The organism is Pseudomonas sp. CGJS7 (assembly GCF_036961695.1).
Genome location: NZ_JBAMDI010000075.1, coordinates 1 through 54,552, shown reverse-complemented (window position 1 = coordinate 54,552; position 54,552 = coordinate 1). Strand labels below are relative to the sequence as shown.

The window sequence follows — 54,552 nt, the reverse complement described above, 5'->3', positions numbered from 1 at the left end:
GGGCCGGTACAGGCGGAGACTGTTGGTCAGACCAGCACGATCCGCTGCCCACCCACATCCCGCGCATACCGCGCCAACACCTGCCGGCAAACCCCAACCACCTCATCGACCAACGCCACCCCGGTCTGCCACGCCACCACCAGCTCAAGGCTCGGCGGCGGCTGCAACCCTTCCAGCAGCACCAGCTCGCCCCGGCCCAACTCGGCATCCACCAGCGCCGGCGGTAGCGCGCCAATGCCAAAGCCGTCGCGCAACAGCCGGGTAATCGCCGCCACCGAGTTCACACAATTCAACCGGGGTGCCTCTGCCCCCGCAGCCTGCAGCAAGCTCAGCACCTCCTGGTGCGGCCGTGAATTCTTCGAGAAGGTGATGATGCGCTCGCGCCCAAGTTCGGCCAGCGACGCATAGTCCCGGTGCTGGTGGGCGCCTGCGGCCACCACCCAGCCCATTGGGTAGCGTGCCAGGTCGAGGCTGCGGATCGATTGCTCGCGCAGCAAGTCGGTCTGCAAAATCACGTCAAGAAAGCCCTTCTGCAGCTGCTCGCGCAAGTTCAGCGCGGTGTCGGCCACCAGTTCGATTTCCACCTGTGGGTAGCGCTCGGTCAGCTCCGCCACCAGCGCGCTCATCCAGGTGTGGATCACAGTATCCATCACCCCGATGCGAATGCGCCCGACCTTGGCCCGGTCGCTGTCCAGCGACTGCTTCATGGCCTTGGCGGTTTCCAGCATGCGTTCGGCGTATTCCAGCACCTTGCTGCCTTCCGGGGTCAGGCTGACGCCGCGGGAGTCGCGCAGCAGCAGCTTCACGCCCAGGTCAGCCTCCAGTGCGGCAATGCGGCTGGATACCGAAGCCTGGGTGGTGAACAGCTTTTCTGCCGTCAGGCGGAAGCTCTTGAGCCGGGCGACCCAGACGAAGGTTTCGAGGAAGCGAAGGTTCATGATCAGTTTTTCTTGTTCCAGACCGGCGGTTTTTTTCGTTGGACGCAGGCGAGGCGGCCTCTGAACAATGGCGCCCAGGCCGCGACGCTTCATGTCGCCCATAAAACAATACCAACAAGCCGAGGCATCCATGAACCCCACCGGCGTGCAGCAGCAGGTCAGTACCCTCCCTTCGTCCGGGCCTTTCGCCTGGTACCGTGACATCGACAAACAGCAACGACGTACCTTCTGGAGCTGCAAGATTGGCTATGGCCTGGACGGTATGGACACACAGATGCTCAGTTTCGTCATCCCTACGCTGATCATGCTGTGGGGTATCACCACCACCGAAGCCGGGTTGATCCACACCAGCACGCTGATCGCCTCGGCTGTAGGAGGCTGGGTGGCGGGTATCCTCTCCGACCGCATCGGCCGGGTGCGTACCCTGCAACTGACGGTGTTGTGGTTCGCCTTCTTCACCTTCCTGTGCGGCTTCGCTCAGAACTACGAGCAATTGCTGATTGCCCGAACCCTGATGGGCTTTGGCTTCGGTGGCGAGTGGACCGCCGGTGCGGTGTTGATCGGCGAGGTGATCCGCGCCCAGGACCGCGGCAAGGCGGTGGGCATGGTGCAGTCCGGCTGGGCAATCGGCTGGGGCCTCACGGCCATCCTCTATGCGCTGCTGTTCTCCTGGCTGCCGGCAGAGCAGGCTTGGCGTGCGTTGTTCCTGCTGGGGCTGGTACCGGCAATCTTCGTGATCTTCGTTCGCCGCCTGGTCAAGGACCCTGAGGTCTATCGTAAGGCCAAGGCAGTGGAAAACGCCGAGGCACCTTCGCGCTTCTACGAAATCTTCGCCCCGGGCATGCTCTGGACCACCGTGCGGGCATCCCTGCTGACCACCGGCGCGCTCGGCGGTTACTACGCCATCACCTCGTGGCTGCCAACCTTCCTGAAGAACGAACGCGGCCTGAGTGTGCTGGGCACGGGTGGTTATCTGGCCATGGTGATCGTCGGCTCGTACGTGGGCTATGTGGTCAGCGCTTATCTGTCCGACCTGCTGGGGCGCAAGAAGAACTTCATCCTGTTCGCCGTGGGCTCTTTCGTCATTGTGCTGTTGTACACGCAGATGCCGGTCAGCGATGGCGTGATGCTGTGGCTGGGTCTCCCGTTGGGCTTCTTCGCCTCGGGTATCTTCAGCGGCATGGGGGCGTTTCTGACCGAACTGTTCCCCACGCGCATCCGGGGTTCGGGGCAGGGCTTCTGCTACAACATCGGCAAGGTCATTGCCGCGCTGTTCCCGTTAATGATCGGCATGCTCGGCCAGAACGTTCCGCTGGGTTTGGGTATCGGCGTGTTTTCTGCTGTGTCCTACGGCATTGTGATCGTGGCGGCCTTGAGCTTGCCGGAAACCCGCGGCAAACAGCTGCAGGCGCGGTAAGGTAGGCATATGCACAACAACAACGGAGGCCTCGTGGTGGAACGCCTGCTACTCAATTGCGACATGGGCGAGAGTTTTGGCAGCTGGCGCATGGGCCTGGATGCCGAGGTCATGCCTTACATCGATTGCGCCAACATCGCCTGCGGCTACCACGCCGGCGACCCCGGCATCATGCGCCGCACCGTGGCCCTGGCGCTGGAGCACGGGGTGACTATCGGCGCTCATCCGGCCTACCCGGACCTGGTCGGCTTCGGCCGCCGCTCCATGGCCTGCAGCCCGGAAGAAATCCGCGACCTGCTGCATTATCAGATCGGTGCGCTGGATGGCATCTGCAAAGTGCTGGGTGGTCGCGTGGCCTATGTGAAGCCCCATGGCGCGCTGTACAACGACATGATGGCCGACCCGCTCAAGCTGCGTACCGTGCTGGAGGCCGTAGCGGCCTATGACAGCAACCTGCCATTGATGCTGATGGCCACCGCCGACAACCGTGCCGCCCAGGCACTAGGCGATGAAATCGGCGTGCCGCTGTGGTTCGAGGCGTTCGCAGACCGCGCATACACCGCCAGCGGCCATCTGCTGTCGCGGCGCCTGCCGGGCGCGGTGCATCACGACCCGGCGCGGGTGGTGGAGCAGGCGGTGCGTCTGGCCCGAGGCGAAACGCTGTTGGCTGACGATGGCAGCGCCTTGCAGCTTGCCGCCCGCACCCTCTGCGTGCATGGCGACAACGACAGTTCGGTGGCGGCGGTGCGGCAGATTCGCCAGGCCCTCGATGGGCTGGAGGTGTGATGAAGCCGCGAATCGAAGTGGTCGCCATCGACAGCCTGATGGTACGCCTGTTCGACCGTATCGATGAGGCCAACATGCCATGGATGCTCGCCGCCAGCCGGCGCTTGAGCGCGGCGTTCGGCGAGCATTTGCTGGACCTGGTGCCGTCCTATACCACGCTGATGGTGCAGTCTGCCCTGCCGCCAGGCGAGGCCAGGGCGCGAATCGCTCAGGCGCTGGACGGCTTGCAGCCTGACACAGGCAGTGGCGGGCGCCGACACGAGATCCCGGTGTGGTACGACGCCAGTGTCGGCCCCGAGCTGCCTGTGCTGGCAGCCCGCAGCGGCTTGAGTGAAGCGGAGATTGTTCGCTTGCACGGCGAACGTGATTACCCGGTGTTTGCCCTGGGCTTCGCACCGGGTTTCGGCTTCATGGGCCTGGTCGACGAGCGCCTGGCCAGCCCTCGTCTGATTACCCCACGCAAGCGCGTGGCGGCGGGCAGCGTGGGTATTGCCGAGCGCCAGACGGCGGCCTACCCGGCAGTATCGCCGGGTGGCTGGAACCTGATCGGGCGCACCCCGGTGCGGTTGTTCGACCGTGAGCGTGAGGGTTACAGCCTCTTGCAACCCGGTGACCGGGTGCGCTTCGTGCCGGTCTCGCGCAGCGAATTCCTGGCTATGGGTGGTGATGTGGAGGCGCAGGGATGAAGCAGTTGATGATCGAGGCCAGTACGCCGTTGTGCCAGTTACAGGATGCCGGGCGCTTTGGCGTGCGCCACCTTGGCGTGACCCAGGGCGGGGCGCTGGACTGGGTGGCGATGCACTGGGCCAACTGGCTGCTGGGCAACCCGTTGGGGGCGCCGGTGGTCGAGGTGGCGCTGGGTGGTTTTTGCGTGGTGGCCGAACAGGATTGCGTGCTGGCCCTGGCCGGTGCCGACCTGGATGCGTGTGTCGATGATCAGCCACTCGCGCCATGGCGCAGCTTTGCCTTGGCCAAGGGGCAGCGCTTGACCTTGAGACAGCCCAAAGTGGGTGTGCGGGCGTATCTGGCGGCACCGGGTGGGTTTCTGGGCGAGGATGTGCTGGGCAGTTGTGCCACCGTGGTACGTGAAGCACTGGGTGGCATCGATGGCCAGGGTGCTGCGCTGGCTAAACACCAGGCATTGGCTTTTACCGGTAGCAATGCCCCCCTGCGCGAAGTGCCGCAAGCGTTGTGCCCGCAGTTCGCCCCAAAGCCGGTGCTGGACCTGGTGATGGGCGCGCAGATCGGTGAATTCAGCGGTACCAGCTTGTTCGAGGCATTCAACCGGGAGTGGACGCTGGATAGCCGGGCCGACCGCATGGGCATCCGGTTGTTGGGGCCGCAGCTGGTGTACCAAGGGGCGCCGATGATCTCCGAAGGGATCCCGCTGGGGGCGGTACAGGTGCCGCCAGACGGGCAGCCGATCGTGTTGCTCAATGACCGGCAGACCATTGGTGGGTACCCGCGGCTGGGCGCGCTGACGCCGCTGGCGCTGGCGCAACTGGCGCAGTGCATGCCGGGGGCGGTGGTGCGGTTCAGGGCGGTGGTGCAGGACCAGGCCTGGCGTGAGCAGCAGCTTTACCTGAGGCGTTGGTCTTAAGGCTGCTAGCCCTTTCGCGGGCTTGCCCGCTCCCACAGGGATAGCACTGCATTTGAGGGTTGTGAATGTGGGGGGGCCTGTGGGAGCGGGCGAGCCCGCGAAAGGGCCGGTACAGGCAACCTCACTTGGACAGGTAGCGCATCCCGTCCTCCAACCCTTGCAGGGTCAGCGGATACATCTTGTCCTCGATCAGGTCGCGCACCAGATGGGTCGAGGCGGTGTACTCCCAGGCCTGCTTGGGGTACGGGTTGATCCAGATGACCTTCCTGAATTTTTCCATGAAACGCTGGATCCACACATACCCGGCTTCTTCGTTCCAGTGCTCCACGCTGCCACCGGGCTGGGTGATCTCGTAGGGCGCCATGGCCGCGTCACCGACGAACACCACCTTGTAGTCATCGCCGTACTTGTGCAGCAGGTCGAAGGTGGAAAAACGTTCGGACGTGCGGCGCAGGTTGTTCTTCCACACCGACTCATAAACGCAATTGTGGAAGTAGTAATACTCCAGGTGCTTGAACTCGGTCTTGCAGGCCGAGAACAGCTCCTCGCAGACTTTGACGTGGGCATCCATCGAACCGCCAATGTCGAACAGCAACAGCAGCTTCACGGTGTTGCGCCGCTCGGGGCGCATCTGGATGTTCAACAACCCGGCATCACGCGCGGTGTGGTCGATGGTGCCATCGATGTCGAGCTCTTCGGCGGCGCCTTCGCGGGCGAACTTGCGCAGCCGGCGCAGGGCCAGCTTGATGTTGCGGGTGCCAAGCTCGACCTGGTCGTCGAGGTTCTTGTACTCGCGTTGGTCCCAGACTTTGACTGCCTTGCCCTGACGCTTGCCGGCGTCACCGACGCGGATGCCCTCGGGGTTGAAACCACCCGAGCCGAATGGGCTGGTGCCGCCGGTGCCAATCCACTTGTTGCCGCCAGCGTGGCGTTCCTTTTGCTCTTCGAGGCGCTGCTTGAATACCTCGATAAGCTTGTCCAGGCCGCCCAGCGACTGGATCTGTGCGCGTTCTTCATCGGTCAGCGAACGCTCGAATTCCTTGCGCAGCCAGTCTTCGGGGATCAGCGCCTCGATATGCCGGTCGAGGTTTTCCAGGCCCTTGAAGTAGGCTGCGAAGGCACGGTCGAACTTGTCGAAGTGGCGTTCGTCCTTCACCAGGATGGCGCGGGCGAGGTAGTAGAACTCGTCCATGTCGGCGAACACCACGCGCTTTTGCAAGGCCTGGTGCAGGTCGAGCAGTTCACGCACCGAAACCGGCACCTTGGCCGCACGCATCTCATTGAACAGATTGAGCAGCATGGCCCTGCTCCTGTCAGCGGTTGCCGCGCCGGCTCATGAAGGCCAGGCGCTCGAGCAGTTGAACATCCTGCTCGTTTTTTACCAGCGCACCGGCCAGCGGCGGGATGGCCTTGGTCGGGTCGCGTTCGCGCAGCACCGCTTCACCGATGTTGTCGGCCATCAGCAGCTTGAGCCAGTCGACCAGCTCGGAGGTGGACGGCTTTTTCTTCAGGCCCGGCACCTTGCGCACGTCGAAGAACACATCCAGTGCCTCGCTGACCAGCGACTGGCTGATGTTCGGGTAGTGCACGTCGACAATCTGCTGCAGGGTAGTGCGGTCGGGGAAGGCGATGTAGTGGAAGAAGCAGCGGCGCAGGAAGGCGTCCGGCAGCTCTTTTTCGTTGTTCGAGGTAATGATGATGATCGGCCGCTGTTTGGCCTTGATGGTCTCGTCGATTTCGTAGACGTAGAACTCCATCTTGTCGAGTTCTTGCAGCAGGTCGTTGGGGAATTCGATATCGGCCTTGTCGATTTCGTCGATCAGCAGGATGACCCGCTCATCGGCCTCGAAAGCCTCCCAGAGCTTGCCCTTTTTCAGGTAGTTGCGCACATCGTGCACCTTGTCCACGCCCAGCTGCGAGTCGCGCAGGCGGCTGACCGCGTCGTACTCGTACAGCCCCTGGTGGGCCTTGGTGGTGGATTTGATGTGCCAGGTGATCAGGCGCGCCCCGAACGAGGCCGCCAACTGCTCGGCGAGCATGGTTTTGCCGGTGCCCGGTTCGCCCTTGACCAACAGCGGGCGTTCGAGGGTAATGGCCGCGTTTACCGCCAGTTTCAGGTCGTCTGTGGCGACGTAGTCGCGGGTGCCTTCGAACTTCATGGGGGGTTGTCCTCTGTTTAGGGCTTTGCGGGCCTCTTCGCGGGAAACCCGCGCCTAATAAGGTTGTAGGGGCGGGTTTACCCGCGAAGAGGCCCGAACACGCAGCACATGATCTGGATTTGTTTCCGACTATAACGCGGGGCCAGGCGGCTGCAAACGCAGACCGGGTATTCAGTCCCTGAATGCCCCGTCACACTGTCTCAGTCAGACTTCGGCGCTGGTTGCTCATAGCGCGCATTGAATGCCTGGACAAACCCATTGCGCAGGATCTGCAAGAACGCTTCGAAGGCACTGATATCCTGTTGGCGCACACTGCCGCTGAGTTCCACCCGGGTGGCGAACTGGTTTTTCGGCTGGTTCTTCAGCACCGTTTCGGTCGCCCCCACCAGGGCCTCCCACACTGAGCGGAAGAAGCCCTTGTCCTTTTCCTCGACGTCCTGTTGCCAGTCGAACACGTCGACATCGCGCAGCAGCGGTTTTATATAGCCGTTCAGCCGGCCGTTTTCTGCCTGGGCCTCGATGACCACGTCACCGTGCCCGGCATTGAAGTCGAATTTGCCGTAGGCGCTGGCAAAGTCATTCAGTTTGCGCAGCTCGATGCCGGTGGCGCGAAGCCTGAATTCGAAGTCGTCGAAATCACTGAAAGGGTCGAAGGTGGCACGGCTTTCTACCTTCGCATCCCCCGCGATGAGCGCCGTCCCTTCGAAACTTGCATCGCGACGGCCTTGCTGGTCGCGCACGTTGGTCAAGTTGTGGATGCTGGCGTTCAACCGGGTGGCCTTGAGGTCGACCGGTGGCTTGGAATTGAAGTTGCGGAACGTCAGCACGCCATTGTCGATACGCACTTCGTTGAGGGTGATGGGCAGGAGTTTTTCCAGCTGCTGGCGCCAGTCGGTACCTTGGCCGGTCTGCGATGCCTGTTTGCTACCACCGTCGACAAAGTTCAGCTCGGGGTGCACGAAGGTTACCTCCGCCACTACTGCCTTGTCGTACCACAACGAACGCCAGCTCACCGAAAGGTCGATCAGTGGGGCGTCGAGAAACGGTACGGGCACCTTGCCGGTGGTCTTGACGATTTTCAGCCCATTGATCTGGTAGGCACCGCGCCACCAGGCCAGGTCCACATCGGCTACCTGGCCGCGGTAGTCACCCATGTCGGCCAGCTTGTCGTTGAGGTAGTCGCGCACCAGGTAGGGCAGGGCCAGGTGCAGCGCCACCAGCAGCACGATCAGGCTGGCCAGGCCGACCAGCGGCCAGCGATAGCGGGCTTTCATGAGGCTGTCTCCAAGGCGGGATGTGCGGTTGACCGCAACGTGCCGGGCTGAGTTCGAACAGGCTTTACGGGCCACCGCCGCAGGCTTACCCTTGAGTCATTTCCCTGCTTTTTCATGCCAAGGACCCCTGCCATGAGCCGTATCTTTGCAGACAACGCCCACTCCATCGGTAACACGCCGCTGGTGCAGATCAACCGCATCGCCCCGCGCGGTGTGACCATCCTGGCCAAGATCGAAGGGCGCAACCCCGGATACTCGGTCAAATGCCGCATTGGCGCGAACATGGTCTGGGACGCCGAGAGCAGCGGCAAGCTCAAACCGGGCATGACCATCGTCGAGCCCACCTCGGGCAACACCGGTATCGGCCTGGCCTTCGTTGCCGCCGCCCGCGGCTACAAGCTGATGCTGACCATGCCCGCCTCGATGAGCCTGGAGCGCCGCAAGGTGCTGAAGGCACTGGGCGCCGAGCTGGTATTGACCGATCCGGCCAAGGGCATGAAGGGCGCGATCGAGAAGGCCAACGAAATCGTCGCCTCCGACCCGGCGCAGTACTTCCTGCCGGGCCAGTTCGAAAACCCGGCCAACCCGGCCATTCACGAGAAAACCACCGGCCCTGAGATCTGGAACGACACGGACGGCGCCATCGACGTGCTGGTGGCAGGCGTGGGCACTGGCGGGACCATCACCGGCGTGTCGCGCTACATCAAACATACCCAGGGCAAGGCCATCCTGTCGGTGGCAGTGGAACCCGTGGCATCGCCCCTGATCAGCCAGACCCTGGCCGGCGAAGAACTCAAGCCAAGCCCGCACAAAATCCAGGGCATCGGCGCCGGTTTCGTGCCGAAAAACCTCGACCTGTCGATTGTCGACCAAGTGGAGACGGTGACCGACGAAGAGTCCAAGGCCATGGCGATTCGCCTGATGCAGGAAGAGGGCATCCTTTGTGGTATTTCCTGCGGTGCGGCAATGGCGGCAGCGGTGCGTCTGGCCGAAAAACCGGAAATGCAGGGTAAGACCATCGTCGTAATCCTGCCCGATTCGGGCGAGCGATACTTGTCGAGCATGCTGTTCAGCGACATGTTCAGCGAGCAGGAAACCCAGCAGTAATCGGCCTTGCCGCTGATCCGGCGCAACGATCGGCGGACTGGTTTATTGCAAAATCTTCATGAATGCGATCCCGCCCGGGTTGTTTTTACCGCGGCGGGATCGGTTTATGATGGCAGGATGATTTTCTGGAGAGCAGGCAGCGCAGGCCTGACTCTTCCTCAAGGAGTGAAAGCATGACCTTTTCCTTTGCAGCCAAGGCGGGTGTCTTGCTGGTGTTTTTCGGCAGCGTGCTGTTCGTGCACTTGCGCGGCAAGGCCCGTCTGCCGGTGTTGCGCCAGTTCGTCAACCATTCGGCGCTGTTCGCCCCCTACAACGCGTTGATGTACCTGTTTTCCGGCGTGCCGTCCAAGCCCTACCTGGATCGCCAGCGCTTCCCCGAGCTGGACGTGTTGAAGGACAACTGGCAGGAAATCCGCGAAGAGGCCATGCGCCTGTTCGACGAAGGCTATATCCGTGCCGCTGAGAAAGATAACGACGCCGGCTTCGGTTCGTTCTTCAAGAAGGGCTGGAAGCGCTTTTACCTGAAGTGGTACGACAAACCGCTGCCTTCGGCGCAAACCCTTTGCCCGCGCACTGTCGAGCTGGTCAGCCGCATCCCCAATGTCAAGGGCGCAATGTTTGCCCTGCTACCCGGCGGCAGCCACCTGAACCCGCACCGCGACCCGTTCGCAGGCTCGCTGCGTTATCACCTGGGGCTGTCCACGCCCAACTCCGACGCATGCCGCATCTACGTGGACGGTGAGCAGTACGCCTGGCGTGATGGCGAAGACGTGATGTTCGACGAAACCTACGTGCACTGGGTCAAGAACGAAACCGACGTTACCCGCGTGATCCTGTTCTGTGACATCGAGCGCCCGCTGAGTAGCCCGCTGATGACGCGCATCAACCGTAGGGTCAGTGCCTTCCTCGGCCGCGCCACCGCGCCGCAGAACACCGACGAAGAGCGCGTGGGCGGGATCAACCAGGCGTACGCCTGGAGCAAGCGCTTCAGCAACAGGATCAGCAGCCATGTGAAGCAGTTCAAACGTGCCAACCCCAAGGCTTACCGCGTGCTGCGGCCGGTACTGGCGGTGGTGGTGGCGTATCTGTTGTATCGCTGGTTGTTCTGATTTTTTCTGGTCTAACCGGCCGCTTTGCGGGGCAAGCCCGCTGCCACAGGTGCGCCTCATCCTTCAAGGACGAGGGCGCGCGTGTGGAGGCGGGGTTGTGCTGCGAAGAATCACTCGCTATATTCCAGAGCATTCACTTCTGCAAAGACCCCTGTCATGCCCGCCATCCCTTCCACCACACGCTTTGCCATCGCGCCAGTCGCGGGCATGGTCGTGCGTGGTAGCCAGCAGCCGGTCATGATCTGTCACTCCCCACCACCTGTCAGTGGCGTCGTAGGCGGCGTAGCTCCGCCTCATTGCGTGGTCGTGCTGGGCTGATCGGCTTCTTGCCGTACCCCTTCACACGCGCAACCTACTGAACACGGTCGGCCACTGCTCACGTTGAAGCGCACGCCGTCCGTTTGGCTTATCTGCCTACTATCAGGTGGCAATTCATGTCTGTCTTTACCAAAACGTCCGTGGCCTCGGCGGCCACTACCTGCCTGTTCGTCCTGCTGTGGAGCAGCGGGGCGATCGTCTCCAAGCTCGGCCTGGCGCATGCCAGCCCGTTCGCCTTCCTGCTGTTGCGCTCGGCGCTGGCCCTGGCTGGCCTGTTGCTGATCGGCCCGTTGCTAGGGCTGCGCTGGCCGCGTACTCGCGGGAGCATTCTGCGCGCCCTGGGTACCGGATGTGTGCTGCTCGGTGCCTATCAGATTTTCTATCTGTTGGCGCTTGATACCCATGTCACCCCGGGCGTCATGGCCACGGTGATGGGGGTACAACCGATCCTCACCGTGGTGCTGATGGAACGCCAGCGTTCCTGGAGCCGTTTGTTCGGCCTGGGTTTGGGGTTGGGCGGCTTGATCATGGTGGTCTACCAGGGCATCAACCTGGGCGGGGTATCGCTGGCGGGCATGCTGTTCGCCCTGCTGGCGCTGGTCAGCATGACCTTTGGCTCGATCCTGCAGAAGCGCATTACCGACAACCCCATGGGCACGCTGCCGCTGCAGTACCTGGCCGGCTTTGCCATGTGCGCGCTGTTCGCACCTCTGCAACCGCTTCATGTCGAGTGGACCGGCAGCTTCGTCGGTGCGCTGCTGTGGATGGGCCTGGTGGTCTCGCTGCTGGCAACCTTGCTGCTGTACCGGCTGATCGCCAAGGGCAACCTGGTCAATGTCACCAGCCTGTTCTACCTGGTGCCGGCGGTGACTGCGGTGATGGACTTGCTGATCTTCGGTAACCGCCTGGCACCGCTCAGCCTGCTGGGCATGGGGCTGATCGTGGTAGGGCTGCTGTTCGTGTTTCGCAAGCCCGCCGCGCGCCTGGCCGAAGCGTAGGCCCTAGCGGAACTCTTCGGGGATGGCGTGGCGCAACACGCCTTCCTCGAAGTCCAGCAGGCCGGCTTCGCGCTGGGTGAGCAGGTAGTAGAGCAGGGTATCGAGCGAGCGTTGCGGCGGGACCTCGACCGCCAACATCTTCACTGCTTGTTCGGTTTCACAGGCGCAGCCGAAATCCAGCAATGCTGCGCGTACCTGGTCGAGGGTTTCCGGTGGTTTGACGACCACCCGGAACACCGAGCTGCCGCTGCTGTGGCGCAGTTCTGCGAACCAGGTTTCGCCTGCTTCCTCGCGGGTGTCGATCACGTCGCCCGGGGCGATGCCATAGACATGGAAGGGTATGTTGTCGATGGCATAGCCGCCTTCCACGGCCTTGGCCCACAGGCCCTCGACCGAGGCCGGTGGGTAGCCGTTCTCGTCCTGTTCCAGGCGGAACAGGACCTTTTTGTACGCGCTGTTCATGCAGTACCCCGCTTCAGTTGCGCGCCGGGCGCAGCACCAGCCACAAGGCCAGGCCAATCAGCAGGCCGCCGTATAGGTGCGCCATCGACAACGGCTCATTCAGCAGCCATGCCCCCCACAATACGCCGAATACCGGGATCAGGAAGGTCACGGTGCTGGCTTTGACCGGTCCGATCTCGGCCAGCAGGCGGAAGTACAGGATGTAGGCAAAGGCGGTGCATAGTAGCCCCAGCCCCAGCAACGACAACCACACCTCCCAGCCCCCCCAGCTGGCGGGCGGTTGGGTGAGTGCGCTCCAGCCGAACAGCGGGGTCAGCATCAGCGTGGCGCCGAGCATGCTGCCCAGTGCGGAAAGACGGCTGTCCAGGCCGCTGATCCAGCGGCGGGCGAGGAACCCGGCAAAGCCGTAGCAGGTGGTGGCCGCCAGGCAGGCGAGGGCGCCTTGCAGCAGGGCCATGTCCAGTGCCACCGGGCCGGCGCCGCTAAGGATGCCGACGCCGAACAGGCCAAGGAAGATGCCGCAGAGTTTGGCCAGGGTCATTGGCTCGCGGAAGAACAGTACGCCGACCAGCACGCCCATCAACGGGGTGGTGGCGTTGAAGATCGCCGAATAGCCGGCCGGCAGCACCTGGGCCGCCACCGAATAGAAGGTGGCGGGGATGCCGGAGTTGATCATGCCCAGCACCAGGCACGCGCCGAGCTTGCCCTGGAAGTCCCAGCGCACACGGGCGGCGGCCAGTATCACGATCAGGCCCAGACAGGCGATGGAGACCCGGAAGAACGCGGTCGGCACCGTGCCCAGTTCGGGGGCGATGATGCGCATGAACAGGAAACTCGCTCCCCAGACGGCGGCAAGGGTCAGCAGGCGGGCTAGGGCGATGGGGCTCACAACGGTCTCCGAAGGCAAGGCAGGGGCGCGAGTGTACGCCAGGGGGCGGGGGGATTCTTGTGCTTTCTTGCTGTGTAATTCCTCTTGGGCTGCGGGGCTCTGGGCAATGCAGCTGCAACTACAGCTCGGGCCTTCAATGGCAGTAACCGATGAAGCCAAGGGCGGCTAAGCTCTGTACTCAATCCCAGCTCCGAGGCCCCACGCATGTCCCAGCCCTGGCCCGCTGTCGAAATCGCCCGGATGATCCTCGCCGGCTTCGACGACTACCGCGATCATTTCCAGCGCATCACCCTTGGTGCTCGCCAGCGCTTCGAGCAGGCGCGCTGGCAGGATATCCAGCAGGCCGCCGCTGCCCGCATCAATCTCTACGAAGAGAAAGTCGCCGAAGTCAACGGTTGGCTGCGCCAGGCCTTTGCCGCAGAGGTGCTGCTGGATGTGGAACAGTGGCCGCTGGTGAAAAACGCCTATATCCACCTGATCGACCCCCGCCTGGACGACGAGCTGGCAGAGACCTGGTACAACTCGCTGTTTTGCAGCCTGTTCAGCCATGACCTGATCAGCGACGGCTGCATGTTCATCCACACTACCCGGCCTTCCATGCGCGGCCGCGAGCGCGCCGCGCAAACCCGTACCTATCGGCTTGATGGCAGTCTCAGGAACTTGCTGCGCGCGGTGTTCGCCGATTACCCATTCGACATGCCTTATGGCGACCTGGAAGGCGACCTGGCGCGGCTGGAAGAACAACTGCGCGAATGCCTGCCCGACTGGGTGTGCAAGGACCCGACGCTGGCCGTGGAGCTGTTTGTACCCGTGCTTTACCGCAACAAGGGGGCCTATCTGGTCGGCCGCCTGTACAACAGCGATGAGCAGTGGCCGTTGGTGATTCCCTTGCTGCACCGCGAGGGCCACGGCATCGAGGCCGATGCGTTGATTACCGACGAGGCCGAGGTGTCGATCATCTTTTCGTTCACCCGCTCTTACTTCATGGCCGATGTCCCGGTGCCCGCCGAGTTCGTCAATTTCCTCAAGCGCATCCTGCCGGGCAAGCACATTGCCGAGCTGTATACCTCGATCGGGTTCTACAAGCAGGGCAAGTCGGAGTTCTACCGCGCACTGATCAACCACCTGGCCAGCAGTGATGACCGCTTCGTCATGGCGCCAGGGGTGCGGGGCATGGTCATGAGCGTGTTCACCTTGCCCGGGTTCAATACGGTGTTCAAGATCATCAAGGACCGCTTCTCGCCATCGAAAACCGTGGACCGCGCCACGGTGATCGACAAGTACCGGCTGGTGAAGAGTGTCGACCGGGTGGGGCGTATGGCCGACACCCAGGAGTTTGCCGATTTTCGCTTTCCGCGCAGCAAGTTCGAGCCGGATTGCCTGGCCGAGTTGCTGGAGGTGGCGCCGTCGACGGTGGCGCTGGAGGGCGACACAGTGCTGATCCGCCACTGTTGGACCGAGCGGCGCATGACGCCGTTGAACCTGTACCTGGAGCAGGCCACCGAGGGCCAGGTGCTGGAGGCACTGGAGGACTACGGCCTAGCCATCAAGCAACTGGCGGCGGCGAACATCTTCCCCGGCGACATGCTGCTGAAGAACTTCGGAGTGACCCGCCATGGCCGGGTCGTGTTCTACGACTATGACGAAATCAGCTTCCTGACCGAGGTGAATTTCCGCCACATTCCGCCCCCGCGTTACCCGGAGGACGAAATGTCGGGCGAGCCGTGGTACTCGATCGGCCCGCATGATGTGTTTCCCGAAGAGTTTCCGCCGTTTCTGTTTGCCGATATGGGCCAGCGGCGGTTGTTCAGCCGCTTGCATGGGGAACTGTATGACGCGGATTACTGGAAGGGGCTGCAGGCGGCGATACGTGAAGGGAAAGTGATCGATGTGTTTCCGTATCGGCGCAAAGCCCGGTGAGTCAGCGCGAACAGGTCTGTCACTCCTTCAAACACTTCATCTCGCTCAAATGGGTACGCACCTTGCCCAACCGTTCCTGCAGGAACCTCCGTTGCTGCGGGGTGCTTTGCCGCACCAGGTCCACCAGCAGGCTGCGTGCCTGCTGCTCGCTATTCTGATACGCCGCCCGGTATTCGGGTGTCCACAAACTCTCCTTGCGTTGCAACAAGGTCGCCAGGCGCGGTTCGAAGCTGGAGTCGTTGCGCTGGTTCATTGCCAACAGCAATTGCTGCTGCCAGTGGGCACGGTTGGCGATCCATTCACGGTTCTGGTCACCCAGCGCTTGAGACCAGGCCTGGATGCGTTGCTTCTGTACCGCCGTCAACTCGCCAAACCATGGCGTCAGGCGTTTTTCCATGCGCTCGCTACGGCGGGCCATCTGCTTGGGCAATGGCGTATCCACATACTGCTTCTGCCGTTCACTGATGTCTTCGCGGAAGGCCTCACGCATCTGCGCTACCTGGTTGTCGCTCATGCCGCGCAGCAGTTCGGTGGCTGAAGGGGTGATTTCCTCGGCCACCCGACCAATCGCTTCACGGACCTCGCGGGTGCTTTGCTGCAGGGCCTGGTCGGTGACCTGATCGTCGGCGACCAGGTCACGTAGCCGATCGAGCCAGTCGAGGTAGCCGGGCAGTTGAGTCTTGCAATGCCAGGCCAGGTGCTCGCGCAACCGATCGTCCAGCAGCGCCCTTTGCTCGCGGTTCATGTCCAGGTAGTCGCTCAGCGACCACGGCACCAGGCGGTCGAGGTTGCGATAGGCCAGGTCGATGCGGCTGCAGGCGGCCAAGGCCAGGGCGAAGCCGATGGCGACAAGCAGGGCTTTGGGCAGGCGAAGCGGCATGTGCTGTTCCTTCCTCAGGCTGGCCAGAAGGTAGATGCAAGTGCGGCCTGGCGGTTCCACTGCATGAGTGGTCGGGCCATGTGGTGGCTTCAGGTGTAGAATAGCCGCCTTGTCTTGAGGATCATCGGAAATGGCTCTGCTTGGGCGTTACAACAGTTTGCAAATCGTGAAACACGTGGACTTCGGTCTGTACCTGGACGGCGGCGCCGATGGCGAGATCCTGCTGCCCGGGCGCTACATCCCGAAAAACGCCGAGACCGAGGTCGATGACTGGTTGAACGTGTTCATCTACCTGGACAGCGAAGACCAGCTGATCGCCACCACCGAGAAGCCCAAGGTGCAGGTTGGCGAGTTCGCCAGCCTGAAGGTCAAGGACATCAACGGTGCCGGTATCTTCCTGGACTGGGGCCTGTCCAAGGACTTGCTGATGCCGTACTCGGAAGAGGCTCGGCCACTGAAGATCGGTGATTACTGCGTGGTGCACGTGTACCTCGACAAGCGCACCCGCCGGATCACTGCCACGTCGCGCCTGGACCGCTACCTCGATGTCACCCCAGCCGACTACAAGGTTGGCCAGCCGGTCGAGCTGCTGGTGGCCGGCGAAACGCCGATGGGCTTCAAGGCCATCATCAACAACCGCCACTGGGGCCTGATCCACAAGAACGAGGTGTTCAAGTTCTTGCGCTCGGGCATGCACGAGAAGGGCTTCATCAAGGAAGTGCGCCAGGACGGCAAGATTTCACTGAGCCTGCAGCCGGTAGGCGCCGCCCTGGCGGACACCCTGCAAGAGCAGATCATGGCGCGCCTGGAAGCCGAAGGCGGGGTGTTGGGGGTGTGCGACAAGAGTGACCCTGCGTTGATCAGCAAGCTGTTCAACGTCAGCAAGGGCAACTTCAAGAAGGCCATTGGCGGATTGTTCAAGCAGGGCCTGATCGTCATCCATGACGATCGCATCGAGAAAGCCTGACGGCCTTATGCCTGTACGAAGTTGCGGAAGTCCAGCTGCTCGCCACCCGGACGGGTGTCGCGCAGCAGCGAGTCACGGTCGGCGCTGAGGGCCAGGCTGATGGTGGAGCGGCGCTTGCCAGGCTTGCGCACTTCCATTTGCTCAAGGTGAGCCTTGAGGAAATTGGTGGGCACCTTCAGGTGCTGCAGCTCATCGCTTTCCGGCGTGTGCAGCAGCAGGTTGACCCAGTCGGCCTGGCCCTTGCCCAGCAGTGCCACTGGCACTTCGAACCACCACAGGTTGCGTTTGCTGTCCAGAGTGGCGAACAGAGTATTGCTGCTGGTCAGCACCGGCCGGGCCAGTGCTTCGTTGCGCCGGGCGATGGCGGCGGGTTTGTCGAGTTTCATGCAGGTTCCTGCGCGTTGACGCTATGAAGGCCTGCATTGTGAGGGGTGGCACGGGGCGGAGCAAGGTTTGTGACTTGCGGTGCCAGTGCCGGCCTCTTCGCGGGCTTGGGCGGTATTCGCCTGCCGTTTTACCGTTCGGCTTCTGGCCGGGAAATCCGTTGAAACTCCTGGCCCAGGCGTTGGGTCAACCTTTTGTCGACACGGTTCACGTGTCTCCATTTGCAGGAGTTTTGCCATGAGCGGTACTAAAGACAAAGCGAAAGGCTTGGCCAACGAAGCGATCGGCAACGTGAAACAGGGTGTTGGCAAGGTGACCGACAACGACAAGCTGCGGGCCGAAGGCAAGGCGCAGGAGCTCAAAGGCGAGGCGCAGCAGGTCAAGGGCAATGTGAAGGATGCGGTGAAGAAACCTTGACTTGAGGCGGTGCCGGCCTCTTCTCGGGTGAACCCGCGAAGAGGCCGGCACTTATTCGTAAGCAAATTCTTCAACCACGGCCGGGAGCAGCACAGCTCGGGCACGGTCTATTAGACTTGCCTGTGTAACGATCAAGCGGCGAAAGGAGACGCTATGATTTTCCCCGACCTGCGCGGCTTGCCCCTGCACCGCGTGCTGGTTCGCACCGTCAAGGAATTCCTCGACGACGAGATGTCCACCTATGCCTCAGCGCTGGCCTACCAGGCGCTGTTCTCGCTATTCCCCTTCCTGTTGTTCCTGATTGCCCTGATCGGTTTCCTGCACTTGCCGGACTTTTTCTCCTGGCTGCGTCTGCAGTCGGAACTGGTGTTGCCACCCCAGGCGCTGGAGCAGGTGAATCCGGTGATCGACCAGTTGCAGCAATCCAAGGGTGGGCTGCTGTCGGTGGGTATCGTGATCGCCCTCTGGACCGCCTCCGCCGGCGTGCGCCTGATGATGAGCGCCATGAACGCCGCTTACGATGTGCCCGAAGGTCGCCCGGTGTGGAAGCGTATCCCGCTTTCCATTTTCTACACCGTGGGCCTGGCTGGGATGTTGCTGGCGGCCGCAGCGCTGATGGTGCTGGGCCCGCAGGTGATGGAATGGATAGCCGCCCAGATCGGCATGCAGGAGTTCATCGTCACACTGTGGACCATCCTGCGCTGGCCGGTGATCATCATTCTGCTGATGGTGGCAGTGGCCCTGATCTATTACGTGATGCCTGATGTGAAACAGCAGTTTCGCTTCATCACCCCGGGCTCGGTGCTGGCGGTTGTGGTGTGGATCGTGGCTTCACTGGGCTTTGCCTACTACGTGAAGACCTTTGCCGACTACAACGCCATGTACGGCAGCATTGGTGCAATCATCGTGCTGTTGCTGTATTTCTATATTTCGGCTGCCGTGCTGCTGCTCGGCGCCGAAATGAATGCGGTGATCGAGCACATGTCAGCCGAAGGCAAGAACCCGGGCGAGAAAGACTTCGACGGGGAAAAACCCAAGGAAACCTTGACTGTACTGGGTCACGAGCACCCAAACCCGAGCAAGCCTCATAGCGTCGAGCCGAACCCCTGATGATCCGTGACATTCTCAAGATGGGCGACGAACGCCTGCTGCGCATCGCTCCGCCAGTGCCCGAGCACATGCTTGGCAGTGCCGAACTGCAGCAACTGATCGACGACATGTTCGAAACCATGCGTCACGTCGGCGGTGTGGGCCTGGCCGCCCCGCAGGTCGGCATCGACCTGCAGTTGGTGATCTTCGGCTTCGAGCGCAGCGAGCGATACCCCGATGCCGAGGCAGTGCCACAGACCATTCTGCTGAATCCGGTCATCACCCCGACCTCCAGCGAGGTCGAGGACGGCTGGGAGGGTTGTCTGTCGGTGCCTGGCTTGCGCGGCGTGGTGCCGCGCTTCAAGCATATCTGCTACCAAGGGATCGACCCCCAGGGCAGCCCGATCAACCGCTTTGCCGATGGCTTCCATGCACGGGTGGTGCAACACGAGTGCGACCACTTGATCGGCCGGCTATACCCCTCGCGCATCCAGGACTTTGCCAAGTTCGGCTACACCGAGGTGCTGTTCCCTGGGCTTGAGGTCAGCGAGGACTGACCTCGCTGCAGGGCTACCAGGCGTTTGTTGCGCTGATAGCGTAGCAGGCGGCTGGCCAGGGCTTCTGGCAGGTGTTGGGCCAGGTCGAAACCCAGGCGCTGGTAGAAGGGCGTCAGGTCGGGATGACAGAACAGCCAGACGGGCCCGTCAACCTGCGCCAGCGCGGCCTCGACCAATCGCGCAGCCACCCCTTGGTTGCGCCGCTGCGGGGCGACGAACAGGCCCGTCAGCCAGAATCCCTCACCCACCGCACTCAGGCTCAGCCCGGCGATGATGCCAGGGGCCCGTGCTACCCACAGTTCGGCGTCGCTTGCTGCGCGCATGCGTGAGCTGTGCTGGCGGTAGAAGTGGTCCAGCAAACGGCGTTCTGTGTCCGAAAGCGTCGAACAGGAAAATTGTTCAGAAATGGTGAGTCCTACCCTGAAACGAGGCCAGAGGCTCTGGCCTGATGATTTGCGGCCACTTTGTCGCAGATTGTTGCAAAACCGGCAAGGGTGAATATCCGACTACGGGGTTCAACTATTGCTGGCCGGGAGTAGAATTTTGTTCATCCCCCCTGGCAGTACGAAGCGGGATCGGTACTTCGTGCCATCTAGACCCTAGATGACAACTTCTCCGCGCCGGATACGGCAATAGAAGTCAATCGATCAGCTTGAACGCTCAAAAGGCAAAACCACATGAAACCATTACTGATTCTTGCATTGGTCGGTATGTCCTCGTTCGCCCTCGCCGATGAGGCCAAACCCGTCTCCAGCGAGCCTGTGGCTCAGCAGTACGACTACTCGATGAACCTGGACATCAAGCGGGTGATCAACCTGTCGACCATCCCCAATGTCTGCGAAGTGGTACCTGCGACCATGACCTATGAAGACCATCAGGGCCAGGTGCACACCATTCAGTACCGGGCCATGGGTGAAGGTTGCCAGCAGGGTTGACTGGCGGTGCCCGCCACAGGGGCTGAAAACGCTGTGGCGGGCACTTGCTGGCCCTGACGCGATCTCCCAGGTGCTCCGCCAATACAGAATAATTTCCCCGCCTGTCGAATCCTCCACTTACCGTTCGACCATAGCTGAAGGCACGCTTCACACCGTGCCCCAACCCCTATGATCTGTCGGAGGTACCCCGATGAGCACTGCAGCCGAATCCGAAATCCGCCAATTGATCGAGCGCTGGATGCAAGCCGTGCGCGATCGCGACATCCCGGGCATCATCGCCCCCTACGCCGACGATATCGTCGCCTTCGATGCCATCCAGGCTCTGCAATTCAAAGGCAAGTCGGCCTACACGGCGCACTGGGAAATGTGCATGGGCATGTGCACCGGCCCCATGGTGTTCGAACTTGCCCAACTCACCGTGCACGCCGCTGGCGATCTGGCCCTGGCCCATTGGCTGAACCGCTGCGGCCCGGGCGACGACGAAAGCCAGTGCGGCTTCATGCGCGCCACGGTGGGCTATCGTCGTCAAGGCGGCCAGTGGCAGGTAATCCATGAACACTGGTCGGCGCCTTTCGACATGGAAACGCAAAAAGCGCTGTTCGATCTCAAGCCCTGAGCCGTTATCGCCAAACGCACTTTGCCAATACCCTGGAGGCGACCATGAAATACCTGTGCCTGGTCTATTGTGACGAAGGGCTGTTGCACAGCCTGCCCGACAGCCCGGCAGACGCCGAATGCATGGCCTACGCCGAAGCCATTCAGGGTTCCGGGCGCATGCTGGCGGCCGAGGCGCTGAAGCCGGTGCAGACGGCCACCACGGTACGCATGCGCAACGGACACATGAGCCTGACCGACGGCCCGTTCGCCGAAACCAAGGAGCAACTGGCGGGCTTTTACCTGGTGGAGGCCCGCGACCTCAACGAAGCGCTGAATATCGCCAAGGGCATCCCTGCCGCGCGGGTTGGCAGTGTCGAGGTGCGACCAGTGCGCGAGCTGCAACCCTGACAGCCAAGGAGAACCATCAGCATGAGCCTTGCACCCATTGCCCAGGCGCAACACGAGTTGTCCATCAGCCGCCTGATCGACGCACCACCGGCCAAGGTATTTCGCGCCTGGACCGAACCCCAGTGGCTGATGCAGTGGTGGGGGCCGCACGGCATGACCACCCCGGAGTGTGAAATGCAGCTGTGGGCCGGTGGCCTGTTTCGCACCCTGATGCGCGCGCCGGATGGCAGCGAGTACCCCAACCAGGGCGTCTTTCTGGAAATTGCCGCGCCACGCCGGCTGGTGTTCACCGATGCCTTCGGCCCCGGTTGGGTACCGTCGGACAAGGCCTTCATGACCGCGGTGATCAGCTTTGACGAGGAACAGGGCAAAACCCGCTACACCGCCCGTGCCTGGCACTGGAATGCCACCGACTGCCGGGCCCATGAAGAAATGGGCTTCCACCAGGGCTGGGGAGAAAGCCTGGACCGCCTGGTGGAGGTGGTGACCCAGCGGATGCCCGACTGATGGCCGCACTGGCCCAGGTGCGCGCCGAAGTCGAGGCTGTGTACCGGCAGGAGTCGCGGCGCATACTGGCGACACTGATCCGCTTGCTGGGTGATTTCGACCTGGCCGAGGAGGCCATGCATGATGCCTTCTTCATTGCCGTTGAACGCTGGCAACGCGACGGTATTCCCGCCAACCCGCGAGCGTGGCTGGTTTCTGTCGGGCGCTTCAAGGCCATCGACGCGCTGCGCCGGCGCGTCCGCTTCGACCGCTCCCAGGCGGACTTGAGCATGCTGCTGGAGGGGCAGGCGCAGGACCCCAGTGAAGAAGAGCTGCTGGCGGATGACCGCCTGCGGCTGATCTTCACCTGTTGCCATCCGGCCCTGTCGGCCGACGCTCAGGTGCCATTGACGCTTCGCGAAGTCTGCGACCTGACCACTGAGCAGATCGCCCGGGCCTTTCTGCAAAGCCCGGCCACCATCGCCCAACGTATCGTGCGCGCCAAGGCCAAGATCCGTGACGCGGGCATACCGTACCAGGTACCGGAGCTGAATGAGCTGCCCGAGCGCCTGGAAAGCGTGTTGCGGGTGATCTACCTGGTGTTCAACGAGGGCTATTCGGCGTCATCGGGCGAGACACTGCTACAGCAGGCGCTGAGCGATGAAGCCATTCGCCTGGCGCGGTTGCTGGTGCAGTTGCTGCCCGACCCGGAGGCGGTCGGCCTGCTGGCGTTGATGTTGCTGCAGGCGTCCCGGCAGCGGGCGCGCATCGATGGCCAAGGCGATTTGGTGGTTCTGGAGCAGCAGGACCGTAGCTTGTGGGACCGGCAGTTCATTGCCGAGGGCTGTGCTCTGGTGCGCCAGGCCCTGCAGAGCCGTGCATTCGGGGCCTATACCGTCCAGGCGGCGATTGCCGCCGTGCATGCCGAAGCGGCGACGGCTGAAGAGACGGACTGGGGAGAAATCGTCGGGCTGTATGACGTGTTGCAGCGGTATTGGCCATCAGCGGTGGTGGCGCTTAACCGCGCGGTGGCCCTGGCGAAGCGGGATGGGCCGGAGGTTGGCTTGCGGGAAGTCGAAGGGATTCTGGCGCGGGGGGAGTTGCTGGACTATCACCTGGCACATGCGGCACGCGCCGAGTTGCATTGCCAGCTGGGACAGGTGCAAGAGGCGCGTGCGGCCTGGCAGCAGGCGCTGGCCTTGACCCGGCAGGCGCCTGAACGGCGGCATATCGAGCGGCGTTTGCAGGCTATCGAATGATGTGGGGTGTGCCGGCCGCTTCGCGGGCAAGCCCGCTCCCTCAGGGTGCCTGCTAAATCAACGCGTTAGCGGGTTACCCAGGAGAGCAGCCTTGAAGAAGAAGCTGGCTGCATCACACTTCAGCTCGCCACAAAGTTCGGCGGCGATACCAGCTCGACGGTCTGCTGCTTGCGCGGCGCCAGGATCTCGGCTTCACCCGCGACCACCAGCTCGTCGTTCTGGTTGTACACATTGGTGGCGATGCGCACCTTGAACTTGGGCAGCTTCTCGAGGATTTCCAGGCGCACGGTCAGGGTGTCGCCGATTTTCACCGGTTTCTGGAAGCTCATCTGCTGGCCCAGGTAGATGGTGCCAGGGCCAGGCAGGGTGCAGGCCACTGCCGCACTGATCAGCGCGCCGCTGAACATGCCATGGGCAATACGTTCGCGGAACATGCTCTTGGCGGCGAACTCAGCATCCAGGTGAACCGGGTTGTGGTCACCGGACATCGCGGCGAACAGCTGAATGTCGCGTTCTTCAACGGACTTCTTGTACTCGGCCTTCTGGCCGACTTCGAGGGCTTCGTAAGGCGTGTTGGTGACCTGGGACATCGATGCTTCCTTAAGCGTTGGGCGAGGGCGGCTATCATTCACTGCGCGCAGGGCGGCCAAGGGCCAGCGCCTGTTCCAGCCAGCCGAGAATATCGGCGATGACCTCGCCACGGTTGGTTTCGTTGAGTACTTCATGCCGCGCCTCAGGATAGATGCGCAGCTGTACATGTCGGTTGCCGGTCGCGCGCAGGGCGTCGGCCAGATGGGTGAGACGCTTGCCGGCACTGACCGGATCACATTCACCGCCGATCACCAGCATCGGCAGGTTGGGATCGATCTGCGCGAGGTTACCCGGCTGACTGATCTGCGCCAAGCCTTGCAGCAGATCGAGCCACAACTGGTTGGTGCAGCGAAAGCCGCACAACGGGTCATTCACGTACTGATCGACCTCGCCCGGGTCGCGGCTGAGCCAGTCGAAGGCCGTGCGGTTGGGCTTGAAGGCGTTGTTGAACGAACCGAAGGACAACCATTCGATCAGTGCACTCTTGCCCAGTGGCCCCTGGCGCCAGGACTCCAGCCGGGCAATCAGCCGCGCAAGGCGGTACAGCACGGCCGGTTGGTAGTTGGAACCGCTGAGGATCGCCCCGTGCAGGCTGCCACTGTGATGCAGCAGGTACGCCTGGGCGATGTAGCTGCCCATGCTGTGGCCGAACAGGAACAGCGGCGTGCACGGGAACTGCTGGCCTATGTGCTGGGCCACACACCCAAGGTCGTTGACCACGGCATTCCAGCCATGATGGCGGGCGAACAGGCCGAGGTTGCCCAGTTCGGCCGTGCGCCCGTGGCCACGCTGATCGGCAGCGAACAGGGCAAAGCCGGCCTCGCTCAGGGCCTGGCCCAGGCGCTGGTAGCGCCCGGCATGCTCGGCCATGCCATGGGCCAGCAGCACCACGGCCTTTACCGGTGTGGCCGGCAGCCATTGGTGTACGTACAGGCTGCAGTGCTCACTGGCGGGCAGCCAGAAGGCGTCGTGAGGCATGGCGGGTCCTTGTGCGCGCGGTTACCCGAACAGTGTATGCACAACGGGCCAGATTGCAGGAGGGGCACAAATAAGATTCACAATGTTAATGGCGGCACTTGGCGTATATGCCACCTTGGGTTTACCTGCTAACGTCGAATCAACGCCTTTTCGCCAGCAGGCGGTCAGGTAAAGGACTAAAGGACGCAGTGCAGGTCCAGGCAGAGGAACAATAATAAATGCAAGCCGACTTCTGGAATGACAAGCGCCCGGCAGGCGTGCCTTCCACCATCGACATCAATGCCTACGCCTCGGTCGTCGAGGTGTTCGAGCGCTCCTGCAAGCGCTTTGCCGACCGCCCGGCGTTCAGCAACCTGGGCGTGACCCTCAGCTACGCGGAACTGGAGCGCCATTCGGCAGCCTTCGCTGCCTGGTTGCAGCAGCACACCGACCTCAAACCGGGTGAGCGCATCGCCGTACAGATGCCCAATGTGCTGCAGTACCCCATCGCCGTCTTCGGTGCCATGCGCGCCGGGCTGATCGTGGTCAATACCAACCCGCTGTACACCGAGCGCGAGATGCGCCACCAGTTCAAGGACAGTGGCGCGCGTGCGCTGGTGTACCTGAACATGTTCGGCAAGCGCGTGCAGGAGGTGCTGCCCGATACCGGTATCGAGTACCTGATCGAGGCAAAGATGGGCGACCTGCTGCCGGCCGCCAAGGGCTGGCTGGTCAACACCGTGGTCGACAAGTTGAAGAAGATGGTACCGGCCTACCGGTTGCCCCAGGCGGTGCCGTTCAAGCAGGTGCTGCGCGAGGGCCGCGGGCTGTCGCCCAAACCGGTGTCGCTGAACCTCGATGACATCGCGGTGCTGCAGTACACCGGCGGCACCACCGGCCTGGCCAAGGGCGCGATGCTCACCCATGGCAACCTGGTGGCCAACATGCTGCAGGTGCTGGCCTGCTTCTCGCAGCACGGCCCCGATGGGCAGAAGCTGCTGAAGGACGGCCAGGAAGTGATGATCGCGCCGCTGCCGCTGTACCACATCTATGCCTTCACCGCGAATTGCATGTGCATGATGGTCACCGGCAACCATAATGTGCTGATTACCAACCCGCGGGATATTCCCGGCTTCATCAAGGAGCTGGGCAAGTGGCGTTTCTCTGCCTTGCTGGGCCTCAATACCCTGTTTGTCGCACTGATGGACCACCCGGGCTTCCGTCAGCTGGACTTCTCGGCGCTGAAGGTCACCAACTCTGGTGGCACAGCGCTGGTCAAGGCCACCGCCGAGCGCTGGGAAGACCTTACCGGGTGCCGCATCGTTGAAGGCTACGGCCTGACAGAAACCTCGCCGGTGGCCAGCACCAACCCCTACGGCCAGCTGGCGCGTCTGGGTACCGTGGGCATCCCCGTGGCGGGTACTGCGTTCAAGGTCATCGATGATGAGGGCAACGAACTGCCGCTGGGCGAGCGGGGCGAGCTTTGCATCAAAGGCCCGCAGGTCATGAAGGGGTACTGGCAGCAGCCCGAGGCAACGGCCCAGGCACTGGATGCAGAAGGCTGGTTCAAGACCGGTGATATCGCGGTGATCGACCCGGACGGCTTCACCCGCATCGTCGACCGCAAGAAGGACATGATCATCGTCTCGGGCTTCAACGTGTACCCCAACGAAATCGAGGATGTGGTGATGGGGCATCCCAAGGTCGCCAACTGTGCGGCTATCGGTGTGCCGGACGAGCGTTCCGGCGAGGCGGTCAAGCTGTTCGTGGTGCCGCGCGAGGGGGGGCTGAGCGTTGATGAGCTGAAGGCCTACTGCAAGGCCAACTTCACCGGCTACAAAGTACCCAAGCACATCGTGCTGCGCGAATCGTTGCCCATGACGCCGGTGGGCAAGATTTTGCGGCGGGAGTTGCGTGATATAGCGTGATACCGGGATGGCTTCTTCGCGGGTAAACCCGCTCCTGCATCGCCCAATGTAGGAGCGGGTTTACCCGCGAATGCCTTAAACCGCTCTAACAGGCTCTATACAGCCTTATCTGCGACATTTTGGATAATTACTCTAAAAATGACCTGTATTGTTCATTGAGTCATTTTTGTGACCGTAAGGCCTGTTTTGGCCTCTAGGCGACCCCAGACAAAGCTGTTACTCTCGGCCCGCTTCCAGATGATCCGGTTTGCAACGAACCGTCATCTCATATCAATAATAAGCGCATCGACGCGTGAATCGAACTTCGCTGTTGCTGAAGGAGTGGGCTTCCATGATCGAAAATTTTTGGAAGGATAAGTACCCAGCCGGGATTACGGCGGAAATCAATCCTGACGAATTCCCCAATATCCAGGCAGTACTCAAGCAATCCTGCCAACGCTTTGCCGACAAACCGGCCTTTAGCAACCTGGGCAAGACTATCACTTATGGCGAGTTGTATGCGTTGTCGGGGGCGTTTGCCGCCTGGCTGCAGCAGCATACCGACCTCAAGCCGGGTGACCGCATTGCCGTGCAACTGCCCAATGTCCTGCAATACCCGGTCGCGGTCTTCGGTGCCATGCGTGCCGGGCTGATCGTAGTCAACACCAACCCGCTGTACACCGCGCGGGAGATGGAACACCAGTTCAACGACTCGGGTGCCAAGGCCTTGGTGTGCCTGGCCAACATGGCCCACCTGGCGGAAAAAGTGGTGCCCAAAACCCAGGTCAGGCACGTTATCGTCACCGAAGTGGCCGACCTGCTGCCACCACTCAAGCGCCTGCTGATCAACAGCGTGATCAAATACGTGAAGAAGATGGTGCCGGCCTACAACCTGCCGCAGGCCGTGCGTTTCAATGACGCCCTGGCGCTGGGCAAGGGCCAGCCAGTGACCGAAGCCAACCCGCAGGCCAACGACGTGGCGGTGCTGCAGTACACCGGCGGTACCACCGGCGTGGCCAAAGGCGCCATGCTGACCCACCGCAACCTGGTGGCCAACATGCTGCAGTGCCGCGCACTGATGGGCGCCAACCTGCACGAAGGCTGCGAAATCCTCATCACCCCGCTGCCGCTTTACCACATCTATGCGTTTACCTTCCATTGCATGGCGATGATGCTGATCGGCAACCACAACGTGCTGATCAGCAACCCGCGAGACTTGCCGGCGATGGTCAAGGAACTGGGCAAGTGGAAGTTCAGCGGCTTTGTGGGCCTCAACACCTTGTTCGTTGCCCTGTGCAACAACGAGGCGTTCCGAGCCCTGGATTTCTCGGCGCTGAAAATCACCCTGTCGGGCGGTATGGCCTTGCAGCTAAGCGTGGCCGAGCGCTGGAAGGCCGTTACCGGTTGCGCCATCTGCGAAGGCTATGGCATGACCGAAACCAGCCCGGTGGCGGCGGTGAACCCCTCGGAAGCGAACCAGGTGGGCACCATCGGTATTCCGGTGCCGTCGACCCTGTGCAAGGTCATCGACGACGCTGGCAATGAGTTGCCGCTTGGCGAAGTGGGCGAGCTGTGTGTCAAGGGCCCGCAGGTGATGAAGGGCTACTGGCAGCGTGAAGATGCCACGGCCGAGATTCTCGACAGCGAAGGCTGGCTGAAGACCGGCGACATCGCCGTGATCCAGGCGGACGGCTACATGCGCATCGTCGACCGCAAGAAAGACATGATCCTGGTCTCGGGCTTCAACGTATACCCCAACGAGCTGGAAGACGTGTTGGCGGCCCTGCCGGGCGTGCTGCAGTGCGCAGCCATCGGTGTGCCGGACGAGAAGTCGGGTGAAGTGATCAAGGTCTTCATCGTGGTCAAGCCGGGCATGACCGTGACCAAGGAGCAGGTGATGGAGCACATGCGTGCCAACGTTACCGGCTACAAGGTACCGCGCCACATCGAGTTCCGCGATTCGCTGCCGACCACCAACGTGGGCAAGATCCTGCGCCGCGAACTGCGTGATGAAGAGCTCAAGAAGCAAGGCTTGAAGAAGATCGCCTGACCACAAGCCTGCACGCTCAGTGTGGGGGCGGCCTCGTGTCGCGAAAGGGCCGCGACGCGGCCCTGGGATTTCGGCGGTGATGCAACGATGGCTGGGGGCGCTTTGCGCCCCTTTCGCGACACAAGGCCCCACAATAAGATGCGGCGCCGTCTTCAGACATTGTGAGCCCCGGTAGGAGCGGGTTTACCCGCGAATACGGTAGTGGCGACAACGGTGAACGGCGGGTGGAGATCGGTCAGCAGGGCCGGCCCTTTCGCGGGTAAACCCGCTCCTACATCCGCGCAACTCAGCGCAGCTTCTCGAGCATCTGGTAATACCACATCCCCGCCGCCAGCAGCGGGTTCCCCAGCAAGTCCCCCATCGGCACTCGCACATGCTTGCACTGGGCGAAGGTGTCGAACTTCTCCAGCGTCCCGGTCAACGCTTCGGCCATGATCTCGCCCATGATGTGGCTGGTGGCAATGCCATGCCCCGAGTAACCCTGGCAGTACCACACGTTGTCCGACAGCTTGCCCAACTGCGGGATGCGGTTGACCACGATGCCCATGGCGCAGCTCCACTGGAACTCGATCGGCACCCCCTTCAATGCCGGGAAGGTGCGTTCGATGCAGGGGCGCAATTCGCCTTCGATGTCCCGTGAATCCTTGCCCGAGTAGTTGGCGCCGCCGCCGAACAGCAGGCGCTTGTCGGCCGTCAGGCGGTAGTAGTCGAGGACGAAGCGGCAGTCGTACACCGCCAGGTCCTGCGGGTTGATCTGCTCGGCCAGCTCACCCAGCGGCGCGGTGGTGACGATACCGCCCATGGCTGGGAAGATCTTGCCCTTGAGCTGGCGCTTTTCCAGCTTGTGATACACATCGCCGGCCAACATCACCTGGCGTGCCTCCACCCGGCCGTGGGCGGTAACCACCGCCGGGCGCGGGCCATGGACGATGTCCAGCACTTCGGAATTTTCGAATATCAGTGCACCCAGGCCATGCGCGGCACGGGCTTCGCCCAGGCACAGGTTGAGTGGGTGCAGGTGCAGGTTGCGCAGGTTCTTCAACGCACCCAGATAAAGCGGGCTTTGCAGATGCTCGGCCACTGCAGCGCGATCGAGCAATTGCACCTGATCGCCCATGCCGCGGCGCTGTGCTTCGGCCTCGAACGCACGCAGTTCGTTCATGTGCGAAGGCTTCATGGCTGCATGCAGGTGGCCACGCTTGAGGTCGCAATCGATGCCATAGCGCGCCACGCGCTGCTCGATCACCTGGTGCCCGCGCCAGCGCAAGTGCCAGATGAAGTCGTCAACTTCGGCGCCCAGGTGGTTGCGCATCTGCGAGCGCATGGCCTCGTCGCCCGACAGGCTGCCGGTCACCTGGCCGCCGTTGCGCCCGCTGGCGCCCCAGCCGATACGGTTGGTTTCGACGATGGCGACCTTCAGGCCGCGCTCGGCCAGTTCAACCGCCGTGGCCACGCCCGTAAAGCCACCGCCGATGATCGCCACATCCACCTGCACCGTGCCTTTGAGTTGCGGGTACGCAGTGTGGTCGTTGAGGGTGGCGCTGTAGTAGGACGGCGCGCGCTGCGCCGGGCCGTTGTTCAATGCTGCGTTCATGGGTGTTCCTTGTTATTTAGGGGCTCAGGCCTGGTGCAGGTACCAGCGCCAGTCCTGTTCGCTGACTTCGGCCATGAACTGGCGGTACTCGGCGCGCTTGACCTTCAGGTACACGCCAAAGAAGTCTTCGCCCAATGCTTCACGGGCCCAATCGGAATGTTGCAGGGCGTCGAGTGCGGTCAGCCAGTCAGTGGGCAGGTGTTCGGTGGCCTGGGCATAGCCGTTGCCTTCAACGGGCGCGCCTGGGTCAAGCTGTTCGCGGATGCCCCAGTGGCTGGCAGCAAGGATCGCCGCTGCAGCCAGGTAAGGGTTGGCATCTGCGCCACAGATGCGGTGCTCCACATGGCGGCTGTTGGCAGGGCCTCCTGGCACACGCAGGCTCACGGTGCGGTTGTCCACGCCCCAGGTTGGCGCCAGGGGCGCATAGCTGTTGGCCTGGAAGCGGCGGAAGGAGTTGGCGTTGGGGCAGAACAGCAGCAGCGAGTCGCGCAGGTGGCGCAGCATGCCGGCCACGGCCTGGCGCAGCAGCGGGGTGCCGGCCTTGTCTTCGCTGGCGAACAGGTTGTTGCCGGCGCTGTCGGCCAGGCTCAGGTGCATGTGCATGCCGGTGCCGGCCAGTTGGGCGAATGGCTTGGCCATGAAGCAGGCCTGCATGCCGTGGGCATGGGCCACACCTTTTACCAGGCGCTTGTAGCGCACCGCCTGGTCCATCGCCTGCAGCGCATCGCCATGCTCCAGGGTGATTTCCACCTGGCCTGGGGCGTACTCGGAAATGGCCGTGCGCGCCGGGATGCCTTGGGCCTTGCAGGCAGCGTACAGGTCGGCGAGGAACGGTTCGATCTGCTCCAGTTCGCGCAGGCCATAGACCTGGGTGCTGCGTGGGCGGCCGCCATCGTTGTCCAGTGCCGGTTGTGGGCGGCCCTGGGCATCACGCTGCTGGTCAAGCAGGTAGAACTCCAGCTCGCAGGCCATCACCGGGTGATAACCGTCAGCCTTCAGCGCTTCGATGGTGCGCAGCAGCACATGGCGTGGGTCCGCGATGCTGGCCGGCAGCCCCTCGCTGGGGTGCATGCTCACCTGCACTGCGGCGGTGGGGACCCGGCGCCAGGGCAGGCGCACCAGGCTGCCGTCAAGCGGGTAGGCACGGCAGTCGATATCGCCGACGTCCCACACCAGGCCGGAGTTTTCCACGTCGTCGCCATTGAGGGTCAGGCCAAGGATGGTGCTGGGCAGTGGCCGGCCTGTCTGGTACACGGCCAGCAGTTCCTCGCGGTGCAACAGCTTGCCGCGTGGCACACCGTTGGCGTCGAGGATGAACAGTTCGAACAGCTCGATATCGGGGTTGTCGGCCAGAAAACGGGTAGCCTGCTCTACAGGGGCAAAGTGCATGATCAATTCGCTCATAGACGCGCAGGGCCACCGCGCAAGCAGGCGGCCCGGTTGAGTCAAACGGCCAGACGCTGGCCGGGTTTGGTCACAATGGCGTGAGCGAGGTGTCCGGTGGGCGCGCGTGACGGCAGTGCCACAAGGCCCAGAAGGCGAGGATGATGTGGACCAGCGGATTTTCCCCGGCACGGCTCCGGGCCTTCGGTAGCGAAGGGCGGGACGACGGTGGGGCGATGGGCTGGGCGGGAGTCATGCCTTTGATACTCACATGCGGCGTAAGGTTGATTAAAGCAGTGAATGGCAACCTTTACATCGCACTCGGCTAAACATTCGTGTTGAAAGCATCACGGTCAAAGTGGGAGCAACTGTCTTGCTCAATTTCTGAAAGCTGGCGTGATCCCTGTGGGAGCGGGCATGCCCGCGAACACCGGCAAGGCCGGTGCCATGCAACGCGGTGGCTGCTTCGCGGGCTCGCCCGCTCCCACAGGAGACCGCGCAAGTACCGAGCGTTGAGCACGCCTTGAGCAACTGCGCCACCCGCCGCTGCCGTTCGCCAAGTGCAATCTGTCCCAGGACGCCACCTTTGTGCGGCCTTGCGTCGCGAAAGGGCCGCGTAGCGGACCCCGGCCATCAGCGACCACGCAGAAATTGCTGGGGCCGCTTTGCGGCCCTATCGCGACACAAGGCCGCTCCCACAGGGAGCGTGCAGGCAGCAGAGAATCCGCAAATCTGCGACAATCGCCCGACTTTCCGAATGCCGATCATGAAAAAGCAGGCTCACCTGCATCACTAAAAAGCCCCATGACTGACCACGCCATCGACAAACTGCTGCAAAACCTCGACCACGCCATGATTGCCGACCGCCATCGCCTGCGCCGGCAACTGCACGAACTGCGCAAGCGCCCCGACGAGGCGAAGCTGGCGCAGTGGGTGGAGAAGGTCCAGGCCTCCTGCGCTCAGGTCACCGCGCGTCAGCAGAGCGTGCCGACCGTACGCTACGACGACAACCTGCCCATCGCCGCCAAGCGTGACGAAATCAAGAAGGCCTTGGCCGAAAACCAGGTATTGGTGATCGCCGGCGAAACCGGCTCTGGCAAGACGACCCAGTTGCCGAAAATCTGCCTGGAGCTTGGCCGTGGCAGCCATGGGTTGATCGCCCATACCCAGCCACGCAGGATCGCAGCGCGTAGCGTGGCCGCGCGAGTCGCCGAAGAGCTGGGCACGCCCTTGGGCGCGCTGGTCGGTTACCAGGTGCGTTTCGAAGACCAGAGCGATTCCAACACCTTGGTCAAGCTGATGACCGACGGCATTCTCCTGGCCGAAACCCAGCATGACCGCTTCCTTGAACGCTATGACACGATCATCGTCGACGAAGCGCACGAGCGCAGCCTGAACATCGACTTCCTGCTCGGCTACCTGAAAACGTTGCTGCATCGCCGACCGGACCTGAAACTGATCATCACCTCGGCCACCATCGACCTGGAGCGCTTCTCCAGGCACTTCGACGGTGCGCCGATCATCGAGGTGTCCGGGCGCACCTTCCCGGTGGACACCTGGTACCGCCCGCTGACCAGCGAGCAGGACGAAGAGGGCAACCAGATCGAGGATGACCTCACTGTCGATCAGGCCATCCTTGCCACCCTCGACGAGCTGGCGCAGCACGAACGCAGCGAAGGCAAGGGCCCGGGCGATGTGCTGATCTTCCTGCCGGGCGAGCGGGAAATCCGTGATGCCGCCGAGATCCTGCGCAAGGCGCAACTGCGCCATACCGAGATTTTGCCGCTGTACGCGCGCCTGTCGCCGGCCGAGCAGCAGCGTATCTTCCAACCGCACACCGGGCGCCGCGTGGTGCTGGCCACCAACGTCGCCGAAACCTCGCTGACCGTGCCTGGCATCCGCTATGTGATTGACACCGGTACTGCGCGCATCAGCCGCTACAGCTACCGCGCCAAGGTCCAGCGCCTGCCGATCGAGGCAGTGTCACAGGCCAGTGCCAACCAGCGTAAAGGCCGTTGCGGCCGGGTCGAGCCGGGCATTTGCGTGCGTCTCTACAGCGAAGAGGACTTCAACAGCCGGCCAGCGTTTACCGACCCGGAGATTCTGCGCACCAACCTGGCGGCGGTGATCCTGCAGATGTTGCACCTGCGCCTGGGCGCAATCGATGCCTTCCCGTTCATCGAGCCGCCGGATGGCAAAGCCATCAGCGACGGCTTCAACCTGTTGCAGGAGCTTTCGGCGGTCAACCGCGAGAACCAGCTGACGCCAATTGGCCGCCAGCTGGCGCGCTTGCCGATCGATCCGCGGCTGGGCCGCATGCTGCTTGAAGGCGCGCGCCTGGGCAGCCTGCAGGAAGTGCTGATCGTCACCAGCGCGCTGTCGGTGCAGGACCCGCGTGAACGCCCTCCAGAACGCCAGCAGGCCGCCGATCAGGCGCACGCACAGTGGAAGGACGTGGACTCGGACTTCGCTGCGCTGGTCAACCTGTGGCGCGGCTTCGAGGAACAACGCCAGGCGCTGACCGCCAACCCGCTGCGCAACTGGTGCCGCAAGCACTTCCTGAACTACTTGCGGCTGCGCGAGTGGCGCGATGCTCATCGTCAGTTGGCGCTGATTTGCCGTGACCTGCAGCTGACGGTGAACAAGGAACCGACCGATTACCAGAAGATGCACAAGGCAATCCTCAGCGGGCTGCTCAGCCAGATTGGCCAGAAGACCGAAGAGGGCGACTACCAGGGCGCCCGTCAGCGGCGCTTCTGGGTGCATCCTTCGTCGGGCCTGGGGCGCAAGCGCCCGCAGTGGGTCATGGCTGCCGAGCTGGTCGAAACCACCAAGCTGTATGCGCGCATGGTGGCCAAGATCGAGCCGGACTGGATCGAACCGCTGGCCGGCCACCTGATCAAGAAAAACCATTTCGAGCCGCACTGGGAGAAGAAGCGCGGGCAGGTAGTGGCCTACGAGCAGATCACCCTCTACGGGCTGATCCTGGTCGGCCGCCGGCCAGTGCACTACGGCCCGATCGACCCGGCGACCTCGCGCGAGCTGTTTATCCGCGAAGGCCTGGTGGGTGGCGAAATCCAGTCGCGGGCCAAGTGCCTGGCGGCCAACAAGCGCCTGCTTGAAGAGCTGGACGAGCTGGAAGCCAAGGCTCGCCGGCGTGACATCCTGGCTGACGAAGAAACGCTGTACGCTTTCTACGACGCGCGCCTGCCGGCGGAAATCCACCAGACGGCGACCTTCGACAGTTGGTACCGCATGGGCAGCCAGAAGGACGCCAACCTGCTGATCATGCGCGAGGAGGACGTGCTGGCCCGCGAGGCCAGCGAAGTGACCGCCGCACAGTACCCCGACAGTATGCAGGTGGGCGATCTGCGCCTGCCGCTGAGCTACCACTTCGAGCCCGGCCACCCCCGTGATGGTGTGACGGTGCGGGTGCCGGCGCCGCTGTTGCCGAGCCTGCCGGGCGAGCGCCTGGAGTGGCTGGTGCCGGGCCTGCTGGAGGCCAAGTGCGTGGCGCTGGTGCGCAACCTGCCCAAGGCCCTGCGCAAGAACTTTGTCCCGGTGCCAGACTTCGTCAAGGCTTCGCTGGCGCGCATGACCTTCGGCCAAGGGGCGCTGCCACAGGCCCTGGGCCAGGAGCTGCTGCGCATGACCGGTGCGCGTGTGTCGGATGAGGCCTGGGACGAGTCGGTCAACCAGGTCGAGGGCCACCTGCGCATGAACATCGAAGTGGTCGATGGCCAGGGCAAGTTCCTTGGCGAAGGCCGCGACCTGGCGGAACTGACCGCGCGCTTTGCTGCCGCCAGCCAGGCTGCCCTGGCCGTGCCGCGTGACGCCAAGGGTGAGCAGCCGGTGCAGGCCAAGGCCTTCAGCGAAGTGAAGCAGACCGCCCAGCAGAAGATCGCCGGCCTGTCGATGACCGTGTACCCGGCGCTGGTGGAAGACAACGGCACTGTGCGTGAAGGGCGCTTCTCGACCCAGGCCGAAGCCGAGTTTCAGCACCGCCGCGCCTTGCAACGGCTGTTGCTGCAGCAACTGGCCGAGCCGGCCAAGTTCCTGCGCGGCAAGCTGCCGGGGCTGACCGAGCTGGGCCTGCTGTACCGTGAAATGGGGCGGGTAGAGGCGCTGGTCGAAGACATTCTGCTGGCCAGCCTGGACAGTTGCATCCTTGAAGGCGAACAACCGTTGCCACGTGATGGCGCGGCCTTGGCCGCGCTGGCTGAACGCAAGCGCGGCAGCTGGGCCGAGCATGCCGAGCGCCTGGCAAGGCAGACCCTGGAAGTGCTGAAGCTGTGGCATGGTCTGCAGAAACGCTTCAAGGGCAAGATCGACCTGAGCCAAGCGGTGGCACTGAACGACATCAAGCAGCAGCTAGGCAACCTGGTGTACCCGGGCTTCGTACGCGAAACGCCTGGGGTGTGGTTCAAGGAGTTGCCGCGTTACCTCAAGGCGGTTGAATTGCGCCTCGAGAAACTCGGCTCGCAAGTACAGAAGGACCGGGTGTGGAGCGGCGAATTGGCCAACCTGTGGGCGCAGTACAAGGCCCGTGCCGACAAGCATGCCCAGGAAGGCAAGCGCGATGAGCAACTGACCGTGTACCGCTGGTGGCTGGAAGAATATCGAGTGTCGCTGTTTGCCCAGCAGTTGGGGACCAAGGTGCCGATTTCTGACAAGCGATTGAGCAAACAATGGAGTCAGGTGGAAGGCTAACCTCCATTATTTGTGGCAAACTTTGGGGCGTTTGGGGCCGCTTTGCGGCCCTTGGCGGATAAGCCCGCCGCGCGGGGGTAAACGTATGCCCCTGAATTGGCACTAAAGTGCCATTAACCTGTCATGTTTCCAGCCAGCGCCCCGTGGCGATGGCCTTTGACCAGAGGAACGACCGTGCATAACGTCGTGATCAGCGGCACCGGCCTGTACACCCCGGCCCAGAGCATTTCCAACGAAGAGCTGGTGGCTTCCTTCAATGCCTGGTCGCAGCAGTTCAACCAGGACAACGCTGCCGCCATCGAGCGCGGTGAAGTCGAGGCGGCGCCGCTCTCCGACGCGGCGTTTATCGAAAAGGCCTCGGGCATCAAGAGCCGCTTTGTCATGGACAAGGCCGGTATCCTCGACCCGCAGCGCATGAAGCCGCGCCTGCCCGAGCGTAGCAACGATGAACCGTCGGTGCTGTGTGAAATGGCCGTGGCCGCTGCCCGCCAGGCCCTGGAGCGCGCAGGCCGGACGGCGGCTGATGTCGACGGGGTGATCGTCGCCTGCTCCAACTTGCAGCGCCCTTACCCGGCGATCGCCATCGAAGTGCAACAGGCACTGGGTGTCCAGGGCTTTGCCTTCGACATGAACGTGGCCTGCTCGTCGGCCACCTTCGGCATACAGACCGCCGCCAACAGCGTAGCGCTGGGCCAGGCGCGGGCGGTGCTGATGGTCAACCCCGAAGTGTGCACCGGCCACCTCAACTTCCGTGACCGCGACAGCCATTTCATTTTTGGCGATGCCGCCACCGCCGTGTTGCTGGAGCGTGCCGACCAGGCCACTTCGGCGCACCAGTTCGACATCGTCAGCAGCAAGCTCTGGACTGAGTTCTCCAACAACATCCGCAACAACTTCGGCTTCCTCAACCGTGCGGCGGAAGAGGGCGAAGGCGCTGCGGACAAGCTGTTCATCCAGGAAGGCCGCAAGGTGTTCCGCGAGGTGTGCCCGAAGGTGGCCGAGCTGATCGGTGAGCACCTGCAGGAGAACGGGTTGCAACCGGGCGACGTGAAGCGCTTCTGGCTGCACCAGGCCAACCTCAGCATGAACCAGCTGATCGTCAAGAAACTGTTGGGGCGTGAAGTGGCCGAGGAAGAGGCACCGGTGATTCTGGACCGTTACGCCAATACCAGCTCGGCGGGGTCGGTGATTGCCTTCCACCTGTACCAGGATGACCTGGCCAAGGGCTCGTTGGGCGTGTTGAGCTCGTTTGGTGCGGGGTATTCGATTGGTAGCGTGATTCTGCGCAAGCGCTGATTCATCAGGCGCCTGTTACGGCCTCTTCGCGGGCTTGCCCGCTCCCACAGGTACAGCACAGTTCTCAAGGTCTGTGGTGATTTTGTGGGAGCGGGCAAGCCCGCGAAGGGGCCGGCGCATTTCACACAGGCAAAAAGAAGCGGGAAACGCCGGATGGGGTCGGCGTTTCCCGCTTCAGGTGAAGCAGTGCAGGGTGTCGCTTAGAACTTGGCTTCCAGATCAACCTGCAGGGTGTCGACGTCAGCATTGCTGTTCGGCAGCTGCGACAGGTCGGTCTTGGCCATCAGGTAGGCAGCACCCAGGGAGAAGTTGTTGTCGATTTCGTAACCGACCTTGAACTTGTGACCACGCGAACCGGTGTAGCCGTTGCCGAAGTCCGAATCGGTGAACAGGCTGACCACCGCGTTACGCTGCACATCGCGGTAGTTGTAGTCCAGGCTCCAGGCACCCATTTTGGTTTTCAGGCCAGCCAGCCAGGCCTGATCTTCGCCGTCGGTGCTGTCGGTGTTCTTCACGTACTGGCCATAGGCCGACAGCGGAATGGCCAAGCCAGTGAAGTCGATCTGGCCAAAGCCTTCCACCAGATTGAACTCGTTGGTGGTGTTGCCGAACGACTGCAGGATGGCGGCTTCCTTGTCGTTGTCGTAACCATAGATGCTGGCACCCACGGTGAGCTTGAGCACGTCGGCCGGCGCGAACTTGGCGCCCAACTGGCCGTGGTAGACCTGCGCATCGTGCTTGTACTGGACGCCGTCACCATCGACGTTGTCCTTCAGGGTGTACTGACCGGCGCTGGCAAAGACTTCGGCCCCGCCCAGGTCAGCCTTGTAAGTGGCCGCCACACCTTCCGGGTTGATGTCGCTATCCCAGATGATGTCGCCCATGCTCACCCAAGGCTGTTGCATCTTGCCGCCAATCAGGTGCAGGTTAGGCACTGCAGTCGGATGCCAGTCGAGGTAGGCCAGGTCGACCCACAGCGACTTCTTGTCGAAGTAGTTGTCGAAGCTCTGGTTGGTCGAACGTCGGTCAGCGCTGCTGCCAGTGGCGATACGAACCCCAGCGTCGACCTGCGGGTTGATCTCGCTGTAGAAGCCGACACGGGCACGTACTCGCTGGCGGTCCTGGTTGCCGCTGCTGCTGTTCGGATCGTCGACGTTGACGTCTTCGTAACGCAGGCGCACGTCACCCTTGATCTGGGTCTTGGCGGCCCATGCCACTTTTTGTTCAAAGGAGCTCATGCGTTCGGACTGAGCTTTCTGGTCGGCCTTTTCCTTGGTTTCTTTTGCCAGGTCGCCCTGCAGTTCGTTGTACTGCGCCTGGTTGATCGAGCCATTGGCGCGGAGCATTTCGAGCAGCTTGGCGTCGACAGCAGCACTGGCCGGGGCACTCAGGGCCAGCATCATGCCGGTGAGGCTTACTCCGGTAAGTGTGGAAACAAGACGCATAAGGTTCTCCCTACTGAAAAAAATGGGGGAGGCTCAAGCGCCTGCCCCTGCGTTGGCATGTCTTCGGAAAGGGCCTGAATAGACAGGTTCTAGGGTTCCGGAAAACAGGCGCAAGTATTGCGGGGGCCAATGACAGATTAATGTCTGATTAGTGGCACTGTTGTTAAGTAATTGAGTATTAAAGGACCCACCCGGCGTTCGTCATTTGAGCGACGGGCCTTCCTTGGGGATACTGACGGTCTTCAGACAGCGAGCCGAAAACGTGACCAGCCTGTACAGCCTTGCCCACCTGCGTGATCTGCCGACGGCCACCTGGGATGCCCTTGTGCCAGCCGGCCAACCCTTCCTGCGCCATGCTTTTCTCAGTGCAATGGAGGACAGCGGCAGCGTGGCGCGCAACACTGGCTGGGCCGCCGAGCACCTGGTGCTGGAGCGTGACGGACAGGTACGGGCGCTGTTGCCCGCGTACCGCAAGTGGCACTCGTTTGGCGAGTATGTGTTCGATCATGGTTGGGCCGATGCTTGTGAGCGGGCCGGTATCGCCTACTACCCAAAACTGCTTGGCGCTGTGCCGTTCAGCCCGGTCAGCGGCCCACGGCTGCTAGCGGCCGATCCGGCTGACGGTTTGTTGATGCTGCAGGCCCTGCCGGAGTATCTGGGCAAGGGTGGGCTTTCCGGAGCGCACATCAATTTCACCGACCCGGCGCTGGACGCGCAGTTGGCGGGCCTGCCTGGGTGGATGGAGCGCCTGGGTTGCCAGTTTCACTGGCAAAACCGGGGTTATCGCGACTTCCAGGACTTTCTCGACAGCCTCAGCTCGCGCAAGCGCAAGCAGATGCGCAAGGAGCGCGAGCAGGTGGCGGGGCAGGGTATCGACTTCCGCTGGTACCGCGGTGATGAACTGGACGAGGCACAGTGGGATTTCGTCTTTCTGTGCTATGCCAACACCTATGCGGTGCGCCGTCGTGCCCCCTACCTGACGCGCGAATTTTTCAGTCTGCTGGCCGAGCGCATGCCCGAGGCGGTGCGCGTGGTAATGGCTCGTCAGGGCGGGCGTGATGTGGCTATGGCCCTGAGCCTGGTGGGCGGCGACAGCCTGTTTGGCCGCTACTGGGGCTGCCTGGATGAGTTCGATCGGCTGCATTTCGAGACGTGTTTCTACCAGGGCATGGACTTTGCCATTGCCGAGGGTTACCAGCGTTTCGATGCCGGGGCACAGGGGGAGCACAAGTTGATACGCGGGTTCGAGCCGGTGTTGACGCGGTCGTGGCATTACCTGCTGCACCCGGGGTTGCGGCGGGCGGTGGAGGATTTTCTGCTGCAGGAACGGGAAGGGGTCAAGGGGTATGCCGAGGAGGCGCGGGGGATGTTGCCCTACCGCCGGGACTGAGCGTTTTGTGTTGCCTGTGCCGGCCTTTTCGCGGGCTTGCCCGCTCCCACAGGTATTGCACAGTTCTGAGGCCTGTGGTGATCCTGTGGGAGCGGGCGAGCCCGCGAAAAGGCCGGTGCAAGCGTCAATCGACCCCGACAAAGCCCCCGGTCTGGTGGTGCCACAACCGGGCATACAGCCCTTGCTGCTCCAGCAACTCACTGTGGCTGCCACTTTCGGCAATTCGTCCCTTGTCCAGCACTACCAACCGGTCCATACGGGCAATGGTGGAAAGCCGGTGGGCGATGGCAATCACCGTCTTGCCCTGCATCAGCGTCTCCAGGCTTTCCTGGATGGCAGCCTCCACCTCCGAGTCCAGCGCTGAAGTGGCCTCGTCCATGATCAGGATCGGCGCATTCTTCAACAGGACCCGGGCAATGGCGATACGCTGACGCTGACCGCCCGACAACTTGACCCCGCGCTCCCCCACATGGGCATCGAAGCCGGTACGCCCCTGGGCATCCGACAGTTGCGGGATGAACTCGTCGGCGCGGGCACGGCGCACGGCTTCTATCAACTCCGCCTCGCTGGCATCTGGGCGACCATACAGCAAGTTGTCGCGGATCGAACGGTGAAGCAGCGAGGTGTCCTGGGTAATCATGCCGATCTGTGCACGCAGGCTGGCCTGGCTCACCTTGGCAATGTCCTGGCCGTCGATGAGGATGCGCCCACCCTGCACGTCGTACAGGCGCAACAGCAGGTTGACCAAGGTCGACTTGCCTGCCCCGGACGGGCCGATCAAACCGATTTTCTCGCCCGGGCGGATGTCCAGGTTGAGCCCTTCTATGACATTGGCAGCCTTGCCGTAATGGAAGTCGACGTCATCGAAACGCACCGCGCCGCGGCTGACCTTCAGGGCCGGCGCATTGGGCAGGTCGGTGACGGTGACCGGCTGGGCGATGGTCTGCAGGCCGTCCTGCACCATGCCGATGTTCTCGAAAATGCCGTTGACCACCCACATGATCCAGCCCGACATGTTGACGATGCGGATCACCAGGCCAGTGGCCAGGGCGATGGCGCCAACGGTGATCAGCGACTGGCTCCACAGCCACAGGGCAAGGCCGGTGGTAGTGACCACCAGCAGGCCATTGAGCGTGGTGATGACCACGTCCATGCTGGTGACCACCCGCGAGGCCAGCTGGGTTTTCTCGGTTTGTTCGCGGATTGCTTCGCGAGCGTATTGCTGTTCGTAGTCGGTGTGGGCGAACAGCTTGAGGGTGGCGATGTTGGTGTAGCCATCGACGATACGCCCCATGAGCTTAGAGCGGGCGTCGGAAGAAATTACCGAGCGTTCCTTCACCCTCGGCACGAAGTAGCAGAGCGCGGCGATGTAGCCGATGATCCACAACAGCAGCGGCAGCATCAGGCGCCAGTCGGCCTCGGCAAACAACACCAGCGACGTAATGGCGTAGATCAGCACATGCCATAGCGCGTCCACGGCCTGTACGGCGGAGTCGCGCAGCGAGTTGCCGGTCTGCATGATGCGTTGGGCAATGCGCCCGGCAAAGTCGCTCTGGAAGAAGTTCAGGCTCTGCTTGAGCACGTAGGTATGGTTCTGCCAGCGGATCAGGCTGGTCATGCCAGGGTTGATGGTCTGGTGCACCAGCAGGTCATGCAGGCCGAAGAACACTGGCCGCAACAGCAGGACCACCACCAGCATCCAGATCAGCTCGCCGCTGTGCTCGCTGAAGAAGTTGGCATTGGGCGTACCCTGAGCCAGGTCGATGATGCGGCTGAGGTAGCTGAACATCGCCACCTCGATCAGCGAGGCGAACAGGCCAACCACCAGCAGTGCAAGAAAACTAGGCCATACCTGGCGCAGGTAGTACAGATAGAACGGCCACACCGTGCTCGGGGGGGCTTCGCTCGGTGCCTCGCGGAAAATATCGATCAGTCTTTCGAAACGGCGGTACAGCATGGGCGACAACACTCCTGTTCGTCCGACCCTCAGGCGGTTTCACATCCCTGTGAAGCCTGCAGTCAGTCGATACGTTTGGCGGACTTGATATAGACCGGATCGGCCGGTACGTCGCGCATGCCTTTTTTGATGGTGGTCGGCGAGTTGACGATCTGATCGACCACTTCCATGCCTTTGGTCACTTTGCCGAACACGGCATAACCGGCGTCGCGACCTGGGTTGAGGAAGTCGTTGTCGGCGACGTTGATGAAGAACTGGCTGGTGGCCGAGTTCGGGTTGGACGTGCGTGCCATCGACAGGGTGCCGCGGGTGTTCTGCAGGCCGTTGTTGGCCTCGTTCTTGATCGGGGCCTGGGTTTCTTTTTGCACCATCTGGTCAGTGAAACCGCCGCCCTGGACCATGAACCCCGGGATCACGCGGTGGAAGATGGTGTTGTTGTAGAAGCCGCTGTCCACGTACTGCAGGAAGTTCTTGGTACTGAGCGGTGCCTTCTCGGCGTTCAGCTCGATTTCGACCTGGCCGAAGCTGGTGTCCAGCAGGACGTGCGGGGTCTTGTCGGAAGCCATGACACTGGTGGCGAAGGCGACCGAGCAGGCGGTGAGCAGAAGTTTTTTCAGCATGGGCTCAAAGATCCTTGAGAGGTGGAAGCGGCTGCGAGGAATTGCAGCAGGGTCTGGTTGAAGACCTCGGGTTGATCGAGGGGTGTAGCGTGCCGGGAATCGTCGACGACGACCAGCCTGGCGTTGGGTATGAGGGCGACGTAGCGCTGTTTGAGTTGTATCGGCGTGTAATCGTGGTCGGCGGCGATCACCAGGGTAGGACAGTGAATCTGCCCGATGCGTTCCTGCACGCCCCAGTCGACGATGGCGTCGAAGCTTTTCAGGTAGGCGCGTTTGTCGTTGCGCGCCCAGCGCTGGGCCATCTTCTGCCGCAGGTCTGCCTGTTGTGGTTTGGGGAACAGCCGCTCGGCCAGCCCCTTGCCGACGGTTTCGACACTGAGCACGCGCGCCAGGCTCCAGCGCTTGAACCACCATAGCCAGTCACTGCGGGTGCGACGCTTGACCTCGGGGGCGCTGTTGACGATGCACAGGCTGCGCAACCATTGTGGGTGGTCGACGGCAAACTGGAAGCCGACCATGCCGCCCATGGACAGGCCGACGAAGTGCACCGGGCCTGTGTGCAAGTGTTCGAGCAGGGCCAGCAGGTCGGCACTGAAGGTGGCGATCTGGTAACCGTCAGCGGGTTTGTCGGAGCGACCGTGGCCGCGGATGTCCATGAGTATCACCCGGTAGTGGCCGCTGAGCACCGGCACCTGCAACTCCCAGTCCTGGCAGCTGGAGCCCAGGCCGTGCAGCAGCACCAAGGGTTCGCCCTGGCCATATTCCTCGTAATGCAGCGTGCATCCTTCGTGTTCGAAATAGGCCATGGGCGCGGTCCTCTCAGGCTTGTGGGGGGGCTGCGAAGGGCACGTCCAGTGGCGCGGTGTCGAAATTGCGCAGCAGGTCGATGAGAATCTGCGTGGCCGGGCCCAGGGTCTTCTCTTTGCTCGAGTAAAGGTAGAACAGTGGGTGGCGGCTGCCACCCTGATCCAGCGGCAATGGCTTGAGCACGCCTTCGCGCAGCTCGCGCTCGATCATGTGACGGGGCAGCCAGGCAAAGCCCAGGCCGCTGCTGACGAAGGTGGCGGCGGTGCCCAGGCTGCCGACGGTCCAGCGCTGCTCGGCGCCCAGCCAGCCGACGTCGCGCGGTTGGGCGCGGCCGGAGTCGCGGATCACCACCTGCAGCTGGCTTTCCAGGTCCTGGAAGGTCAGTTCGCGTCCCAGGCGGTGCAGGCTGTGTTCGGGGTGGGCGACGGCGATGAACTCCACGGCGCTCAACTCGGCGCCCAGGTAGCCGCCGATGCTGTAGCTGCTGATGGCCAGGTCGGCGATGCCTTCGTGCATCACTTCCTCCACGCCAGACAGCACTTCTTCACGCAGGCGCACCCGGCAGCCGCGGCTTTGTGGCATGAACGCAGCCAGCGCGCGTACCAGACGGGCGCTGGGGTAGGCGGCATCGACCACCAGGCGCACCTCGGCTTCCCAGCCCTGTTCCATGTGGTGGGCCAGGTCTTCGAGCTGGCTGGCCTGCTTGACCAGGTGGCGCGAGCGGCGCAGCAGCACATTGCCGGCCTCGGTCAGCACCGCCTTGCGGCCATCGATGCGCAACAGCGGGACGCCCAGCTGCTCCTGCATGCGGGCCACGGTGTAGCTGACCGATGACTGCGAGCGGTGCAAGGCCTCGGCGGCCTGGGCAAACCCGCCGTGATCGACCACTGCTTGCAGGGTTCGCCACTGGTCAAGGGTTACGCGCGGCGCTTTCATCTTTCGCTCCTGTTGTCCTAAGCTGCGCTCTTTCAAGGAGAGCGGCCCATGAAGAAATGTTGTGCGGCAATACTGATGTGCCTGCCCCTCGGGGCCATGGCTTATCCCATCGATGTGGAGAAGGAGCTGACCGGGGTCAAGCTCGACTACACCGCCTATGACACGGCCTATGACATTGGCGCCATCACCCTCAACAACTATGGGCAGGTCCCGGCGGCGTGCAAGGTGACCTTCCGCAATGGCCCAGAGGCACCACGGGTGCGCCGGGTGAACGTACCGGCGGGTAAAAGCGTCGATGTCACCGCCAAATTCAATCGGCAAATCATCAAACTACGGATCGCCTTGAACTGCAGCGCGGAATAAACTGATTAATCGATAGATTGGACCCACTTTTTACGCTTTTTTATCGATAGGTCAAGCCTTAATCTCACCTCCATCGAATCGCACCCTTTTTTGCCGATGGAGGCACCCCCCATGTCCCGCGTACTGATCATCGAAAGCAGCGCCCGCCAGCAGGATTCCGTTTCCCGTCAGCTTACCAAGGACTTCATCCAGCAATGGCAGGCCGCCCACCCGGCCGATCAGATCACTGTGCGCGACCTGGCAGTAAGCCCGGTTCCCCACCTGGACGCGAACCTGCTGGGCGGCTGGATGAAACCCGAAGAACAGCGCAGCGCCGCCGAACTGGAGGCCCTGGCCCGTTCCAACGAACTGACGGATGAGTTGTTGGCTGCCGACGTACTGGTGATGGCTGCGCCCATGTACAACTTCACCATCCCCAGCACCCTGAAGGCCTGGCTGGACCATGTGCTGCGTGCGGGTATCACCTTCAAGTACACCCCGACCGGCCCGCAAGGCCTGCTGACCGGCAAGCGCGCCATCGTCCTGACTGCTCGCGGCGGCATCCATGCGGGTGCCAGCAGTGACCACCAGGAACCGTACCTGCGCCAGGTGATGGCTTTCATCGGCATCCACGATGTCGACTTCATCCATGCCGAAGGCCTGAACATGAGCGGCGAGTTCCACGAGAAGGGCGTCAACCAGGCCAAGGCCAGGTTGGCGGCGGTGGCCTGAGGCATCACGAATTCCCAACCCTGACACCTGTTTTTGCTCCTTTGGGTGTACCTGCCCGGCTTGTATGGCCGGGCTTTTTTATGCCCTGGGGTTTTGAGGTCGCCAATGTCGGCCTCTTCGCGGGTAAACCCGCTCCTACAAAGGCCATTGCGGTCCCTGTGGGAGCGGGCGTGCCCGCGAAGAGGCCGGTACAGCCCCTACATTCCTCATGGTTGAACTCATTCGCCGCAACCCGCTAAGGTCGCGGCCTTGATTCACGAGAGGCAACCATGGGCTACCTGATAATCGTCGCGCTGATCCAGGCGTTTTCCTTCAGCTTGATCGGCGAGTACCTGGCCGGGCACGTCGACAGCTATTTTGCGGTGCTCGCCAGGGTGCTGCTGGCCGGCCTGGTGTTCCTGCCGCTGACCCGCTGGCGCCAGGTCGAGCCACGCTTCATGCGTTCCATGCTGCTGATTGGCGCGTTGCAGTACGGCATCACCTACGTCTGCCTGTACCTGAGTTTCCGCGTGCTTACCGTGCCGGAGGTGCTGCTGTTCACGATCCTCACGCCGCTACACGTGACCTTGATCGAAGATGCCCTGAACCGGCGCTTCAACGCTTGGGCGCTAGTGGCCGCGCTGGTCGCCGTGGCCGGTGCTGCCGTGATCCGCTTCGACAGCATCAGCGGCGAGTTCTTCATCGGCTTCCTGCTGCTGCAACTGGCTAACTTTACCTACGCCGCTGGCCAGGTGCTGTACCGTCACCTGGTCGCTCGCCATCCCAGCGACCTGCCACACTACGCGCGCTTTGGGTACTTTTACCTCGGCGCGTTGCTGGTGGTGCTTCCGGCCTTCCTGCTGTTCGGCAACACTCAGCACCTGCCGAGCACTGATGTGCAATGGCTGGTGCTGTTGTTCCTGGGGCTGTGTCCGACGGCGCTGGGGCTGTACTGGTGGAACAAAGGTGCATGCCTGGTTTCTGGCGGTACGCTGGCGGTGATGAACAACCTGCATGTGCCGGTAGGGCTGCTGCTGAACCTGTTGATCTGGAACCAGCACGAGCCGCTAGGGCGGCTATTCATCGGCGGGGGGATCATCCTGGCGTCGGTGTGGCTGAGCCGCCTGGGTGGTCGCGCGCAAGCACCGCTGGCCGGCAAGGCCTGACGCGCCCTTTGATCCGGGGGCTGCAAGGCAGCCCCAGCAATCTCAGGCCTCGTTCATTTCTTCAAGGCGACGCGGCATCGGTTCTGCCGCCGTACGCCCGGCCAACCCCACGCGCATATCATTGCCACTCGGCTGCTGATACAGGCTCAAGCCGAACTCCGGCAATACCGCCAGCAGATAGTCGAAGATATCCCCCTGGATGCGCTCGTAATCCGCCCACACCGTGGTGGTGGTGAAGCAGTAGATTTCCAGCGGTACGCCTTCGGCGGTGGTCTGCATCTGCCGCACCATGCAGGTCATGTTCGGATGAATATTGGGGTGGTTCTTCAAATAGGCCAGGGCGAACGCGCGGAAGGTGCCGATGTTGGTCAGCTTGCGGCGGTTGGCTGACAGGTCCGCCACCGGCCCCAGCGCCTCGTTCCAGCTTTGCAGTTCCTGGCGCTTGCCCGCCAGGTAGTCACTCAGTAGCTGCACCTGGCTCAGGCGCTGTTCTTCTTCGCGGGTGAGAAAGCGCACGCCGGCGGCGTCGATGAACAGGCTGCGCTTGATGCGCCGGCCACCGGACTGCTGCATGCCGCGGTAATTGCGGAATGACTCGCTCATCAGGCGCCAGGTGGGGATGGAGACGATGGTCTTGTCGAAGTTCTGCACTTTCACCGTGTGCAAGGTGATGTCCACCACGTCGCCGTCGGCGCCTACCTGCGGCATTTCGATCCAGTCACCCACATGCAGCATGTCGTTGCTGGTCAACTGCACGCTGGCGACGAACGACAGCAGGGTGTCCTTGTACACCAACAGCAGCACCGCCGACATCGCACCCAGGCCGGACAGCAGCAACAGCGGCGAGCGGTCGATCAGGGTAGCGACGATGACGATCGAGGCGAAGATCCACAGCATCATCTTGGCCAGTTGCACGTAGCCCTTGATCGAGCGGGTGCGGGCATGTTCGGTGCGGGCATAGATGTCGAGCAGGGCATCCAGCAGGCATGACAGCGCCATGGTCATGAACAGCAGGGTGAAGGCCAGGGCGACATTGCCGAGGAAGTGCTGGGCGGTGTCGGACAGCTCAGGCACCAGCTTCAGGCCGAATTGCAGCACCAGGGACGGGGTTGTTTGCGCCAGGCGGTGGAACACCTTGTTGTGGCGCAGGTCGTCCAGCCACTTCAGCGCAGGCTGGCGGGCCAGCAGGCGCGCGCCGTGCAGTATCAGGAAGCGTGCCAGGCGGCCGACTACCAGGGAGATGAGCAGCAGTACCGCCAGACCGATGGCGGCGTGCAGCATGGGATGTTGGTCGAGGGTGCCCCACAGGTCGAGGGAGTCACGCCAGATTCGTTGGATATCCATGGGCTTGCGTACAGTCTTGTTGCGAAACGAAGCCGTATTAGAGCGCGGATAGCGACAAAGTTGCCAAAAGAAATTCGGCTAAGGCTGCAGAAAACGTTACCCTATGCAACTGAATTTCCCGCACTTGTCTGAGGTTACCTCCGTGTTCTCCCAATTCGCCCTGCATGAACGCCTGCTTAAAGCCGTGGCCGAGCTTAAATTTGTCGAGCCAACCCCGGTGCAGGCCGCGGCCATCCCCCTGGCCCTGCAAGGGCGTGATCTGCGTGTGACTGCGCAGACCGGCAGCGGCAAGACGGCGGCCTTCGTACTGCCACTGCTCAACCGTCTGGTCGACCTCAGCGGTCCGCGCGTCGAGATTCGCGCGTTGATCCTGCTGCCGACCCGTGAACTGGCCCAGCAAACCCTCAAGCAGGTGCAGCTGTTCTCGCAGTTCACCTACATCAAGTCGGGCCTGGTGACTGGCGGCGAAGACTTCAAGGAACAGGCCGCCATGCTGCGCAAGGTGCCCGACGTGCTGATCGGCACCCCGGGTCGCCTGCTCGAGCAGCTCAATGCCGGCAACCTCGACCTGTCCCACGTGCAGGTCCTGATCCTGGACGAAGCCGACCGCATGCTCGACATGGGCTTTGCCGAAGACATGGAGCGCCTGTGCAAAGAGTGCGAAAACCGCGAGCAGACCTTGCTGTTCTCGGCTACCACCGGTGGCGCGGCCCTGCGCGACATCATCGGCAAGGTGCTGAAAGACCCTGAACACCTGATGCTCAACAGTGTCTCGCAACTGGCTGAAGGCACCCGCCAGCAGATCATTACCGCCGACCACGACCAGCATAAAGAGCAGATCGCGCAGTGGTTGCTGGCCAACGAAACCTTCGACAAGGCGATCATCTTCACCAACACCCGCGCCATGGCCGACCGTATCTATGGTCACCTGGTGGCCAAGGACGTGAAGGCTTTCGTGCTGCATGGCGAAAAGGACCAGAAGGACCGCAAGCTGGCCATCGAGCGCTTCAAGCAGGGCAGCTCCAAAGTGCTGGTAGCGACCGACGTGGCAGCCCGTGGCCTGGATATCGACGGCCTGGACCTGGTGATCAACTTCGACATGCCACGCAGCGGTGACGAGTACGTCCACCGTGTGGGCCGTACCGGCCGTGCCGGTGGCGAAGGCCTGGCGATCTCGCTGATCACCCACAACGACTGGAACCTGATGTCGAGCATCGAGCGCTACCTCAAGCAGCAGTTCGAGCGCCGGGTCATCAAGGAAGTGAAGGGCACCTACAACGGGCCTAAGAAGGTCAAGGCCTCGGGCAAGGCGGCCGGTAGCAAGAAGAAAAAGGTCGAGAAGAAGACTGGCGACAAGAAAGCCGCAGCCAAGCGCAAGCCTACTGCCAAGCCGAAGGCCAACGCGCCTCTGGCCAGTGCTGACGGCCTGGCACCGCTGAAGAAGCGCAAGCCTGCTGCTGAATAAGACTCACGCTGGCCCTTTGCAGAAGCGACGCAAGTTCGCATCTGCGAAGGGCGTGCGCAGGCGACGAACGATCACTCCGCTTTTTTCTCTGCCTGTTTCAACTCCTTGATCCGCTGGTCGATCAGCTGACACTTGTCGGGCAAGTCCTTGCTCGCCGTCCCCAGATCCATCCCCTGAAGCTCATCATTGATCTCCTTGGCCTTTTGCGGGTTCTGCTCGGTCAACTGAGTAACCAGCCCGGCCAGCTCCTCACGTTTCTGCGTTGCTTCTTCAGGTGTGCATGCCCAAGCGGGCAGGGCGCAGAGCAGGGCAGTGGCACAGGCTATGGGCAGTAGCGGTTTCATCCTTCCAACCTCCGGCGGTGGTGATGCCCGGTGGAGGGCTGTGGGTGCAGGGAAGTTCAGGGCTTGCGACCGATGGAAGATTTCTTTGGTGGTGGTAGTCCGTTTCTGAAACGTTCCCGTGTCCCTCCAGCGCTGTTGAGCAGCACGCTACCTCGCTCTAGTCTCGAAAGAAAAGAGGGGGTGTTGTATGTACAGCTGTAAATACAGGTCGTCCCATGTTCTTTGAATGACTAAAGGCGCTGATAGGTGTCGTCGTGTACACGGAGAGGCGGGGTGAGGTGATACGCATCATTTCTGCAAGAAAAGCCACCAAACGGGAGGCCAGGTACTATGACCAAATCATCGAGAACTGACTGGAGCCGCCTGGCCCGACAGGACGACAAGGATATCGATACATCAGATATCCCTGAACTGGACCAGGACTTTTTCCGCCAGGCCGAGCTGCGCGTTCCCGCCAAGCAGACGGTGACCATTCGACTGGACTCAGATGTCCTCGCCTGGTTCAAGGAGCAGGGCAGCGGCTACCAGACCCGCATCAATCAGTTGCTGCGCCAGTACATGCAAGCGCAACAACGCCAGCGCTAAGCGCTTCGGAACGCTTGGCAACCTTGGCAGGTCCCAACCTGTGTACCCCTTTCGTCCACAGCAGGAGCCCGTAGCCATGAGCATCGCCTACGACTGGGACCTGATCGAACGCTTGCTGCACGAAGTGCAGAACGGCGCCGGTCACAGCTTCACGCCCCGCCCCTATGCCGAGCAGCATGCTGCTGCACTGGCCGCCAAGGGTGAGCCGGTGGGTGACGTGGATCACCTGAAAACCCGTGCATGCGAGTATGAAAAGCTGCTATTTGAGCGCGGATTCATTGAATGCCGACCTGAAGAGGACGGCGGCAATGGCGAAAACTTCGTCCTGACCGAACGCGGCTCGCGCTTGATGAGCCTGATCGACAGCAGCATCCCCGGCTTCGAGCACCCGCGCCAGGTGCTGGATGAGCAGGAGGATGCGCTGGACGAAACGACGTTCGAGCGGGTATCTGCGAAGGCACAGATTGCTTGAGGTCGTTTTAAGGCTGGCAAGTGCAGCGTTCGAAACCCGATAATCGGTAGCTTCTGAACGCTGCCGAGCCTTGCCCATGCCTACGATCACCCCAGAGGCCCGCTTATGAGCGCGGTCCGCAAGAACCCTGACGCCTTTGCCTTCCAGGTAATGCTGGGCCTTTGCCTGATCTGGGGCTGCCAGCAGGTACTGATCAAGACCGCTGCCGTCGACATCGCGCCGGTGATGCAGGCAGCACTGCGCAATGGGATTGCCGCTGTGCTGGTAGGCCTGATGCTGTGCTGGCGGGGTGGCTGGGAGCAGGTCGGCAGCACCTGGCGCGCAGGGCTGGTGGCGGGCGGGCTGTTCGGGGTGGAGTTTCTGTTCATTGCCGAAGGGCTGAAACTGACCTCGGCGGCGCACATGTCGGTATTCCTCTATACCGCGCCGGTATTTACCGCCTTGGGCCTGCATTTTCGTCTACCCAGTGAACGCTTGCGGCTGCTGCAGTGGCTGGGCATTCTGCTGGCCTTCGGCGGCATTGCCATGGCCTTTGCCGGTGGCTCTTCGTTCGAGCACATGGACGGCCGCACCTTGCTGGGTGATGCCTTTGGCGTGATCGCCGGGCTGGCCTGGGGCGCGACCACGGTGGTGGTGCGCTGCTCGCGGTTGTCGGAGGCGCCAGCGACCTTGACCCTGTTCTATCAGCTGGCGGTCGGTTTTGCCGGGCTGTTGCTGATCGCCCTGCTCAGCGGGCAGATCGGCGCGGTGTCGCTGACGCCGCTGGCGATGGGCAGTGTATTGTTCCAGGGGATTGTGGTGTCGTTCATCAGCTACCTCACCTGGTTCTGGTTGCTGCGCAAATACCTGGCGTCGAACCTCGCGGTGTTTTCCTTCATTACCCCATTGTTTGGGGTAACCTTTGGCGTTTTGCTGCTGGATGAGCCGCTCAGTGCGAATTTCGTGGTGGGGGCGTTGATGGTGTTGTTGGGTGTGATCCTGGTCAGTGCCGAGCCTTGGGTGAAACAACAATTGCGGCGGTTGGTAGGGTGATGGGTTGCCTGTACCGGCTCAGGATGCAACCTTGGCCTGACAGGCGCTTCCTTGTTGTGCATCACCCGGCAAATGGACCAGCCCGCCAGCCACCACCAACCCGCCCGCCGCCAGCATCAATGCGGGTTGCAGCCCACCGCTGTAGTGGCTGCTGAGCGCCGCCAGCAGCGGCCCACTCAACTGCCCCAAGGCAAAGCATGCGGTCAACAGCCCGGCATTGCGCTGTGTGGCCTGTGGCGCCAACTCGCGCGAGCGTTGCATGACCAGTTGCATGCAGGCCAGGAACGGCCCGCCACACAGCGCAACACCCAGCGCCAGCCCGATACCCCCACCCATCAGGCAGGCCAGCACACCCAGCCCTTGCAACCACAGGGTGGCGGTCAACCAGGTTGAAGTGCGGCCACCACGGCGCACGCTCACCAGCAAGACGCCCAACGCCGCCGCCAGGCCAAACGCCGGCCAGAACAGGTCCGCCAGCCACTGCCCGCGAAACTGCTGATTGGCCATCTGTGACAGAAAGGTGGCCGGCAGGATGTAGCCCATGCCATACAGGCCATACACCAACCCCAGGCGGCCAGTGCCGACATTGCGCGTCGGGCCTTGTCGTACTGGCGACTGAGTCGGTGCCGCTTGCAATGCCCGTGGCAACCACGGCCGCACGGCCAGCAGCATCACCAGCGCAGCCACGGCATAGATCAGCCACAGGGCTGCCGAGCCAAGCCCCAGCACATGCGCAACCAGTGCCAGTAGCCCGGTCACGGCGATACCGAGGCCGGGCCCGGCGAATACCAGCGCTCCCAGGCGTTGGCGGTTGTGCGCAGTGGCTACTTGCTGGCTGAGGCTGGTGATCATCACCAGCACCCAGGCGCTGGCTACGCCTGTGCCGAAGCGCAGCAGCAGGTGCCCCCAGAAGCCATTGGCAGCCCAGGAGGCCAGGGTCAGCAGCACACACAGCCACAGCCCCCCATGCAGGCGCCGCCGTACCTGGCCTGGCGAGCGGGCGAACATGGCGTCCACCGCGCCCACGAAATAGCCCAGGTAATTGGCCGCCGCGACCAGCCCGGCGACTGTCAGGTCGAACTGGCCTTCGGCAATCAGTTGCGGAAGTTGCGGGGTGAGGGCGAAACGGCCGATGCCCATGGCCATCATCAGCGCCACGGCGCTGGCGAGCAGTTGAATGAGTGGCGACATGACAGGTCTCCTGCGCGGGTAAGCGATAGATGGCAGGTTAGGGCGGTTTATTTTTCAATAAAATTGAATAATGATGATCAAGTTGTTCTGTTTTGGAGAATGCCGTGGAATTCAGCCAACTGCGTATCTTCCAGGCCGTGGCCGAGGAGGGCTCGGTTACCCGCGCCGCAGAGCGCCTGCACCGGGTGCCATCAAACCTTTCCACGCGCCTGCGCCAACTCGAGGAGCAGCTGGGCGTCGATCTGTTCCTGCGCGAACGTCAGCGCCTGCAACTGTCGCCAGCAGGCAAGGTGCTGCTGGACTATGCCAACCGTATGTCCGCCTTGCGCGACGAAGCGCTGGGCGCCGTGCGTGGCGGTCAGCCGGCTGGGGACTTCGTGCTGGGGACCATGTACAGCACGGCGGCGACCCACCTGCCAGCGTTGCTGGCGCGCTATCACCAGGCTTACCCGCAGGTGAACCTGCAAGTGCGTGCTGCACCCAGCGGCGAGTTGCTTGAAGGGCTGCTGAACCACACCCTGGATGCTGCTCTTGTGGACGGGCCACCGAGCCTTGCCGGGCTGGATGGCGTGCCGCTGTGCGATGAGCAACTGGTACTGATCACCAGCCCCGAACACCCGGCGGTACTCACAGCCAAGGACGTGGCGGGCAAGGCGGTGTTCACCTTCCGCCAGGGTTGCTCGTACCGCATGCGCCTGGAGGCCTGGTATGCCCATGCCCATACGCCGATGGGGCGAGTGATGGAGATCGAGTCGTACCAGAGCATGCTGGCCTGTGTGATCGCGGGTGCGGGTGTGGCGATGATGGCCCAGTCGATGCTCGACAGCCTGCCTGGGCGTGATCGGGTGAGGGTGCACCCGCTGCAGGCACCTTTCGATCAGGCGGTCACCTGGCTGATGTGGCGCCAAGGTATGCGCGGGGCTAATCTGCAGGCATGGATCGACCTGCAACAAAGCGAAACGATTAACCAGTCGTCGGAATGCGCTGCCACGGCTTGATCCGAGTCAAAATCGCCCTTATCTGTAGGAACAGAGGAATGCGTAATACAGGACATCGGGCTATGATCTGTATGAAACATCGCAGGATTGATTTGCCGTGAGGCTGACCCGTCAAGGGGGCATTATGAATAAACCACTGTCAAACTGGCTCCATGACCTGGCTGTCGCCTTGGGGCTGATTCCACCACCCTTGCAGCCGGTGCCGATCCCGACTGATGAAGAGCAGCGCAAACGTCAACCGCGTCGGCGCTGATTAACGACAAAGGCCGCTTCACCCGATTGGGTGCAGCGGCCTTTTTGTGT

At 62.4% G+C, this 54,552-nt stretch carries 52 protein-coding genes and 1 pseudogene; 32 read left to right on the top strand and 21 right to left on the bottom strand.

The annotated features are described in order from the left end of the window. Positions 1-26: 26 nt before the first annotated feature. The gene (locus tag V7787_RS33365) at positions 27-938 is read right to left on the bottom strand and encodes a LysR family transcriptional regulator (protein ID WP_010955248.1); all 912 of its coding nucleotides are present in this window, start codon (positions 936-938) and stop codon (positions 27-29) included. Between the two features lie 130 nt (positions 939-1,068). On the opposite strand from V7787_RS33365, the gene V7787_RS33360 reads away from it, so the two are divergent. The 4 genes from V7787_RS33360 to V7787_RS33345 are packed head-to-tail and all read left to right on the top strand — an operon-like array spanning position 1,069 to position 4,741. After that, on the top strand, positions 1,069-2,355 hold the full coding sequence (locus V7787_RS33360; RefSeq protein WP_064491833.1) for an MFS transporter: 1,287 nt from the start codon (positions 1,069-1,071) through the stop codon (positions 2,353-2,355). Between the two features lie 9 nt (positions 2,356-2,364). Then, entirely contained in the window at positions 2,365-3,141 is a 777-nt protein-coding gene (locus V7787_RS33355) for a 5-oxoprolinase subunit PxpA (RefSeq protein WP_064491832.1), read from the top strand. After that, positions 3,141-3,827 (top strand): 5-oxoprolinase subunit PxpB, encoded by a 687-nt coding sequence (gene pxpB, locus V7787_RS33350; RefSeq protein ID WP_064491831.1) that lies wholly within the window; start codon positions 3,141-3,143, stop codon positions 3,825-3,827. The genes V7787_RS33355 and pxpB overlap by 1 nt, the downstream gene beginning before the upstream one ends. Then, positions 3,824-4,741 (top strand): biotin-dependent carboxyltransferase family protein, encoded by a 918-nt coding sequence (locus V7787_RS33345; protein ID WP_064491830.1) that lies wholly within the window; start codon positions 3,824-3,826, stop codon positions 4,739-4,741. Before pxpB ends, V7787_RS33345 begins: the two co-directional genes overlap by 4 nt. Before the next feature lie 121 nt (positions 4,742-4,862). Here the strand turns inward: V7787_RS33345 and V7787_RS33340 are convergent, their stop codons facing one another. The 3 genes from V7787_RS33340 to V7787_RS33330 all read right to left on the bottom strand — a co-directional run bounded on the left by V7787_RS33340 (position 4,863) and on the right by V7787_RS33330 (position 8,174). Beyond that, positions 4,863-6,041 carry a vWA domain-containing protein gene (locus V7787_RS33340; RefSeq protein ID WP_336091687.1) on the bottom strand — a complete coding sequence of 393 codons (1,179 nt, stop codon included), beginning with the start codon at positions 6,039-6,041 and terminating at the stop codon, positions 4,863-4,865. A gap of 13 nt (positions 6,042-6,054) precedes the next feature. Further along, positions 6,055-6,900: an AAA family ATPase gene (locus tag V7787_RS33335; protein WP_003254658.1), complete on the bottom strand. Its 846-nt coding sequence runs from the start codon at positions 6,898-6,900 to the stop codon at positions 6,055-6,057. A 200-nt stretch (positions 6,901-7,100) separates the two neighbouring features. Then, on the bottom strand, positions 7,101-8,174 hold the full coding sequence (locus V7787_RS33330) for a DUF748 domain-containing protein (protein WP_019436816.1): 1,074 nt from the start codon (positions 8,172-8,174) through the stop codon (positions 7,101-7,103). A 132-nt stretch (positions 8,175-8,306) separates the two neighbouring features. Here V7787_RS33330 and cysK point away from each other — a divergent pair, with 132 nt between their 5' ends. From cysK to V7787_RS33315, 3 genes are all read left to right on the top strand, one after another. After that, positions 8,307-9,281, top strand: a complete 975-nt coding sequence (gene cysK, locus V7787_RS33325; RefSeq protein WP_020190628.1) for a cysteine synthase A — start codon at positions 8,307-8,309, stop codon at positions 9,279-9,281. Between the two features lie 173 nt (positions 9,282-9,454). Beyond that, the gene (locus tag V7787_RS33320) at positions 9,455-10,390 is read left to right on the top strand and encodes an aspartyl/asparaginyl beta-hydroxylase domain-containing protein (protein ID WP_336091685.1); all 936 of its coding nucleotides are present in this window, start codon (positions 9,455-9,457) and stop codon (positions 10,388-10,390) included. Positions 10,391-10,824: 434 nt separating this feature from the next. Next, on the top strand, positions 10,825-11,706 hold the full coding sequence (locus V7787_RS33315; RefSeq protein WP_003254651.1) for a DMT family transporter: 882 nt from the start codon (positions 10,825-10,827) through the stop codon (positions 11,704-11,706). A gap of 3 nt (positions 11,707-11,709) precedes the next feature. Here the strand turns inward: V7787_RS33315 and V7787_RS33310 are convergent, their stop codons facing one another. After that, complete coding sequence (locus V7787_RS33310; RefSeq protein ID WP_019436818.1) at positions 11,710-12,168, bottom strand: DUF4265 domain-containing protein; 459 nt, start codon at positions 12,166-12,168, stop codon at positions 11,710-11,712. A gap of 13 nt (positions 12,169-12,181) precedes the next feature. Next, positions 12,182-13,057: a DMT family transporter gene (locus V7787_RS33305; RefSeq protein WP_064491827.1), complete on the bottom strand. Its 876-nt coding sequence runs from the start codon at positions 13,055-13,057 to the stop codon at positions 12,182-12,184. 204 nt (positions 13,058-13,261) lie between these two features. On the opposite strand from V7787_RS33305, the gene aceK reads away from it, so the two are divergent. Then, positions 13,262-14,977 (top strand): bifunctional isocitrate dehydrogenase kinase/phosphatase, encoded by a 1,716-nt coding sequence (gene aceK / locus V7787_RS33300; protein WP_020190624.1) that lies wholly within the window; start codon positions 13,262-13,264, stop codon positions 14,975-14,977. Positions 14,978-14,996: 19 nt separating this feature from the next. Here the strand turns inward: aceK and V7787_RS33295 are convergent, their stop codons facing one another. Then, positions 14,997-15,857, bottom strand: a complete 861-nt coding sequence (locus V7787_RS33295; protein ID WP_064491826.1) for a DUF6279 family lipoprotein — start codon at positions 15,855-15,857, stop codon at positions 14,997-14,999. Positions 15,858-15,987: 130 nt separating this feature from the next. Here V7787_RS33295 and V7787_RS33290 point away from each other — a divergent pair, with 130 nt between their 5' ends. Continuing rightward, positions 15,988-16,824 (top strand): CvfB family protein, encoded by an 837-nt coding sequence (locus V7787_RS33290; RefSeq protein WP_010955234.1) that lies wholly within the window; start codon positions 15,988-15,990, stop codon positions 16,822-16,824. Between the two features lie 5 nt (positions 16,825-16,829). On the opposite strand, the gene V7787_RS33285 is transcribed toward V7787_RS33290, so the two are convergent. Next, the gene (locus V7787_RS33285) at positions 16,830-17,210 is read right to left on the bottom strand and encodes a hypothetical protein (protein ID WP_014590048.1); all 381 of its coding nucleotides are present in this window, start codon (positions 17,208-17,210) and stop codon (positions 16,830-16,832) included. 235 nt (positions 17,211-17,445) lie between these two features. On the opposite strand from V7787_RS33285, the gene V7787_RS33280 reads away from it, so the two are divergent. From V7787_RS33280 to def, 3 genes are all read left to right on the top strand, one after another. Further along, the gene (locus V7787_RS33280) at positions 17,446-17,625 is read left to right on the top strand and encodes a CsbD family protein (RefSeq protein WP_012051514.1); all 180 of its coding nucleotides are present in this window, start codon (positions 17,446-17,448) and stop codon (positions 17,623-17,625) included. Between the two features lie 153 nt (positions 17,626-17,778). Then, positions 17,779-18,735: a YihY/virulence factor BrkB family protein gene (locus V7787_RS33275; RefSeq protein ID WP_003254637.1), complete on the top strand. Its 957-nt coding sequence runs from the start codon at positions 17,779-17,781 to the stop codon at positions 18,733-18,735. Continuing rightward, complete coding sequence (def, locus tag V7787_RS33270; protein WP_010955231.1) at positions 18,735-19,271, top strand: peptide deformylase; 537 nt, start codon at positions 18,735-18,737, stop codon at positions 19,269-19,271. Before V7787_RS33275 ends, def begins: the two co-directional genes overlap by 1 nt. On the opposite strand, the gene V7787_RS33265 is transcribed toward def, so the two are convergent. Next, entirely contained in the window at positions 19,226-19,630 is a 405-nt protein-coding gene (locus V7787_RS33265) for a GNAT family N-acetyltransferase (protein WP_064491825.1), read from the bottom strand. The genes def and V7787_RS33265 overlap by 46 nt on opposite strands. A 318-nt stretch (positions 19,631-19,948) precedes the next feature. On the opposite strand from V7787_RS33265, the gene V7787_RS33260 reads away from it, so the two are divergent. The 5 genes from V7787_RS33260 (at position 19,949) to V7787_RS33240 (ending at position 22,956) form a co-directional block, all read left to right on the top strand. Then, positions 19,949-20,206 (top strand): DUF2790 domain-containing protein, encoded by a 258-nt coding sequence (locus V7787_RS33260; protein ID WP_003254632.1) that lies wholly within the window; start codon positions 19,949-19,951, stop codon positions 20,204-20,206. Between the two features lie 190 nt (positions 20,207-20,396). Continuing rightward, the gene (locus tag V7787_RS33255) at positions 20,397-20,822 is read left to right on the top strand and encodes a YybH family protein (RefSeq protein WP_010955229.1); all 426 of its coding nucleotides are present in this window, start codon (positions 20,397-20,399) and stop codon (positions 20,820-20,822) included. Positions 20,823-20,866: 44 nt separating this feature from the next. After that, a complete protein-coding gene (locus V7787_RS33250; RefSeq protein ID WP_014590052.1) occupies positions 20,867-21,211 on the top strand; it encodes a YciI family protein in 345 nt (114 codons plus the stop codon). Between the two features lie 21 nt (positions 21,212-21,232). Continuing rightward, positions 21,233-21,718, top strand: a complete 486-nt coding sequence (locus tag V7787_RS33245) for an SRPBCC family protein (RefSeq protein WP_014590053.1) — start codon at positions 21,233-21,235, stop codon at positions 21,716-21,718. Continuing rightward, positions 21,718-22,956: an RNA polymerase sigma factor gene (locus V7787_RS33240; RefSeq protein WP_064491824.1), complete on the top strand. Its 1,239-nt coding sequence runs from the start codon at positions 21,718-21,720 to the stop codon at positions 22,954-22,956. The genes V7787_RS33245 and V7787_RS33240 overlap by 1 nt, the downstream gene beginning before the upstream one ends. Positions 22,957-23,075: 119 nt before the next feature. On the opposite strand, the gene V7787_RS33235 is transcribed toward V7787_RS33240, so the two are convergent. Continuing rightward, the gene (locus tag V7787_RS33235) at positions 23,076-23,546 is read right to left on the bottom strand and encodes a MaoC family dehydratase (protein WP_003254624.1); all 471 of its coding nucleotides are present in this window, start codon (positions 23,544-23,546) and stop codon (positions 23,076-23,078) included. A gap of 34 nt (positions 23,547-23,580) precedes the next feature. Beyond that, a complete protein-coding gene (locus V7787_RS33230; RefSeq protein ID WP_020190616.1) occupies positions 23,581-24,525 on the bottom strand; it encodes an alpha/beta hydrolase in 945 nt (314 codons plus the stop codon). Between the two features lie 218 nt (positions 24,526-24,743). Between V7787_RS33230 and fadD2 the strand changes: the two genes are divergently transcribed. Both fadD2 and fadD1 read left to right on the top strand, forming a co-directional pair. After that, a complete protein-coding gene (fadD2, locus tag V7787_RS33225; RefSeq protein WP_020190615.1) occupies positions 24,744-26,432 on the top strand; it encodes a long-chain-fatty-acid--CoA ligase FadD2 in 1,689 nt (562 codons plus the stop codon). Positions 26,433-26,763: 331 nt separating this feature from the next. Further along, on the top strand, positions 26,764-28,461 hold the full coding sequence (gene fadD1 / locus V7787_RS33220) for a long-chain-fatty-acid--CoA ligase FadD1 (RefSeq protein ID WP_003254620.1): 1,698 nt from the start codon (positions 26,764-26,766) through the stop codon (positions 28,459-28,461). 286 nt (positions 28,462-28,747) lie between these two features. Here fadD1 and V7787_RS33215 read toward each other — a convergent pair whose 3' ends face one another. Continuing rightward, a complete protein-coding gene (locus V7787_RS33215; protein WP_064491823.1) occupies positions 28,748-30,055 on the bottom strand; it encodes an NAD(P)/FAD-dependent oxidoreductase in 1,308 nt (435 codons plus the stop codon). Positions 30,056-30,079: 24 nt separating this feature from the next. Next, complete coding sequence (locus V7787_RS33210; RefSeq protein ID WP_336091690.1) at positions 30,080-31,444, bottom strand: glutamine synthetase family protein; 1,365 nt, start codon at positions 31,442-31,444, stop codon at positions 30,080-30,082. A 798-nt stretch (positions 31,445-32,242) separates the two neighbouring features. Between V7787_RS33210 and hrpA the strand changes: the two genes are divergently transcribed. After that, complete coding sequence (gene hrpA / locus V7787_RS33205; RefSeq protein WP_336091674.1) at positions 32,243-36,148, top strand: ATP-dependent RNA helicase HrpA; 3,906 nt, start codon at positions 32,243-32,245, stop codon at positions 36,146-36,148. Between the two features lie 174 nt (positions 36,149-36,322). Then, complete coding sequence (locus tag V7787_RS33200) at positions 36,323-37,444, top strand: beta-ketoacyl-ACP synthase III (RefSeq protein ID WP_049587008.1); 1,122 nt, start codon at positions 36,323-36,325, stop codon at positions 37,442-37,444. 200 nt (positions 37,445-37,644) lie between these two features. Here the strand turns inward: V7787_RS33200 and V7787_RS33195 are convergent, their stop codons facing one another. Beyond that, positions 37,645-38,889, bottom strand: coding sequence for a putative porin (locus V7787_RS33195; RefSeq protein WP_336091673.1), 1,245 nt, complete (start codon positions 38,887-38,889; stop codon positions 37,645-37,647). 262 nt (positions 38,890-39,151) lie between these two features. Here V7787_RS33195 and V7787_RS33190 point away from each other — a divergent pair, with 262 nt between their 5' ends. Beyond that, on the top strand, positions 39,152-40,279 hold the full coding sequence (locus tag V7787_RS33190) for a GNAT family N-acetyltransferase (RefSeq protein WP_003254614.1): 1,128 nt from the start codon (positions 39,152-39,154) through the stop codon (positions 40,277-40,279). A 124-nt stretch (positions 40,280-40,403) separates the two neighbouring features. On the opposite strand, the gene V7787_RS33185 is transcribed toward V7787_RS33190, so the two are convergent. From V7787_RS33185 to V7787_RS33170, 4 genes are all read right to left on the bottom strand, one after another. Further along, positions 40,404-42,236 carry an ABC transporter ATP-binding protein gene (locus V7787_RS33185; RefSeq protein WP_336091671.1) on the bottom strand — a complete coding sequence of 611 codons (1,833 nt, stop codon included), beginning with the start codon at positions 42,234-42,236 and terminating at the stop codon, positions 40,404-40,406. A gap of 62 nt (positions 42,237-42,298) precedes the next feature. Then, on the bottom strand, positions 42,299-42,856 hold the full coding sequence (locus tag V7787_RS33180) for a peptidylprolyl isomerase (RefSeq protein ID WP_104886543.1): 558 nt from the start codon (positions 42,854-42,856) through the stop codon (positions 42,299-42,301). Then, positions 42,850-43,662, bottom strand: a complete 813-nt coding sequence (locus V7787_RS33175; protein ID WP_014590064.1) for an alpha/beta fold hydrolase — start codon at positions 43,660-43,662, stop codon at positions 42,850-42,852. The genes V7787_RS33180 and V7787_RS33175 overlap by 7 nt, the downstream gene beginning before the upstream one ends. Positions 43,663-43,675: 13 nt before the next feature. After that, positions 43,676-44,599 (bottom strand): LysR family transcriptional regulator, encoded by a 924-nt coding sequence (locus V7787_RS33170; protein WP_003254610.1) that lies wholly within the window; start codon positions 44,597-44,599, stop codon positions 43,676-43,678. 48 nt (positions 44,600-44,647) lie between these two features. On the opposite strand from V7787_RS33170, the gene V7787_RS33165 reads away from it, so the two are divergent. The 3 genes from V7787_RS33165 to V7787_RS33155 all read left to right on the top strand — a co-directional run bounded on the left by V7787_RS33165 (position 44,648) and on the right by V7787_RS33155 (position 46,818). Then, positions 44,648-44,962, top strand: coding sequence for a hypothetical protein (locus V7787_RS33165; RefSeq protein WP_012051530.1), 315 nt, complete (start codon positions 44,648-44,650; stop codon positions 44,960-44,962). A 111-nt stretch (positions 44,963-45,073) separates the two neighbouring features. After that, positions 45,074-45,673: an FMN-dependent NADH-azoreductase gene (locus V7787_RS33160; protein ID WP_336091669.1), complete on the top strand. Its 600-nt coding sequence runs from the start codon at positions 45,074-45,076 to the stop codon at positions 45,671-45,673. 269 nt (positions 45,674-45,942) lie between these two features. Then, positions 45,943-46,818 (top strand): carboxylate/amino acid/amine transporter, encoded by an 876-nt coding sequence (locus tag V7787_RS33155; RefSeq protein WP_003254607.1) that lies wholly within the window; start codon positions 45,943-45,945, stop codon positions 46,816-46,818. Between the two features lie 42 nt (positions 46,819-46,860). On the opposite strand, the gene V7787_RS33150 is transcribed toward V7787_RS33155, so the two are convergent. After that, complete coding sequence (locus V7787_RS33150; RefSeq protein ID WP_064492103.1) at positions 46,861-48,162, bottom strand: mechanosensitive ion channel family protein; 1,302 nt, start codon at positions 48,160-48,162, stop codon at positions 46,861-46,863. 103 nt (positions 48,163-48,265) lie between these two features. Here V7787_RS33150 and V7787_RS33145 point away from each other — a divergent pair, with 103 nt between their 5' ends. Beyond that, on the top strand, positions 48,266-49,627 hold the full coding sequence (locus V7787_RS33145; RefSeq protein WP_012051553.1) for a DEAD/DEAH box helicase: 1,362 nt from the start codon (positions 48,266-48,268) through the stop codon (positions 49,625-49,627). A 71-nt stretch (positions 49,628-49,698) separates the two neighbouring features. Here V7787_RS33145 and V7787_RS33140 read toward each other — a convergent pair whose 3' ends face one another. Continuing rightward, positions 49,699-49,971: a hypothetical protein gene (locus V7787_RS33140; RefSeq protein ID WP_012051554.1), complete on the bottom strand. Its 273-nt coding sequence runs from the start codon at positions 49,969-49,971 to the stop codon at positions 49,699-49,701. A 230-nt stretch (positions 49,972-50,201) separates the two neighbouring features. Between V7787_RS33140 and V7787_RS33135 the strand changes: the two are divergent. The 4 genes and pseudogenes from V7787_RS33135 to V7787_RS33120 form a co-directional block, all read left to right on the top strand. After that, positions 50,202-50,324, top strand: a pseudogene (locus V7787_RS33135) (BrnT family toxin); the annotation flags it as partial. Beyond that, positions 50,302-50,556, top strand: coding sequence for a BrnA antitoxin family protein (locus tag V7787_RS33130; protein WP_004576871.1), 255 nt, complete (start codon positions 50,302-50,304; stop codon positions 50,554-50,556). The pseudogene V7787_RS33135 and the gene V7787_RS33130, both read left to right, overlap by 23 nt. Before the next feature lie 76 nt (positions 50,557-50,632). Continuing rightward, entirely contained in the window at positions 50,633-51,028 is a 396-nt protein-coding gene (locus V7787_RS33125; RefSeq protein WP_014590069.1) for a hypothetical protein, read from the top strand. Between the two features lie 105 nt (positions 51,029-51,133). Beyond that, complete coding sequence (locus V7787_RS33120) at positions 51,134-52,060, top strand: DMT family transporter (protein WP_010955209.1); 927 nt, start codon at positions 51,134-51,136, stop codon at positions 52,058-52,060. An 18-nt stretch (positions 52,061-52,078) separates the two neighbouring features. Here the strand turns inward: V7787_RS33120 and V7787_RS33115 are convergent, their stop codons facing one another. Beyond that, entirely contained in the window at positions 52,079-53,251 is a 1,173-nt protein-coding gene (locus tag V7787_RS33115) for an MFS transporter (protein WP_336091668.1), read from the bottom strand. Between the two features lie 104 nt (positions 53,252-53,355). Here V7787_RS33115 and ptrR point away from each other — a divergent pair, with 104 nt between their 5' ends. Further along, a complete protein-coding gene (gene ptrR / locus V7787_RS33110; protein ID WP_064492106.1) occupies positions 53,356-54,249 on the top strand; it encodes a putrescine utilization regulator PtrR in 894 nt (297 codons plus the stop codon). A 124-nt stretch (positions 54,250-54,373) separates the two neighbouring features. Beyond that, the gene (locus tag V7787_RS33105; RefSeq protein WP_009683677.1) at positions 54,374-54,502 is read left to right on the top strand and encodes a PA1414 family protein; all 129 of its coding nucleotides are present in this window, start codon (positions 54,374-54,376) and stop codon (positions 54,500-54,502) included. The last annotated feature ends 50 nt before the right edge of the window (positions 54,503-54,552 follow it).

Excerpts from the sequence above, each read along its gene's own strand:
- V7787_RS33360 (WP_064491833.1), top strand. The coding sequence starts at position 1,069 with ATGAACCCCACCGGCGTGCAGCAGCAGGTCAGTACCCTCCCTTCGTCC.
- V7787_RS33290 (WP_010955234.1), top strand. The coding sequence starts at position 15,988 with ATGGCTCTGCTTGGGCGTTACAACAGTTTGCAAATCGTGAAACACGTG.
- V7787_RS33340 (WP_336091687.1), bottom strand. The coding sequence starts at position 6,041 with ATGCTGCTCAATCTGTTCAATGAGATGCGTGCGGCCAAGGTGCCGGTT.
- aceK (WP_020190624.1), top strand. The coding sequence starts at position 13,262 with ATGTCCCAGCCCTGGCCCGCTGTCGAAATCGCCCGGATGATCCTCGCC.
- V7787_RS33185 (WP_336091671.1), bottom strand. The coding sequence starts at position 42,236 with ATGCTGTACCGCCGTTTCGAAAGACTGATCGATATTTTCCGCGAGGCA.
- V7787_RS33250 (WP_014590052.1), top strand. The coding sequence starts at position 20,867 with ATGAAATACCTGTGCCTGGTCTATTGTGACGAAGGGCTGTTGCACAGC.
- V7787_RS33170 (WP_003254610.1), bottom strand. The coding sequence starts at position 44,599 with ATGAAAGCGCCGCGCGTAACCCTTGACCAGTGGCGAACCCTGCAAGCA.
- V7787_RS33175 (WP_014590064.1), bottom strand. The coding sequence starts at position 43,662 with ATGGCCTATTTCGAACACGAAGGATGCACGCTGCATTACGAGGAATAT.
- fadD1 (WP_003254620.1), top strand. The coding sequence starts at position 26,764 with ATGATCGAAAATTTTTGGAAGGATAAGTACCCAGCCGGGATTACGGCG.
- V7787_RS33115 (WP_336091668.1), bottom strand. The coding sequence starts at position 53,251 with ATGTCGCCACTCATTCAACTGCTCGCCAGCGCCGTGGCGCTGATGATG.
- fadD2 (WP_020190615.1), top strand. The coding sequence starts at position 24,744 with ATGCAAGCCGACTTCTGGAATGACAAGCGCCCGGCAGGCGTGCCTTCC.
- V7787_RS33280 (WP_012051514.1), top strand. The coding sequence starts at position 17,446 with ATGAGCGGTACTAAAGACAAAGCGAAAGGCTTGGCCAACGAAGCGATC.
- V7787_RS33125 (WP_014590069.1), top strand. The coding sequence starts at position 50,633 with ATGAGCATCGCCTACGACTGGGACCTGATCGAACGCTTGCTGCACGAA.
- pxpB (WP_064491831.1), top strand. The coding sequence starts at position 3,141 with ATGAAGCCGCGAATCGAAGTGGTCGCCATCGACAGCCTGATGGTACGC.
- def (WP_010955231.1), top strand. The coding sequence starts at position 18,735 with ATGATCCGTGACATTCTCAAGATGGGCGACGAACGCCTGCTGCGCATC.
- V7787_RS33245 (WP_014590053.1), top strand. The coding sequence starts at position 21,233 with ATGAGCCTTGCACCCATTGCCCAGGCGCAACACGAGTTGTCCATCAGC.
- V7787_RS33295 (WP_064491826.1), bottom strand. The coding sequence starts at position 15,857 with ATGCCGCTTCGCCTGCCCAAAGCCCTGCTTGTCGCCATCGGCTTCGCC.
- hrpA (WP_336091674.1), top strand. The coding sequence starts at position 32,243 with ATGACTGACCACGCCATCGACAAACTGCTGCAAAACCTCGACCACGCC.
- V7787_RS33235 (WP_003254624.1), bottom strand. The coding sequence starts at position 23,546 with ATGTCCCAGGTCACCAACACGCCTTACGAAGCCCTCGAAGTCGGCCAG.
- V7787_RS33335 (WP_003254658.1), bottom strand. The coding sequence starts at position 6,900 with ATGAAGTTCGAAGGCACCCGCGACTACGTCGCCACAGACGACCTGAAA.
- V7787_RS33310 (WP_019436818.1), bottom strand. The coding sequence starts at position 12,168 with ATGAACAGCGCGTACAAAAAGGTCCTGTTCCGCCTGGAACAGGACGAG.
- V7787_RS33255 (WP_010955229.1), top strand. The coding sequence starts at position 20,397 with ATGAGCACTGCAGCCGAATCCGAAATCCGCCAATTGATCGAGCGCTGG.
- V7787_RS33240 (WP_064491824.1), top strand. The coding sequence starts at position 21,718 with ATGGCCGCACTGGCCCAGGTGCGCGCCGAAGTCGAGGCTGTGTACCGG.
- V7787_RS33165 (WP_012051530.1), top strand. The coding sequence starts at position 44,648 with ATGAAGAAATGTTGTGCGGCAATACTGATGTGCCTGCCCCTCGGGGCC.
- cysK (WP_020190628.1), top strand. The coding sequence starts at position 8,307 with ATGAGCCGTATCTTTGCAGACAACGCCCACTCCATCGGTAACACGCCG.
- V7787_RS33150 (WP_064492103.1), bottom strand. The coding sequence starts at position 48,162 with ATGGATATCCAACGAATCTGGCGTGACTCCCTCGACCTGTGGGGCACC.
- V7787_RS33275 (WP_003254637.1), top strand. The coding sequence starts at position 17,779 with ATGATTTTCCCCGACCTGCGCGGCTTGCCCCTGCACCGCGTGCTGGTT.
- V7787_RS33160 (WP_336091669.1), top strand. The coding sequence starts at position 45,074 with ATGTCCCGCGTACTGATCATCGAAAGCAGCGCCCGCCAGCAGGATTCC.
- V7787_RS33210 (WP_336091690.1), bottom strand. The coding sequence starts at position 31,444 with ATGCACTTTGCCCCTGTAGAGCAGGCTACCCGTTTTCTGGCCGACAAC.
- V7787_RS33180 (WP_104886543.1), bottom strand. The coding sequence starts at position 42,856 with ATGCTGAAAAAACTTCTGCTCACCGCCTGCTCGGTCGCCTTCGCCACC.
- V7787_RS33355 (WP_064491832.1), top strand. The coding sequence starts at position 2,365 with ATGCACAACAACAACGGAGGCCTCGTGGTGGAACGCCTGCTACTCAAT.
- V7787_RS33230 (WP_020190616.1), bottom strand. The coding sequence starts at position 24,525 with ATGCCTCACGACGCCTTCTGGCTGCCCGCCAGTGAGCACTGCAGCCTG.
- V7787_RS33365 (WP_010955248.1), bottom strand. The coding sequence starts at position 938 with ATGAACCTTCGCTTCCTCGAAACCTTCGTCTGGGTCGCCCGGCTCAAG.
- V7787_RS33120 (WP_010955209.1), top strand. The coding sequence starts at position 51,134 with ATGAGCGCGGTCCGCAAGAACCCTGACGCCTTTGCCTTCCAGGTAATG.
- V7787_RS33330 (WP_019436816.1), bottom strand. The coding sequence starts at position 8,174 with ATGAAAGCCCGCTATCGCTGGCCGCTGGTCGGCCTGGCCAGCCTGATC.
- V7787_RS33140 (WP_012051554.1), bottom strand. The coding sequence starts at position 49,971 with ATGAAACCGCTACTGCCCATAGCCTGTGCCACTGCCCTGCTCTGCGCC.
- V7787_RS33155 (WP_003254607.1), top strand. The coding sequence starts at position 45,943 with ATGGGCTACCTGATAATCGTCGCGCTGATCCAGGCGTTTTCCTTCAGC.
- V7787_RS33145 (WP_012051553.1), top strand. The coding sequence starts at position 48,266 with ATGCAACTGAATTTCCCGCACTTGTCTGAGGTTACCTCCGTGTTCTCC.
- V7787_RS33260 (WP_003254632.1), top strand. The coding sequence starts at position 19,949 with ATGAAACCATTACTGATTCTTGCATTGGTCGGTATGTCCTCGTTCGCC.
- V7787_RS33105 (WP_009683677.1), top strand. The coding sequence starts at position 54,374 with ATGAATAAACCACTGTCAAACTGGCTCCATGACCTGGCTGTCGCCTTG.
- V7787_RS33130 (WP_004576871.1), top strand. The coding sequence starts at position 50,302 with ATGACCAAATCATCGAGAACTGACTGGAGCCGCCTGGCCCGACAGGAC.
- V7787_RS33315 (WP_003254651.1), top strand. The coding sequence starts at position 10,825 with ATGTCTGTCTTTACCAAAACGTCCGTGGCCTCGGCGGCCACTACCTGC.
- V7787_RS33345 (WP_064491830.1), top strand. The coding sequence starts at position 3,824 with ATGAAGCAGTTGATGATCGAGGCCAGTACGCCGTTGTGCCAGTTACAG.
- V7787_RS33320 (WP_336091685.1), top strand. The coding sequence starts at position 9,455 with ATGACCTTTTCCTTTGCAGCCAAGGCGGGTGTCTTGCTGGTGTTTTTC.
- V7787_RS33215 (WP_064491823.1), bottom strand. The coding sequence starts at position 30,055 with ATGAACGCAGCATTGAACAACGGCCCGGCGCAGCGCGCGCCGTCCTAC.
- V7787_RS33285 (WP_014590048.1), bottom strand. The coding sequence starts at position 17,210 with ATGAAACTCGACAAACCCGCCGCCATCGCCCGGCGCAACGAAGCACTG.
- V7787_RS33195 (WP_336091673.1), bottom strand. The coding sequence starts at position 38,889 with ATGCGTCTTGTTTCCACACTTACCGGAGTAAGCCTCACCGGCATGATG.